The sequence below is a fragment of the Streptomyces sp. MA5143a genome (assembly GCF_900290235.1).
Lineage (GTDB): Bacteria > Actinomycetota > Actinomycetes > Streptomycetales > Streptomycetaceae > Streptomyces.
On record NZ_OLMK01000036.1, the window covers coordinates 57,672 to 115,342 of the forward strand.

The 57,671-nt window shown below is 71.2% G+C and carries 47 protein-coding genes, 1 tRNA gene and 1 pseudogene (2 of these 49 cut by a window edge); 30 read left to right on the forward strand and 19 right to left on the reverse strand.

Annotated elements, in window-relative coordinates; all coding sequences use genetic code 11:
* Both SMA5143A_RS18115 and SMA5143A_RS18120 read right to left on the reverse strand, forming a co-directional pair.
* A protein-coding gene (locus SMA5143A_RS18115) for a GNAT family N-acetyltransferase (RefSeq protein ID WP_107463959.1) crosses the window boundary here: on the reverse strand, positions 1-513 show its 5' portion. Its footprint begins 78 nt before the window's first position; the window shows 513 of its 591 coding nt (coding positions 1-513); its start codon is at positions 511-513; the stop codon falls past the left edge of the window.
* A gap of 300 nt (positions 514-813) precedes the next feature.
* Positions 814-1,731 (reverse strand): sugar phosphate isomerase/epimerase family protein, encoded by a 918-nt coding sequence (locus SMA5143A_RS18120; protein WP_055521807.1) that lies wholly within the window; start codon positions 1,729-1,731, stop codon positions 814-816.
* Positions 1,732-1,855: 124 nt separating this feature from the next.
* Between SMA5143A_RS18120 and iolC the strand changes: the two genes are divergently transcribed.
* From iolC to SMA5143A_RS18160, 8 genes are all read left to right on the forward strand, one after another.
* Positions 1,856-2,806 (forward strand): 5-dehydro-2-deoxygluconokinase, encoded by a 951-nt coding sequence (gene iolC, locus SMA5143A_RS18125; RefSeq protein ID WP_107463960.1) that lies wholly within the window; start codon positions 1,856-1,858, stop codon positions 2,804-2,806.
* Entirely contained in the window at positions 2,803-3,687 is an 885-nt protein-coding gene (locus tag SMA5143A_RS18130) for a Cgl0159 family (beta/alpha)8-fold protein (RefSeq protein ID WP_107463961.1), read from the forward strand. Before iolC ends, SMA5143A_RS18130 begins: the two co-directional genes overlap by 4 nt.
* A 7-nt stretch (positions 3,688-3,694) precedes the next feature.
* On the forward strand, positions 3,695-4,543 hold the full coding sequence (gene iolB, locus SMA5143A_RS18135) for a 5-deoxy-glucuronate isomerase (RefSeq protein ID WP_107463962.1): 849 nt from the start codon (positions 3,695-3,697) through the stop codon (positions 4,541-4,543).
* Positions 4,540-6,429 (forward strand): 3D-(3,5/4)-trihydroxycyclohexane-1,2-dione acylhydrolase (decyclizing), encoded by a 1,890-nt coding sequence (gene iolD / locus SMA5143A_RS18140; RefSeq protein ID WP_181361913.1) that lies wholly within the window; start codon positions 4,540-4,542, stop codon positions 6,427-6,429. The genes iolB and iolD overlap by 4 nt, the downstream gene beginning before the upstream one ends.
* Positions 6,430-6,445: 16 nt before the next feature.
* A complete protein-coding gene (gene mmsA, locus SMA5143A_RS18145; protein ID WP_107463963.1) occupies positions 6,446-7,948 on the forward strand; it encodes a CoA-acylating methylmalonate-semialdehyde dehydrogenase in 1,503 nt (500 codons plus the stop codon).
* A 248-nt stretch (positions 7,949-8,196) separates the two neighbouring features.
* Positions 8,197-10,857: an alpha/beta fold hydrolase gene (locus SMA5143A_RS18150; RefSeq protein ID WP_107463964.1), complete on the forward strand. Its 2,661-nt coding sequence runs from the start codon at positions 8,197-8,199 to the stop codon at positions 10,855-10,857.
* Entirely contained in the window at positions 10,854-11,765 is a 912-nt protein-coding gene (locus SMA5143A_RS18155; protein ID WP_181361914.1) for an ABC transporter permease, read from the forward strand. Before SMA5143A_RS18150 ends, SMA5143A_RS18155 begins: the two co-directional genes overlap by 4 nt.
* A gap of 157 nt (positions 11,766-11,922) precedes the next feature.
* Positions 11,923-13,488 carry a vWA domain-containing protein gene (locus tag SMA5143A_RS18160; RefSeq protein WP_107463965.1) on the forward strand — a complete coding sequence of 522 codons (1,566 nt, stop codon included), beginning with the start codon at positions 11,923-11,925 and terminating at the stop codon, positions 13,486-13,488.
* On the opposite strand, the gene SMA5143A_RS18165 is transcribed toward SMA5143A_RS18160, so the two are convergent.
* Positions 13,485-14,099 carry a chorismate mutase gene (locus SMA5143A_RS18165; protein ID WP_107463966.1) on the reverse strand — a complete coding sequence of 205 codons (615 nt, stop codon included), beginning with the start codon at positions 14,097-14,099 and terminating at the stop codon, positions 13,485-13,487. The genes SMA5143A_RS18160 and SMA5143A_RS18165 overlap by 4 nt on opposite strands.
* Before the next feature lie 124 nt (positions 14,100-14,223).
* Here SMA5143A_RS18165 and SMA5143A_RS18170 point away from each other — a divergent pair, with 124 nt between their 5' ends.
* The 3 genes from SMA5143A_RS18170 to SMA5143A_RS44580 all read left to right on the forward strand — a co-directional run bounded on the left by SMA5143A_RS18170 (position 14,224) and on the right by SMA5143A_RS44580 (position 17,542).
* Complete coding sequence (locus SMA5143A_RS18170; protein WP_107463967.1) at positions 14,224-16,146, forward strand: AMP-dependent synthetase/ligase; 1,923 nt, start codon at positions 14,224-14,226, stop codon at positions 16,144-16,146.
* 208 nt (positions 16,147-16,354) lie between these two features.
* Positions 16,355-16,588 carry a chaplin gene (locus SMA5143A_RS18175; protein ID WP_308812038.1) on the forward strand — a complete coding sequence of 78 codons (234 nt, stop codon included), beginning with the start codon at positions 16,355-16,357 and terminating at the stop codon, positions 16,586-16,588.
* A gap of 108 nt (positions 16,589-16,696) precedes the next feature.
* Positions 16,697-17,542: a chaplin gene (locus tag SMA5143A_RS44580; RefSeq protein WP_107463968.1), complete on the forward strand. Its 846-nt coding sequence runs from the start codon at positions 16,697-16,699 to the stop codon at positions 17,540-17,542.
* A gap of 53 nt (positions 17,543-17,595) precedes the next feature.
* Here SMA5143A_RS44580 and SMA5143A_RS18185 read toward each other — a convergent pair whose 3' ends face one another.
* A complete protein-coding gene (locus SMA5143A_RS18185) occupies positions 17,596-18,864 on the reverse strand; it encodes an NAD(P)-binding domain-containing protein (protein WP_107463969.1) in 1,269 nt (422 codons plus the stop codon).
* A 25-nt stretch (positions 18,865-18,889) separates the two neighbouring features.
* On the reverse strand, positions 18,890-20,140 hold the full coding sequence (locus SMA5143A_RS18190; protein WP_107463970.1) for a carboxylate--amine ligase: 1,251 nt from the start codon (positions 20,138-20,140) through the stop codon (positions 18,890-18,892).
* A 180-nt stretch (positions 20,141-20,320) separates the two neighbouring features.
* Here SMA5143A_RS18190 and SMA5143A_RS18195 point away from each other — a divergent pair, with 180 nt between their 5' ends.
* Positions 20,321-21,667, forward strand: a complete 1,347-nt coding sequence (locus tag SMA5143A_RS18195) for a glycoside hydrolase family 26 protein (RefSeq protein ID WP_181361915.1) — start codon at positions 20,321-20,323, stop codon at positions 21,665-21,667.
* Positions 21,668-21,688: 21 nt separating this feature from the next.
* On the opposite strand, the pseudogene SMA5143A_RS18200 reads toward SMA5143A_RS18195, so the two are convergent.
* The 9 genes and pseudogenes from SMA5143A_RS18200 to SMA5143A_RS18240 form a co-directional block, all read right to left on the reverse strand.
* Positions 21,689-22,792: pseudogene (locus SMA5143A_RS18200) on the reverse strand (GNAT family N-acetyltransferase); the annotation flags it as partial.
* A 38-nt stretch (positions 22,793-22,830) separates the two neighbouring features.
* Positions 22,831-23,514: a lipopolysaccharide biosynthesis protein gene (locus SMA5143A_RS18205; RefSeq protein WP_258193591.1), complete on the reverse strand. Its 684-nt coding sequence runs from the start codon at positions 23,512-23,514 to the stop codon at positions 22,831-22,833.
* The gene (locus SMA5143A_RS18210) at positions 23,511-24,656 is read right to left on the reverse strand and encodes a glycosyltransferase (protein WP_107463971.1); all 1,146 of its coding nucleotides are present in this window, start codon (positions 24,654-24,656) and stop codon (positions 23,511-23,513) included. Before SMA5143A_RS18210 ends, SMA5143A_RS18205 begins: the two co-directional genes overlap by 4 nt.
* 5 nt (positions 24,657-24,661) lie before the next feature.
* Complete coding sequence (locus SMA5143A_RS18215) at positions 24,662-25,429, reverse strand: polysaccharide deacetylase family protein (protein WP_375136504.1); 768 nt, start codon at positions 25,427-25,429, stop codon at positions 24,662-24,664.
* Complete coding sequence (murJ, locus tag SMA5143A_RS18220; protein ID WP_107463972.1) at positions 25,413-27,059, reverse strand: murein biosynthesis integral membrane protein MurJ; 1,647 nt, start codon at positions 27,057-27,059, stop codon at positions 25,413-25,415. The genes SMA5143A_RS18215 and murJ overlap by 17 nt, the downstream gene beginning before the upstream one ends.
* The gene (locus SMA5143A_RS18225; RefSeq protein ID WP_258193592.1) at positions 27,056-28,405 is read right to left on the reverse strand and encodes an O-antigen ligase family protein; all 1,350 of its coding nucleotides are present in this window, start codon (positions 28,403-28,405) and stop codon (positions 27,056-27,058) included. The genes murJ and SMA5143A_RS18225 overlap by 4 nt, the downstream gene beginning before the upstream one ends.
* 3 nt (positions 28,406-28,408) lie before the next feature.
* A complete protein-coding gene (locus SMA5143A_RS18230) occupies positions 28,409-29,848 on the reverse strand; it encodes a sugar transferase (RefSeq protein ID WP_107463973.1) in 1,440 nt (479 codons plus the stop codon).
* Complete coding sequence (locus SMA5143A_RS18235; protein ID WP_107463974.1) at positions 29,845-31,083, reverse strand: glycosyltransferase family 4 protein; 1,239 nt, start codon at positions 31,081-31,083, stop codon at positions 29,845-29,847. The genes SMA5143A_RS18230 and SMA5143A_RS18235 overlap by 4 nt, the downstream gene beginning before the upstream one ends.
* A gap of 41 nt (positions 31,084-31,124) precedes the next feature.
* Positions 31,125-32,228: a DUF3344 domain-containing protein gene (locus SMA5143A_RS18240; RefSeq protein WP_107463975.1), complete on the reverse strand. Its 1,104-nt coding sequence runs from the start codon at positions 32,226-32,228 to the stop codon at positions 31,125-31,127.
* Between the two features lie 259 nt (positions 32,229-32,487).
* On the opposite strand from SMA5143A_RS18240, the gene SMA5143A_RS18245 reads away from it, so the two are divergent.
* The 6 genes from SMA5143A_RS18245 to SMA5143A_RS18270 all read left to right on the forward strand — a co-directional run bounded on the left by SMA5143A_RS18245 (position 32,488) and on the right by SMA5143A_RS18270 (position 37,604).
* The gene (locus SMA5143A_RS18245) at positions 32,488-32,730 is read left to right on the forward strand and encodes a chaplin (protein WP_107463976.1); all 243 of its coding nucleotides are present in this window, start codon (positions 32,488-32,490) and stop codon (positions 32,728-32,730) included.
* A 165-nt stretch (positions 32,731-32,895) separates the two neighbouring features.
* Entirely contained in the window at positions 32,896-33,678 is a 783-nt protein-coding gene (locus SMA5143A_RS18250; protein WP_107463977.1) for a hypothetical protein, read from the forward strand.
* A gap of 337 nt (positions 33,679-34,015) precedes the next feature.
* Complete coding sequence (locus tag SMA5143A_RS18255) at positions 34,016-34,303, forward strand: hypothetical protein (protein WP_107463978.1); 288 nt, start codon at positions 34,016-34,018, stop codon at positions 34,301-34,303.
* 268 nt (positions 34,304-34,571) lie between these two features.
* The gene (locus SMA5143A_RS18260; protein WP_107463979.1) at positions 34,572-35,204 is read left to right on the forward strand and encodes a vitamin K epoxide reductase family protein; all 633 of its coding nucleotides are present in this window, start codon (positions 34,572-34,574) and stop codon (positions 35,202-35,204) included.
* A 188-nt stretch (positions 35,205-35,392) separates the two neighbouring features.
* Complete coding sequence (locus SMA5143A_RS18265) at positions 35,393-35,632, forward strand: hypothetical protein (RefSeq protein ID WP_107463980.1); 240 nt, start codon at positions 35,393-35,395, stop codon at positions 35,630-35,632.
* 406 nt (positions 35,633-36,038) lie between these two features.
* Positions 36,039-37,604, forward strand: a complete 1,566-nt coding sequence (locus tag SMA5143A_RS18270) for a hypothetical protein (protein ID WP_107463981.1) — start codon at positions 36,039-36,041, stop codon at positions 37,602-37,604.
* Between the two features lie 483 nt (positions 37,605-38,087).
* Here the strand turns inward: SMA5143A_RS18270 and SMA5143A_RS18275 are convergent, their stop codons facing one another.
* Positions 38,088-38,408, reverse strand: a complete 321-nt coding sequence (locus tag SMA5143A_RS18275; protein WP_107463982.1) for a chaplin — start codon at positions 38,406-38,408, stop codon at positions 38,088-38,090.
* Between the two features lie 212 nt (positions 38,409-38,620).
* Between SMA5143A_RS18275 and SMA5143A_RS18280 the strand changes: the two genes are divergently transcribed.
* The gene (locus tag SMA5143A_RS18280; protein WP_107463983.1) at positions 38,621-39,337 is read left to right on the forward strand and encodes a DUF2087 domain-containing protein; all 717 of its coding nucleotides are present in this window, start codon (positions 38,621-38,623) and stop codon (positions 39,335-39,337) included.
* Here the strand turns inward: SMA5143A_RS18280 and SMA5143A_RS18285 are convergent.
* On the reverse strand, positions 39,271-40,236 hold the full coding sequence (locus SMA5143A_RS18285) for a D-2-hydroxyacid dehydrogenase family protein (RefSeq protein WP_107463984.1): 966 nt from the start codon (positions 40,234-40,236) through the stop codon (positions 39,271-39,273). The genes SMA5143A_RS18280 and SMA5143A_RS18285 overlap by 67 nt on opposite strands.
* A gap of 711 nt (positions 40,237-40,947) precedes the next feature.
* Between SMA5143A_RS18285 and SMA5143A_RS18295 the strand changes: the two genes are divergently transcribed.
* From SMA5143A_RS18295 to SMA5143A_RS18305, 3 genes are read left to right on the forward strand one after another with little or no spacing between them, the layout of a single operon-like run.
* On the forward strand, positions 40,948-41,592 hold the full coding sequence (locus SMA5143A_RS18295) for an RNA polymerase sigma factor (protein ID WP_037702641.1): 645 nt from the start codon (positions 40,948-40,950) through the stop codon (positions 41,590-41,592).
* Positions 41,589-42,683, forward strand: coding sequence for a CU044_5270 family protein (locus tag SMA5143A_RS18300; protein WP_107463986.1), 1,095 nt, complete (start codon positions 41,589-41,591; stop codon positions 42,681-42,683). The genes SMA5143A_RS18295 and SMA5143A_RS18300 overlap by 4 nt, the downstream gene beginning before the upstream one ends.
* A complete protein-coding gene (locus SMA5143A_RS18305) occupies positions 42,684-46,082 on the forward strand; it encodes a S8 family peptidase (RefSeq protein ID WP_107463987.1) in 3,399 nt (1,132 codons plus the stop codon).
* Between the two features lie 376 nt (positions 46,083-46,458).
* On the opposite strand, the gene SMA5143A_RS18315 is transcribed toward SMA5143A_RS18305, so the two are convergent.
* Positions 46,459-46,531: transfer RNA gene (locus tag SMA5143A_RS18315), tRNA-Arg, on the reverse strand.
* A 310-nt stretch (positions 46,532-46,841) separates the two neighbouring features.
* Between SMA5143A_RS18315 and SMA5143A_RS18320 the strand changes: the two genes are divergently transcribed.
* Positions 46,842-48,461 (forward strand): dynamin family protein, encoded by a 1,620-nt coding sequence (locus SMA5143A_RS18320; protein WP_258193593.1) that lies wholly within the window; start codon positions 46,842-46,844, stop codon positions 48,459-48,461.
* Between the two features lie 725 nt (positions 48,462-49,186).
* Here the strand turns inward: SMA5143A_RS18320 and SMA5143A_RS43985 are convergent.
* Positions 49,187-49,330: a hypothetical protein gene (locus SMA5143A_RS43985; protein ID WP_258193594.1), complete on the reverse strand. Its 144-nt coding sequence runs from the start codon at positions 49,328-49,330 to the stop codon at positions 49,187-49,189.
* Between the two features lie 165 nt (positions 49,331-49,495).
* Between SMA5143A_RS43985 and SMA5143A_RS18325 the strand changes: the two genes are divergently transcribed.
* From SMA5143A_RS18325 to SMA5143A_RS18350, 6 genes are all read left to right on the forward strand, one after another.
* Positions 49,496-51,127 carry a GTPase gene (locus tag SMA5143A_RS18325; protein ID WP_375136505.1) on the forward strand — a complete coding sequence of 544 codons (1,632 nt, stop codon included), beginning with the start codon at positions 49,496-49,498 and terminating at the stop codon, positions 51,125-51,127.
* Positions 51,128-51,430: 303 nt separating this feature from the next.
* Entirely contained in the window at positions 51,431-51,922 is a 492-nt protein-coding gene (locus SMA5143A_RS18330) for a single-stranded DNA-binding protein (RefSeq protein ID WP_107463991.1), read from the forward strand.
* Positions 51,923-52,267: 345 nt separating this feature from the next.
* Complete coding sequence (locus SMA5143A_RS18335) at positions 52,268-53,710, forward strand: Cys-Gln thioester bond-forming surface protein (RefSeq protein WP_258193596.1); 1,443 nt, start codon at positions 52,268-52,270, stop codon at positions 53,708-53,710.
* 205 nt (positions 53,711-53,915) lie between these two features.
* Positions 53,916-55,580: an energy-dependent translational throttle protein EttA gene (gene ettA / locus SMA5143A_RS18340; protein ID WP_107463993.1), complete on the forward strand. Its 1,665-nt coding sequence runs from the start codon at positions 53,916-53,918 to the stop codon at positions 55,578-55,580.
* 2 nt (positions 55,581-55,582) lie between these two features.
* Positions 55,583-55,993, forward strand: a complete 411-nt coding sequence (locus SMA5143A_RS18345) for an acyl-CoA thioesterase (RefSeq protein WP_107463994.1) — start codon at positions 55,583-55,585, stop codon at positions 55,991-55,993.
* On the forward strand, positions 55,990-56,679 hold the full coding sequence (locus SMA5143A_RS18350; protein WP_107463995.1) for a hypothetical protein: 690 nt from the start codon (positions 55,990-55,992) through the stop codon (positions 56,677-56,679). The genes SMA5143A_RS18345 and SMA5143A_RS18350 overlap by 4 nt, the downstream gene beginning before the upstream one ends.
* Positions 56,680-56,695: 16 nt before the next feature.
* On the opposite strand, the gene SMA5143A_RS18355 is transcribed toward SMA5143A_RS18350, so the two are convergent.
* A complete protein-coding gene (locus SMA5143A_RS18355; protein WP_099964576.1) occupies positions 56,696-57,109 on the reverse strand; it encodes a globin in 414 nt (137 codons plus the stop codon).
* A 182-nt stretch (positions 57,110-57,291) separates the two neighbouring features.
* Between SMA5143A_RS18355 and SMA5143A_RS18360 the strand changes: the two genes are divergently transcribed.
* Positions 57,292-57,671, forward strand: the start of a protein-coding gene (locus SMA5143A_RS18360) for a methyltransferase domain-containing protein (protein WP_107463996.1). Its footprint extends 601 nt past the window's final position; the window shows 380 of its 981 coding nt (coding positions 1-380); the start codon lies at positions 57,292-57,294; its stop codon lies off the right edge, out of view.

Consider the following 57,671-nt stretch of genomic DNA (forward strand, 5'->3'; position numbering starts at 1 on the left):
CCGTACGGCGTCGATCCACTTCCCGTCCTGCCACAGGGTCTGCCGCTCCACGCCCTCGGCCACGAACCCCACCTTCTCGTAGGCGCGCCGGGCCCGGGGGTTGTGTGTGAAGACGTACAGCGAGACGCGGTGCATGCCGAGCCGCTCGAAGGCGTGGCCGACCGTCAGGCGCACGGCCTCCGTGCCGAGCCCCCGGTTCCGCCCGGCGGGGCCGATCAGGATCCGGAAGCAACAGGCACGGTTGGGCTCGTCCCAGTCGTTGAGCACGGCCTCGCCCACCAGCTCCCCGCTGGCCCGGTCCACGATGCCGAGATCGAGCCGGTCGGTCTGCTCGCTGCGGTTGCCGTACCAGGTGCGCAGCCTCTCCATGTCGTACGCCCCGTCCTGGCTCCCGGTGAGCCGGATGATGTCCGGGTCGGCCAGGACGCGGGCCATCACGGGGGTGTCGTCCACGGTGAAGGGCCGCAGGACGGCCCGCTCACCGGTGAGTACGGGTTTCTCGGAGAAGCTCATCCCGGAATCCTCGGCAGGGCGAGGAGGCCGGGGCAAACGATTAAGCGCGGTCGTCGTCAGTGCGGAACGTCGGTGCGGGTCGTCAGTCGGCCGCCCCGCACCCCCGGTTGCTCGGTCGTCCCGGCCGGCCGCTGCGCACCACATGTGACACAAGCCTCGTGACGTGGGTCACCCTCAAAGCCACCGCCCACCCCCCAAGGGGCGCGGGGAACCGCGCGACCAACCGCGACGCACTCGCGGCCCGCGACGAACGCGCAGTCCCCCGGCGCCGCACGGCACCCGGCTCATCCAGCGGCGCGCCTACGCCCCGCAGCTCCGCAGGAACGCCCGCGTCCGCTGGGCGATCGGCAGCGGAGCGTCCGGCTCGCACGGGTACATGTCCTGCTCGACGATCGCGAACAGATCCACGTCCAGCTTCTGCGCGGCCGCCAGCACCGGCCCCAGCTCGGGCACGCCCTTCGGCGGCTCGCACATCACGCCCTGCGCCACGGCCGGCCCGAACGGCGTCCCCTTGGCCCGGACGTCCGCCAGGATCTCGGGGTCGACCTGCTTGAGGTGCAGATAGCCGATGCGCTCGCCGTACGTCTCGATCAGCTTGACGCTGTCGCCGCCGCAGTACGCGTAGTGCCCGGTGTCGAGGCACAGGGACACCACCGAGGAGTCGGTGCCGTCCAGGAAGCGGACGACGTTCTCCTCGCTGTCGATGTGGGTGTCGGCGTGCGGGTGGACGACGATCTGGAGGCCGTACCTCTCCCGCACCTCCCGCCCGAGCCGCTCGGTGAGCTGGGTGAGGTGCCGCCACTGCTCGACGGTCAGCTCGCTGGGCTCCAGCACCTGGCCCGTCTTGTCGTCCCGCCAGAAGGAGGGGATGACGACGAGGTGCCGGGCGCCCATGGCCTGGGCGAGGACCGCGTTGTCGGCGACGTGCGCCCAGGTCTTCTCCCAGACGTCGGGGCCGTGGTGCAGCCCGGTGAAGACCGTGCCGGCCGACACCTTCAGGCCACGTTTGGCCGTCTCCTCGGCGAGAACGGCGGGGTCCTTCGGCAGATAGCCGTAGGGGCCCAGCTCGATCCACTCGTAGCCGGCGGCGGCCACCTCGTCGAGGAAGCGCTGCCAGGGGACCTGCTGGGGGTCGTCGGGGAACCACACACCCCAGGAGTCGGGCGCCGAGCCGATCCGGATGCGCGAGAGTGAGGACTCAGGTGACAACGACGTCATGGCGGCCAGCTTCGGGCCGGAACCCAAGGGTGTCAATAGGTAGTCCGAATGTCTGGACAAAATATTGACAGGGCCGCTCTCGCGGAGCTAGACCTTGACGGAACCGGAGCGCGAAGGGAACTCGATGGCGTACGACCTGATCACCATGGGGCGGATCGGTGTGGACCTCTATCCGCTGCAGACGGGGGTCCCGCTGCCGCAGGTGACGTCCTTCGGGAAGTTCCTCGGCGGATCGGCGACGAACGTCGCGGTGGCCGCCGCCCGGCTCGGCCGGGACACCGCCGTCATCACCCGCACGGGCGAGGACCCGTTCGGGGAGTACCTCCACCAGGCGCTGCGGGACTTCGGCGTCGACGACCGCTGGGTGACACCGGTCCCCGGCCTCGCCACCCCGGTCACGTTCTGCGAGGTTTTCCCGCCGGACGACTTCCCGCTGTACTTCTACCGCCGCCCCAAGGCGCCGGACCTGGAGATCGACGCCCACGAACTGGACCTGGAGGCCATTCGTGAGGCCCGCGTCTTCTGGGTCACCGGCACCGGTCTGAGCGAGGAGCCCAGCCGTACGGCGACGCTCGCGGCCCTCGCCCACCGGGCCAAGGCCGGCACGACGGTCTTCGACCTCGACTGGCGGCCCATGTTCTGGAGCGAGCCGGCCGCGGCCCGCCCGTTCTACGAGGAGGCCCTGCGGCACACCACCGTCGCCGTCGGGAACCTGGACGAGGTCGAGGTCGCCACCGGCGTCCGCGAGCCGCACGCCGCCGCCGAGGCCCTGCTGGCCGCCGGGGTGGAACTCGCGGTCGTGAAGCAGGGCCCCAAGGGTGTGCTGGCGGTGCACCGCGACGGCACGACGGCCGAGGTGCCGCCGCTGCCGGTGAACGTCCTCAACGGACTGGGCGCCGGAGACGCCTTCGGCGGTTCCCTCTGCCACGGCCTGCTCGAAGGCTGGGACCTGGAGCGGACCATGCGGCACGCCAACGCCGCCGGAGCCATCGTCGCCTCCCGCCTGGAGTGCTCCTCGGCGATGCCCACCGCCGAGGAGATCGAGGCCGCGGTCACGGCGGGGGAAGTACGGTGAGCGTCGACGTCTCCGCCCTGGTCCGCACCCGGGTCCACCACCCCGAGGCGATCGCCGAGGCCGCCGCCCGCCGCGTCCGCCGCCCCCTGATCGGCGACTCCGGGCGGCTGATGATCGTCGCCGCCGACCACCCGGCCCGCGGCGCGCTCTCCGTCGGCGACCGCAAGCTCGCCATGGCGAACCGCGCCGACCTCCTCGAACGGCTGTGCCTGGCCCTCGGCCGGCCCGGCGTCGACGGGGTGCTCGCGACCGCCGACATCCTCGACGACCTGCTCCTCCTCGGTGCCCTCGACGGCAAGATCGTCATGGGCTCGATGAACCGCGGTGGACTCGCGGGCGCCTCCTTCGAACTGGACGACCGTTTCACCGGCCACCGCCCCGAGGACATCGAGCGGCTCCGCTTCGACGCCGGCAAGCTGCTGCTGCGCGTCGACTACGACGACCCGGGCTCCCTCGACACCCTGGAGTCCACCGCGCACGCCGTGGACGCCATGGCCGAGCGGCGGCTCCCGGTCTTCGTCGAGCCGTTCATCAGCCGTCGCGACCCCGTCACCGGCAAGGTCAGGAACGACCTCTGCGCCGACGCGGTCACCAAGTCGATCGCCATAGCCGCCGGACTCGGCGGCACCTCGGCGTACACCTGGCTGAAGGTGCCCGTCACCGAGAACCCCGACGACATGGCCCGCGTCATGGAGACCTCGACCCTGCCCGCCGTCCTCCTCGGCGGCGACGTCGGAGAGGACCAGGAGGGCGCGTACGAGAAGTGGCGGGGCGCCCTGCAACTGCCCACCGTCCAGGGCCTGGTGGTCGGCCGCTCGTTGCTCTACCCGGCGGACGACGACGTGACCGCCGCCGTGGACACCGCCGTAGGACTGCTGTGAGGGCCGCATGACACACAAGACCGAGCTGTACGTCCCGAAGGGGACGACCGCCCACGGGGGGTACGCCCTCGACATCGGCCCCGAGCAGGCCGGCTGGACCCACAGCAGCCTGCGCGTCGTGGAGTTGGAGCCGGGCGGCGAGCACACCTTCACCACCGGGGACAGCGAATGGATCGTGCTGTCCCTGGGCGGCGCCTGTACGGTTCGCGTATCGGAGGATCCGGGCGCAGCGGACGGTGGCGGCACCGCAGAGTTCGACATCCTGGGCCGCGAGGACGTGTTCGCCGGAGTCTCCGACTTCGTCTACGCGCCCCGCGACGCCCGGGTACAGATCGCCTCCGGCGCGGGAGGCCGCTTCGCTTTGGCAGGAGCGAGGTGCGAGCGACGACTCCCCGCCCGCTACGGCCCCGCGCCGGAGGTCCCCGTCGAAGACCGCGGCAGCGGCAACTGCGCCCGCCAGGTGCGCAACTTCGCCTCCGCCGACGCCTTCGCGTGCGACAAGCTCATCACCGTCGAGGTCATCACGCCGGGCGGCAACTGGTCCTCGTACCCGCCGCACAAGCATGACGAGAACCGGCCGGGGGAGGAGACCGAGCTGGAGGAGATCTACTACTTCGAGATCGACGGCCCGAACGGCTTCGGCTACCAGCGGGTGTTCCCCTCCCGGGAGGGCGGCTCCGACGTCCTCGCCGAGGTCCGCTCGGGTGACGCCGTCCTCGTCCCCGACGGCTGGCACGGCCCGTCCATCGCGCAGCCCGGCCACAGCATGTACTACCTGAACGTGATGGCCGGTCCGGGCACCGAGCGGCAGTGGCGGATCTGCTTCCACCCGGATCACACGGAGGGATACCGATGACCACCGGGACCACGCGGCTCACCGTGGCGCAGGCGCTGGTGCGGTTCCTCGCCGCCCAGTACACCGAGCGCGACGGGCAGCGGCAGCGGCTGATCGGCGCCACCTGGGGCATCTTCGGCCACGGCAACGTCGCGGGCCTCGGCCAGGCGCTCGTCGAGTACGCCGACACCATGCCCTACCACCAGGGCCGCAACGAACAGGCCATGGTGCACGCGGCCGTCGGCTACGCCCGCCAGTCGGGCCGCCTGTCCACGCACGCGGTGACGACGTCGATCGGCCCCGGCGCCACCAACCTCGTCACCGGCGCCGCCCTCGCCACCATCAACCACCTGCCGGTGCTGCTCCTGCCGGGCGACATCTTCGCGACCCGGCCCGCGGACCCGGTCCTCCAGCAGCTCGAAGTGCCGTACGCGGGCGACATCAGCGTCAACGACACGCTGCGCCCGGTGTCGCGGTACTTCGACCGGGTCACCCGCCCCGAGGCGCTGATCCCGGCCGCCCTCCAGGCGATGCGGGTCCTCACGGACCCCGTCGACACGGGCGCCGTGACCCTCGCGCTGCCGCAGGACGTGCAGGCGGAGGCGTACGACTGGCCGGAGGAGTTCTTCGCCGAGCGGACCTGGCACGTACGCCGGCCCGCCCCGGACGCGGCCGAACTCGCCGACGCGGTACGGGTGGTCCGCGAGGCCCGCCGACCGCTGATCGTCGCCGGCGGCGGTGTCCACCACGCCCGCGCCGAGGAGGCGCTCGCCGAACTCGCCGACGCCACCGGCATCCCCGTCGCCTCCACCCAGGCCGGCAAGGGCTCCCTGCGCTACGACCACCCGCAGGACGTCGGCGCCATCGGCCACACCGGCACCGCGACGGCCAACGAACTCGCCCGCACCGCCGACCTGGTGATCGGTGTGGGCACCCGGTACACGGACTTCACCACCGCCTCCGGCACCCTCTTCGCCGCCGACGGCGTCCGCTTCCTCAACCTCAACATCGCGCCCTACGACGGCCACAAACTCTCCGGGCTGCCGCTGATCGCGGACGCGCGGGCCGGCCTGGAGGAACTGGCCGAGGCGCTGGAACTGCACGGCCACCGGGTCGCGGACGCGTACGTCGCCGAGTACGGCGAGGACAAGCAGCGCTGGGAGCACCGCGTCGACGCCTGCTACGAGGCGGAGGAGCCGGACACCCGGCCCACCCAGGCCCAGGTCCTCGGTCTCCTCGACGAGATCGTCGACGAGTCCGACATCCTCATCAACGCGGCCGGATCCCTCCCCGGTGACCTGCACAAACTGTGGCGTACACGGTCGCGGGACCAGTACCACCTGGAGTACGGCTACTCCTGCATGGGCTACGAGATCCCGGCCGCGATAGGTGTCCGCATGGCCGCTCCCGGGCGCCCGGTGTGGGCGCTGGTCGGCGACGGCACGTATCTGATGATGCCGACGGAGATCGTGACGGCCGTCCAGGAGAACGTGCCGATCAAGATGCTGCTGGTGCAGAACCACGGGTACGCCTCGATCGGCGGCCTGTCGGAGTCGGTGGGCGGGGAGCGGTTCGGCACCGCCTACCGGCACCGGAACCCGGACGACGGCACGTTCACGGGCGCCCCGCTGCCCGTGGATCTCGCCGCCAACGCGGCCAGCCTCGGCATGCGCGTGCTGCGCGCCAAGACCATCCGCGACCTGCGCGCGGCCCTCGCCGAGGCGCGGGCCGCCGACACTCCCACTTGTGTCTACGTGGAGACCGAAACCGCAGACACAGTGTCGGGCCCGCCTCCGGCGCAGGCCTGGTGGGATGTACCTGTGGCCGAGACCGCGACCCGAGTGTCGGCGGTCAAGGCACGTGAGGAGTACGACCGGCACGTCTCCACCCGACGCCGCCATCTGTAAGAAGGAGTCTTTCGGCATGACGAAGATCGTCAACCACTGGATCGGCGGTAAGACCGTCGAAGGCGCGTCGGGTACGTTCGGTCCGGTCACGGACCCGGCGACCGGCGCCGTCACCACCAAGGTCGCCTTCGCGACCGTCGACGAGGTCGACGCGGCGGTACGCACCGCCAAGGAGGCCTTCGTCACCTGGGGCCAGTCCTCGCTGGCCCAGCGCACCTCGATCCTGTTCAAGTTCCGGGCGCTGCTGGACGCCAACCGGGACGCGATCGCGGAGCTGATCACCGCCGAGCACGGCAAGGTCCACTCGGACGCGCTCGGTGAGGTCGCGCGCGGCCTGGAGATCGTCGACCTGGCGTGCGGGATCACCGTGCAGCTGAAGGGCGAGCTGTCGACGCAGGTCGCGAGCCGCGTGGACGTCTCCTCGATCCGCCAGCCGCTGGGTGTCGTCGCGGGCATCACGCCGTTCAACTTCCCGGCGATGGTCCCGATGTGGATGTTCCCGCTCGCCATCGCCTGCGGCAACACCTTCGTGCTGAAGCCCTCCGAGAAGGACCCCTCGGCGTCCGTCAAGATCGCCGAGCTGCTGGCCGAGGCCGGCCTGCCCGACGGTGTCTTCAACGTCGTCCACGGCGACAAGGTGGCCGTCGACCGCCTCCTGGAGCACCCGGACGTCAAGGCGGTCTCCTTCGTCGGCTCCACCCCGATCGCCCGCTACATCCACACCACGGCCTCCGCGAACGGCAAGCGCGTCCAGGCCCTCGGCGGCGCCAAGAACCACATGCTGGTCCTCCCGGACGCCGACCTGGACGCGGCGGCCGACGCGGCGGTCTCGGCGGCCTACGGCTCCGCGGGTGAGCGCTGCATGGCGATCTCGGCCGTGGTCGCGGTCGGCGCGATCGGCGACGAGCTGGTGGACAAGATCCGCGAGCGCGCCGAGAAGATCAAGATCGGCCCCGGCAACGACCCGACCTCCGAGATGGGCCCGCTGATCACGGCGGTCCACCGCGACAAGGTGGCCTCGTACGTGACGGGCGCGGCGGCCGAGGGCTGCGAGGTCGTCCTCGACGGCACGGGCTTCACGGTCGACGGGCACGAGGACGGCCACTGGATCGGCATCTCGCTCCTCGACAAGGTCCCCACGTCGGCCAAGGCGTACCAGGACGAGATCTTCGGCCCCGTCCTGTGCGTGCTCCGCGTGGACACCTACGAGGAGGGCATGGCCCTCATCAACGCCTCGCCGTTCGGCAACGGCACCGCGATCTTCACGCGGGACGGCGGCGCCGCCCGCCGCTTCCAGCTGGAGGTCGAGGCCGGCATGGTCGGCGTGAACGTCCCGATCCCGGTCCCCGTCGGCTACCACTCCTTCGGCGGCTGGAAGGACTCCCTCTTCGGCGACCACCACATCTACGGCAACGACGGCACCCACTTCTACACCCGGGGCAAGGTCGTCACGACCCGCTGGCCCGACCCGGCCGACGGACCCACCGGCGTCGACCTGGGCTTCCCCCGCAACCACTGAGCACCAGCGTCACCACGGCTCCCCGCGCCCACCAGGGCCGCGGGGAGCCGCGCGAGAAGCCCCACCGGACCCGCGCACGCCCGACCACCCGATCTGCCCCGACTTATCAGGTTGCTGTCAGGCCCGCCCCCCCACCCCGCATACCGCACCCGCTGTATGCCGAATTCCCCCCGTACGACCGTGGGATACCCCACTCCTCCCCCCTGAGGGGGCCGAGACCCACCACCACACCCCCGTACCGTTGACGCATGGATCTTCGACTGACCGGCCCGCGCCTGCGCGGAGCGCTCCGGCGGAGGCCGCGTCGCACCGTCGCCGCCGCGGCCGCCGTGGTGGTGCTCGCCGGCGCCGGTACCTGGACGGCCACCGCCTCGGACGAAGCGGCGCCGGTGAAGCGCACGGACCAGGCCATGGCCATGGGCGAGGGCGTCCGCATCGACACCTCGTACTTCACCTCCGGCGCCACCGGCCGCCGCCCGGCCGTCCTGCTCGGGCACGGCTTCGGCGGCAGCAAGAACGACGTACGACGCCAGGCCGAGGACCTCGCCCGCGACGGCTACGCGGTGCTGACCTGGTCGGCGCGTGGCTTCGGCCACTCGACCGGAAAGATCGGGCTCAACGACCCGAAGGCCGAGGTCGCCGACGTCTCCCGGCTCATCGACTGGCTCGCCAAGCGCCCCGAGGTCCAGCTGGACAAGAAGGGCGACCCGCGCGTGGGCGCCGCCGGCGCCTCCTACGGCGGGGCGATCTCCCTGCTGGCCGCCGGGTACGACGACCGGGTCGACGCCATCGCCCCGGCCATCACGTACTGGAACCTCGCGGACGCCCTGTTCCCGAACGGCGTGTTCAAGAAGCTCTGGGCCGGCCTGTTCTTCAACACCGGCGGCGGCTGCGCCAAGTTCGAGGCCGACCTGTGCGCGATGTACGACCGGGTCGCCGAGTCCGGTGAGCCGGACGCCGAGGCCGTCAAGCTCCTCGAAGCGCGCAGCCCCGAAGCCGTCGGCGACCGCATCAAGGTGCCCACGCTGCTCCTCCAGGGGCAGACCGACTCCCTCTTCCCCCTCGGTCAGGCCGACGCCGCCGCCAAGGCGATCAAGGCGAACGGCGCGCCCGTCGACGTCGACTGGATCTCCGGCGGCCACGACGGCGGCGACATGGAGACCAGCCGGGTCCAGTCCCGCGTCGAGGCCTGGTTCGACCGCTATCTGAAGGGCGACAAGAGCGCCGACACCGGCTCCGCGTTCCGCGTCACCCGCACCCTCGGCACCGGCTCCGGCGACGGCGAGCCCCGCCTGAGCGGCACCACCGACGACGCCTACCCGGGCCTGGAGAGCGACCGCCGGTCCTTCGCCCTCACCGGCCGCGAGCAGAGTTTCGAGAACCCGGCCGGCGCCAGCCCGCCCGCCCTCTCGGCCCTGCCCGGCATCGGCGGCGCCGCCGGCGGCCTCTCCCAGCTGTCCTCGCTCGGCGTGAGCCTGTCGCTCGACTTCCCCGGCCAGTTCGCCGCGTTCCAGTCCAAGCCCGTCACGGACGACGTCCAGATCACCGGCTCACCCACGGCGACCGTCCATGTGAAGTCCACCAGCGACGACGCCGTCCTCTTCGCCAAGGTGTACGACGTCGGCCCCGGCGGCGCCTCCCAGGTGCTGCCCTCCCAGCTCGTCCAGCCCGTCCGGGTCGAGGGTGCCAAGGCCGGCAAGGACGTGAAGCTCACCCTCCCGGCCATCGACCACGAACTCGACGACGGCCACAGCCTGCGTCTGGTCCTCGCCTCCACCGACCTCGGCTACGCCTCCCCGGCCGCCCCGGCGACGTACACCGTCTCCCTGAAGGGCGACCTGGAGGTGCCGATCCCGCTCGGCGGGGCCGACCGCTCGGACATCCTGCCCGCCTGGGTCTGGTACCTGCCGATCGGCGGCGCGGCCGTCGCTGCCGTCCTGCTCGTCACCGGTCGCCGCCGCATCACGACGCCCGCCCCCGACCCGGCGCTCGCCGAGGTCCCGCTCCAGATCACCGACCTCAGCAAGAAGTACAGGAACGGCGACCGCTACAGCGTCCGCGACCTGTCCTTCCGCGTCGAGAAGGGCCAGGTGCTCGGCCTCCTCGGCCCGAACGGCGCCGGCAAGACCACCACCCTGCGCATGCTGATGGGTCTGATCCAGCCGGACGGCGGCGAGATCCGCGTCTTCGGCCACGCGATCGTGCCGGGCGCGCCCGTACTGTCCCGCGTCGGCGCCTTCGTCGAGGGCGCCGGCTTCCTCCCGCACCTGTCCGGCCGGGAGAACCTGGAGCTGTACTGGCGGGCCACCGGCCGCCCCGCCGAGGACGCCCACCTGGAGGAGGCGCTGGAGATCGCCGGCCTCGGCGACGCCCTCGCCCGCGCGGTGCGCACCTACTCCCAGGGCATGCGCCAGCGCCTGGCCATCGCCCAGGCCATGCTCGGCCTGCCCGACCTGCTGATCCTCGACGAACCGACGAACGGACTCGACCCGCCGCAGATCCGCGAGATGCGCGAGGTGATGATCCGCTACGCGGCCGCCGGCCGTACCGTCATCGTCTCCAGCCATCTGCTGGCCGAGGTGGAGCAGACCTGCACCCACCTGGTGGTCATGGACCACGGACAGCTCGTCCAGGCGGGCCCGGTCGGCGAGATCGTCGGCTCCGGCGACACCCTGCTGATCGGCACCTCCACCCCCGTGGAGGAACCCGTCGTCGACAAGATCGCCGCACTGCCGGGCATCGACTCGGCCGTACGCACCGACGAGGGTCTGGTCGTCCGCCTCGACGCGGACGGCAGCGCCCAGCGTCTGATCGCCGAGCTGGTCCGGCTGGAGGTCCCCGTCGCCGCGGTCGGCCCCCACCGCCGCCTCGAAGACGCCTTCCTCACCCTGATCGGAGAGTCCGCATGAGCACGCTGACCGAGCGTGCCGAGCACGCAGAACCCGGGCGCACCGACCCCGGACGCCCGACCCCCGTCGAGGTGGCCGACGGCTACCGCGCGGGCCGCACCCTGCCCCTCGGGGTGGAACTGGTCCGGCAGCTGAAGCGCCGCCGCACCATGGTCATGGGCGGCATCCTGTTCGCCCTGCCGATCATCCTGGTGATCGCGTTCCAGGTCGGCGGTACGCCCGGCGAGGGCAACAACCGGGTCAACCTGATGGACACGGCGACGGCGTCCGGCGCGAACTTCGCCGCGGTGAACCTCTTCGCCGCGGCCGGGTTCCTGCTGGTCATCCCGGTCGCGCTGTTCTGCGGCGACACCGTCGCCTCGGAGGCCAGCTGGTCCTCCCTGCGCTACCTCCTCGCCGCGCCCGTGCCCCGTGCCCGGCTGCTGTGGTCCAAGCTCGTCGTGGGCCTCACCCTCAGCCTCGCGGCGCTGGTGCTGCTCCCGGTCGTCGCCCTCGCCATCGGCACGGTCGCCTACGGCTGGGGCCCGCTGGAACTCCCCACGGGCGGCGAACTGTCCTCCTCGGCCGCCGCGCAGGCCCTGGTGATCACCGTCGGGTACATCTTCGTGTCCCAACTGGTCACCGCCGGCATGGCGTTCTGGCTCTCCACCCGGACCGACGCGCCGCTCGGCGCGGTCGGCGGCGCCGTCGGCCTCACCATCGTCGGCAATGTCCTCGACTCGGTCACCGCCCTCGGCGACTGGCGCCACTTCCTGCCCGCGCACTGGCAGTACGCCTGGCTGGACGTCGTCCGCCCGCAGCCCGAGTACACCGACATGATCCAGGGCGTCTCGGTCTCCATAACGTACGCGCTGGTGCTGTTCGCCCTGGCCTTCCGCGGTTTCGGCCGCAAGGACGTGGTCTCCTAGGTCAACGGAGGATCACCCACCGGTCTCGAAGGGCCGTCGCCGTGGCCGCTTCGAGACCCATCTGCAACGCCCTGTGTCGCACAATCGGGCCCCCTCGGCCGTCACAGTCACAACAGCCGCCCACGACCGGGCGACGACGACGTGCCGAGGGGGCCCGATGCACAGCCGTAGCAGCACAGGGACGACACGACGACTGACCACCGCGCTCCTCGCCCTGGGAACCGCCGGGGCACTGCTCCTCACCGGCTGCGGCCAGAGCGGCGAGAGCCACTCCTCGTCCGACGACCTCAAGGGCGGCGGCCGCACCGCCGACGGCTTCCCGGCCCCGGCCCCCGACGGCCCGGACGCGCGCGACGGCGAGCAACAAAACGACGAGTCCCGTGACATCGCCCCCTCGCCCGACCACCTGTCCACCTTCGCCCTGGACGTCGACACCGCCTCCTACGGCTACGCCCGCCGCACCCTGGAGGACGGCAGCCTGCCCGACCCGTCGACGGTCCGCCCGGAGGAGTTCGTCAACAGCTTCCGGCAGGACTACGAACGCCCGGACGGCGACGGCTTCTCGGTCACCGTCGACGGCGCCCGCACCAAGGACGACGACTGGTCCCTCGTGCGCGTGGGCCTCGCCACCCGCGCCGCCGACGGCGACCGCGAACGGCCACCCGCCGCCCTCACCTTCGTCATCGACGTCTCCGGCTCCATGGCCGAGCCCGGCCGCCTCGACCTCGCCAAGGACGCCCTCGGCACGATGACCGACCGGCTCCGCGACCAGGACTCCGTCGCCCTCGTCACCTTCAGCGACACCGCCGAGACCGTCCTGCCGATGACCCGCCTCGACGACAACCGGGCCAGGATCCACGACGCCGTCGACAGCCTGGAGCCCGCCGACTCCACCAACCTCGGCGCGGGCGTCGAGACCGGCTACGGGACCGCCGTCGAGGGGCTGCGCAGGGGCGCCACCAACCGTGTCGTCCTGCTGTCGGACGCCCTCGCCAACACCGGCGACACCGACGCCGACACCATCCTCGAACGCATCGCCGACGAGCGCCGCGAACACGGCATCACCCTCTTCGGCGTGGGTGTCGGCAGCGACTACGGCGACGCCCTGATGGAGCGCCTCGCCGACAAGGGCGACGGCCACACCACATACGTCTCCACCGAGAAGGAGGCCGAGGAGGTCTTCTGCGAGCAACTCCCGCGCCACGTCGACCTCACCGCCCGCGACGCCAAGGCCCAGGTCGCCTTCGACCCCGAGACGGTGGAGGAGTTCCGCCTGATCGGCTACGACAACCGGCGGGTCGCCGACGAGGACTTCCGCGACGACAGCGTGGACGGCGGCGAGGTCGGCCCCGGCCACACCGTCACCGCCCTCTACGCCGTCCGCACCCGGGCCGGCACCGAGGCCGGCCATCTGGCGACGGCCACCGTCCGCTGGCTCGACCCGGACAGCCGCACCCCGCACGAGGAGTCCGAGGGCATCGAGGCGTCGGCCCTCCACGGCGACCTGTGGTCCACCGCACCGCGCGGTCTCCAGATCGCCGCGGCGGCCGCCTACTTCGCCGACGCCCTGCGCCGCGACGACTCCCGCTGGACCGACCTCCCGGCCGCCCCCACCCTGGGTGAACTGTCTTCCCGCGTTCGCGAACTGAACAGGTACAAGGAGGACAAGCAGCTCAACGACCTGTCCGACGCGATAGAGACGGCCCGCACCCTGAAGGGCTAGGACCGCTCCCCGCACACCGAGGGCAGCGCCCGGACCAGACCCTCCGCATGGAGCAGGTCCAGGTGGTGGGTGTACGTCGAGCGGATCGCGGCGAGCCGCAGCCGGGGCTCGCAGGAGGCCCCGGCCCGGAGCGGTTCCGTGTCCGCCAGCGCGGTCAGCACCTGCGTGGTGATCCGGTCGAGGACGGGCCGTACCTCCTTCACGAGGTCCGGCCGCTCGGTCGGCCGCTCCTTGGGGTGAGCGTCCCAGCGGGCGTACAGACCCCGCTGCACCAGCTTGTTCGCCTCGATCTGGTCCCGGAACACCGCGGTCACCGCGTCCGGATCGAGGCCGAGCCCGACCGCCCGCGCGGCCACGTCGTCGAGGATCGCCTTCTCCCGCACCGGATCGTCGATCGGCGTGCTCGTGCCGTACTTGGCCGCCGCGACCTTGTCGGCGACGAGCAGCCGTTCGGCGAACAGATCGGTCAGCACGGTGAGCGAGCGGGCCCCCGCGACCGTACGAGGGGGAGCGTCGGGGGACTGGGCGGCGGCCGGTACGGCACCACAGAGAGCCACTGCGGACGTGACACAGACGGATATCAGGACGGACCTGAGGCGGTGGGGGCGCATGATCCACACCTACCACGCGAACCCGACGGTCCCCCGGAGTCAGTCCAAACCATTGAAAAATCCTTACTTACCGGTAAGTTGACTCGTCGGTAATGAAGGCGGTGGCCGGCCTCGGGGAGCCGTGATGGGTGTACACAAGGACTTGAACCAGGCGAAGCGGCGCGCGGACCTCGTCGACCGCGGCACGGTCGAGGTGATCAGGGACGCACAGGGCGTGGTCCGTGAGGCCCACACCCCCGCCCTCGCGCCCCGGCAGACCGGCGGCAGCACCGCCGACCTCCCCTTCCGCAACGCGACCGAGGCCCCGGACGCGGTGGTCCTGCGCCGCGCCGACGCCCACGGCACGTTCCACCCGGTCACCGCCTCCGACTTCGCCCGCGAGGTCACCGCCACCGCCAAGGGGCTGATAGCGGCCGGCCTCGAACCGGGCGGCCGGGTCGCGATCATGTCCCGCACCCGCTACGAGTGGACCGTCCTCGACTTCGCCGTCTGGGCGGCCGGCGGCCAGTCCGTCCCGATCTACGCCACGTCCTCACCGGAACAGATCGAGTGGATCGTCCGCGACTCCGGCTCCCACTTCGTGATCGTGGAGACCCCCGAGAACGCGGCCGCCGTCGCCACCGCCACCGCCCGCCACTCCCGGCCCCCGCACGTCTGGCAGCTCGACGACGGCGCCCTCGACGTCCTCGCCGACCTCGGCCGGAGCGTCCCCGAGGACGAGGTCGCCAAGCGCCGCGCCGCCCTGACCCCGGACACGGCCGCGACCATCTGCTACACCTCCGGCACCACCGGCCGCCCCAAGGGCTGCGTCCTCACCCACGCCAACCTGTACGCGGAGGCCGCCAACACGGTCGAGCTGCTCCACCCGATCTTCAAGGAGATCACCGGCCAGGTCGCCTCCACGCTCCTCTTCCTGCCCCTCGCCCACATCCTCGGCCGCACCATCCAGATCGCCTGCCTGCTGGCCCGGATCGAGCTGGGCCACTGCCCGAGCATCAAGCCCGACGAACTGCGGCCCGCGCTCAGGAAGTTCCGCCCCACCTTCCTCGTGGGCGTCCCGTACCTCTTCGAGCGGATCCACGCCACCGGCCGCGCCACCGCCGAACGCATCGGCCGCGGCGCCTCCTTCGACCGCGCCCACCGCGTCGCCGTCCGCTTCGCCAAGGCCCACCTCGAGAAGTTCCTCGACCGGGGCCCCGGCCCCACGCCCGGCCTGTACGCCGCCTGGGCCCTGTACGACACGCTGGTCTACCGCCGTATCCGGAGCGAGCTGGGCGGCCGTATGCGCTACGCCATCAGCGGCGGCTCCCCGCTCGACCGGGACCTCAACCTCTTCTTCTACGCCGCCGGGATCATCATCTACGAGGGCTACGGCCTCACCGAGACCACCGCGGCCGCCACGATCGTCCCGCCGCTGGGGCCCCGCCCCGGCACGGTCGGCCGGCCCGTCCCCGGCACCGCGATCCGCATCGCCGACGACGGCGAGGTCCTCATCAAGGGCGGCATCGTCTTCGGCACCTACTGGAACGACCCGGTCGCCACCGACGCCGCTCTCACCGACGACTGGTTCGCCACCGGCGACCTGGGCGCGCTCGACGACGACGGCTACCTCACCATCACCGGCCGCAAGAAGGACATCCTCGTCACCTCCGGCGGCAAGAACGTTTCGCCAGCCGTGTTGGAGGACCGCCTCCGCAGCCGCCCGCCGGTCGGCCAGTGCATCGTGGTCGGTGACAACCGGCCCTTCGTCGCCGCCCTGATCACCCTAGACCCCGAGGACGTCAGCCACTGGCTGCACGTGCGCGGGATGTCCCCGGACACCCCGCTCTCCGAGATCGTCACCGACCCCCGGATGCGCGCCGAGGTCCAGAAGGCCGTGGACTACGCCAACCAGGCCGTCTCCCGCGCCGAGTCGATCCGTGAGTTCAAGCTGGTCGAGGGCGAGTTCAGCGAGGAGAACGGACTGCTCACCCCGTCGATGAAGATCAAGCGCCACGCCGTCACGGCGGCCTACGCGGCGGCCATCGAGTCGCTGTACCGCCGCTGAGGGGCCGCGCGGAGGCAGCGCCCTGGTTGATCCTTTCGGTTGGCTCATGCGTGGCATTCGGGTGAAATCCGCAGCGCGCCACGTTCCGCGGTTTCTTCATCCGTCTATTTCTCGTTCACAGCCTGCAGGTCATGGCGCGAGCCGTTCAAGCTGTGCTCGCTCGGTTTCGGCCGTCATGGGTGCATGACCGCGAAGAAGGGAAAAGCACGTGAAGCTCCAGAAGAGCGCCGCTGTCGCCGCCGGCGTGATCATGGCCGTCGGCATGGCCACCCCGGCCGTCGCCGACGCGGAGGCCAAGGGGTACGCCGCCAACTCCCCGGGTCTCCTCTCCGGCAACGTGGTTCAGGTCCCGATCCACGCCCAGATCAACGCGTGTGGCAACTCCGTCAACATCCTCGGGGCTCTGAACCCGGCGGCCGGCAACGTGTGCATCAACAAGTGATGTAGCGAGGCAGCCGCCTGATTGTGTCCCGGCCGGCCCTGGCCCGTTCTTACGGTGCCGAGGTCGGCCTTCACCCTTTTTTGGAACAAGCAGGAAGACAACAAGATAGTGCGACAGACCCTGAGCAAGGGAATGGTGGCGGCCGCGGCCGCGACGGGCATTCTGTCCATGTACAGCGGCTCGGCGCTCGCGGACTCGGGCGCGACGGGGGTGGCCGAAGGGTCGCCCGGTGTCCTGTCGGGCAACACGGTAGAGGTTCCCGTGCACGTGCCCATCAATGTCTGCGGCAACACCGTCGACATCGTCGGTGTCGGCAACCCCGCCTTCGGCAACGTCTGCGTCAATGAGGACGCCCGTCACAAGTCCCACGACGCTCCCGCCCATGGCGCCTCCCAACACGACGAGGGGAAGGGGGCGCACGGTTCCTGGGGCCCGCACGAGCCCTCGCAGGGACACGGGACGGAGCACGGTCCCTCGGACGGGTACGACGCCGCGCCCCCGCACCAGGCGTCCGGTGCCTCGGCGCACGGTGAGGCCCACGGCTCACCCGGGGTCGGCTCGGGCAACGACGTCCAGGTGCCCGTGGACATCCCGGTCAACGTGTGCGGCAACTCGGTGGGCGGGGCCGGCGTGCTCAACCCCGCTCACGACAACGAGTGCGTCAACGTCACGCACCCCCCGAAGGGTCACGAGGACCACCCTGAGAAGCCGCACCACCCGGGCGAGCCGCCCACGCCTCCGCGGGTGGTTCCTCCGGTCGAGCCGCCCACTGTTCCGCGGGTGGTTCCTCCGGCCGAGCCGCCCACGACTCCGCGGTCGACTCCTCCCGCCGAGCCGCCGGCCATGGCGGAGACCGGCACCGAGGGCCTGCTGGCGGCCTCGGCCACCGGCGCCGCGCTGATCTGGGGCGGGGCCATCATGTACCGGCGGAGCCGAGCTGCCCTGCGCCGGTGACGCCACGGGTGCCGGACGCCACGCGTCCGGCACCCGAGGGGCCGGGCCCGTCCTCAGTTCTGGACGACGGCTCCCGTACCGGTCAGTCGCACCCCGGCGCCCGGCGCCGGGATCCGGTCGCCCGCCGCCCTAGAACGCAGTCGCCGCCGTACCCCTCGCACCAGAGTCTCCGCCGTGAACGTCGCGCCGTGCACGAAGCGCATCGCGGGTCCGAAGCCGGAGGCCGTCGTCAGGCCCGCGAAGAACAGTCCGGGCACCGACGACTCGAAGTCCCGCCCGACCGCGGGCGAACCGTCACGAACGGCCCTGAGGCCGTGGCGTACGTCGTCCGTCAGGAGACCCAGCCGGCCGCAGGTGGCCTTGAAGCCGGTGGCCGCGATGACGTGCTCCGTCTCCAGAGAACTCGGCTCGCCGTTCCGGCTCGTCAGTTCCAGCCGCACACTGCTGCCCCACTCGTACGCTGACGTGATCCGCTGTCCCAGCCGCACCTCGACGACCGGCTCGAACCGCTCGCGCACCCACCAGGCGCCCGCCGGGCCGAGGGCGGTCTTCGCGATGTGAGCCCGTTTTGCCTCCGGGAGGAGCCGGAACCAGCCCGGCCGCTCGGAGTAGAGCCAGTTCCGCCAGCCGCACCCGAGGCCACTGAGCGGCGAGCGGGCCGACTGCCAGGGCGAGCGCTCCCGGGACGGCGGGAGGTCGTTCCAGTTCAGGCGTGGCGCGCGGGCCAGTACCCGGGCCCGCGCGCCGAGTTCGGCGAGCAGCGCGGCCGTCTCCAGGGCCGCCTGGCCGCCGCCGACCACCGTGACGTCCCGGTCCCGGAAGCGTTCGAGGTCACTGTGGTCACTGCTGTGCGACACATGAGCGGGCGCCAACGACCGCAGCGCCGACGGTACCTCGGTGAAGGGCAGGACGCCGATGGCCAGCGCCACCGTCCTCGCGTGCAGGCGCTCACCGTCCTCCAGGGTCGCCTCGAAGCCTCCCGGGCAGAGCCGGAGCGCCGTCACCATGCGCTCGTCGACGGGCGGTCCGGCGTGGCGTGCGAACCACAGGCCGTACGAGGCGAAGGCCTCGACCGGGATCGGCTCGCCGTGCCTGGCCGTCATGCCCTGCTCGGCGCAGTAGGCGTCCAGGCTCCACCTACCCTCCGGGTCGGAGAGGTTGGAGGCCCACGGCTCCGATTTCAGGAACATGCCACGAGGCATGTGGTCGCGCCAGGACGCCATGGGCCGTCCGACGATGCGCAGGCTCAGCCCGGCGGCCGCGGCATGGGACGCGATGGACAGCCCGTAGGGCCCGGCGCCCACCACCAGCAGGTCGTACATGGAAGTAGCTCTCTTTCGTCGTCGGTCAGTCGGCCCAGGACGTGGGGGAGGTCGGGGAGGGCAGCGATGGCGGGGCGCCCGCCTGTCGCACGATCCGCACCTGGGGAGCGGGACGCCGGGCCGACAGGCGGCGGGCCGCGTGCCGGCACCACAGCCCCCACAGGGCGATGCCGGGAGCGAGGTCGTCGCCCGCGTACCAGGCGAACTCGCGACGTCGGCGAAGACGCAGTGCCGTCAGCGGCGCGTAGTTCTCGACGACGAAGTCCCGGCCCGGCTGGGGGTCTCCGGTGACGACCGGGCGGTGCGTCAGATCCAGATGCAGGGACCGGACGACATCCACTCCGGCGGTGTCCGCGAAGAGCCGGAACTGGGCGCCGGGGCGCGGATTGAAGTCGAGCAGATGGTAGGCGTTGGTCGTGCCGTCCAGGCGGAAGTCGAGGTCGAAGATCCCCCGGAAGCCGAGCGTGGACACCAGGCGTTCTCCCAGCGCCTGCACCTCCGGGTTCGGAACCCAGCTCCCCACGGTGGTCAGACCCGCGCCCCGAGGCCAGGCACGCTGCTTGCGGCCGGAGCCCCCGCCGCGTACCGCGCCGTTCCGGTCGACGTACCCGTGGGCGAACCAGTCACGGCCCGGTGCCGGGGGCAGATACGCCTGGAGCAGCAGTCGGCTGTCCGCCTCGTCCGTGCGGCGGAACAGCGCCTGAGCCTCCTCCGGCGAACGCAGCACCACCGTGCTGCGCAGTCCCGACCCCGGGGGCAGCCGCCACGGCCGGCTCCACTTCGCCACCACGGGCAGCCCCAGCTGCCGGGCGAACGCGGCTGCCTGGTCGGCGCTGCCGGGCACCAGGGTCATCGGATGCGGGATGCCCAAGCGGCCGCACACGGTGGCGAGTTCCGCCTTGTCGGCCACCCGCTCGGCGAGACCGACGGGCTGGTCGGGGAGGAGATAGTCCTCCTTGAGGTCCGCGCCCAGGCGGGACACGGCGATGGCGCTCGCGTCGTCCATGGGGACGAGGACCGAACGCCGGCCGATCCGGGCGGCGACCTGGCGCAGAACGGCGGCGACCTTCGCGACCGACGCGCCCGGCGACGGCGGGGCGTGCGTGCCGGACACGTAGCGCGATCGGGCGTGGGGGGTGCCGACGGAGTCGGCGACCATGTGCACCTCCACGCCGGCTCGGCCCAGGGTGCGTACGGCTCCCAGCGTTCCGTGGTGGAAGGGATTCGGATCGATCCGCAGCAGAACGGCGGGGACGCGGGTGTCCAGTGATGTCATGAACATTCCTTTCAGGTCTTGGGTGGTCCGTCCGCCCATACGGGTGACGGGGCCGACCGGACGACGGAGCGTCGGCTGGCGAAGCTCGCATTCATATGACTGTGTGTCAGTAGGTAAAGAAGCTGAGCGTCTGGCGTGACAGCAGTAGGAACGGCGCAGGACCCGAGGAGAGGAATGGACATGGCCCCTCAACGGTGGCGACGCCACAGCGGACGGTTGGTGTGCGTCTCGGCCGGTGTCCTCGCACTGGTCCTGCTCGTATCGGCCCCCGGGAACGCCGTTGGCGGAGGGAGTGCGCGAGTCGGTGACTCTCCGGTGACCGGCCCGTCCGCGCCGCCGACACCGAGAGGCGCGACCGAGCCGGTCGCGACGTCCTCGCCACCGAGGGCACCCTCGCGACCCCCGGCCGTGCCATCGGCTCCGGGCGGAACACCCGTTCCCGCCAAGCCGACCCCGAGCACCCCCGCCGCCGGGGGCGCCGGTCCCGCGGAGAGCTACCCGGCCTTCGGCGCCTACCTCGACTACGGCCCGTTGGGTATGGCCCGGATCGCCTGGCTCAGCGACTGGCTGGACGGAGCAGAGCTGCGGGTGGGGCACACGTATCTGCCGGGCGACCGGTGGAGCAACATCGAGGGCCGGCCGAACTTCCTGGAGGCGTGGGCGGACTGGCGGCGGGAGAAGGCCGACCGGATGTTCGTCCTCAACGTGCCCATGCTGGAACGCAACGAGGAAGGACTCTCCGACGCCGAGGTCCGCGGGTTGCTGAGGCGCGGGGCGGCGGGCGAATTCGACCGCCACTTCCGCAGGCTGGCGGAGCGGCTGGTCGAGCTACGGGTACCGGACACCGTCATCGTGCTCGGCTGGGAAATGAACGGCATCACGTACACCCATCGCTGCGGGCCCGACCCGGAGAACTGGAAGAGGTACTGGAACAGGATCGTCACCACCATGCGGTCCGTCCCGGGCCAGAAGTTCACGTTCGACTGGACGCCCAACCGCGGCCGGGACGCCATCCCCTGGACCGAGTGCTATCCGGGAGACGCCACAGTCGACATCATCGGCATGGACGCCTACGACCAGCCGCGCGGACTGTCCTTCCACGAACAGGTGACGGAGCCGTACGGGCTCCGGGCGCACGTGCGGTTCGCGAAGGCCCACGGCAAGCCCATCTCGTACGCCGAATGGGGGCTGTTCCGCAACGGGGACAACCCCGAGTACATGAAGGGCATGCTCGCCTGGATGGACAAGCACAAACCGCTCTACAACACGCTCACCGACTACTGCCCGCACGGGGTGTGGCAGTGCACCACCAACCCCAAGGCGTCCGCTGTCTACCGGTCCCTGCTGTCGGGGCGCACCGACACCACGCCGAACCCGGTGCCGACCGCTCCCCAGCCCGTCCCACCCCTGCCCACCCAGCCGGTGCTCCCGCCCGACTGCACGCCGCTGGAGCTCGGGACCTGGGTCGAGCACTGGCTCGGCGGCAGGCTGTGCCTGCGCCTCGACTGGTGGTCGCCGCGCCGGTGACGAGGGGGCGGGCCGGTCACGGCCCGCCCCGCCCTGTTCCCTCCAACGACGGACCAGGCTCTTGCCCCAGCTGCGTCCGGCCGCGTCGTAGACGACCGCCGACAGCAGTGGCGCCGTACGCCGCCGGGAGAGCAGGAGCCGCTGGTTGGTGACGGTGTCCGGACGCCAGTGGAGTTTGTACGGCTCGGTCCCGCGCAGCATGCTCAGCACCTCGTGGTCGCCGCCACTCACGCGCTCGGCGCAGGACCGCAGCAGCATGGTGGAGATGTCCGCCTTCCGCTCCCGGAGCCGCGGATGGGCACCGTACAGATATCCGCCCGCCAGATGCCGCGACAGCAGTGTCACATCGACGGCGAGCACCTCGGCGCCGACGCGGAACTCGGTCACCACGGCGTCCCCGGACCTGGCCATCGTGCCGATCGAGCGCACCAGGTGCGTGTGGAACCGGGGCTGGAGGTGCTCCGCGGTCACCTTGCGGCCCTCCCACTGCAACCGGTGGAGGTCCAGCATGGTGCGCAGGGCGGTGTCCACCTCGTCGTGCGGTACGACACGCGGCTCGACGCCGAGAGCGTCGAGCTTGCGGATCTTGGCCCGGACCCGCTGTGCCCGGGCGGCGGACAACCGCGAGAGCAGCTCCTCCACCGGCCGGGCGGGCAGCTCCAGGCAGACCGAGTCGGTGCGCCGCCGCCGGGGGCCACGCCACCGGTCGTAGACGCGCTCCACCGCGGCGCCGGGCCGCACCTCGCGGAAGTCGATCGGCGCGGTGCGCGCGAGGGCGAACAGCCCCTCGGTCAGTGGCGCCGCCGCCCGGTCGGCGTACGCGTCGTCGATGAGGACGTCGGCGTAGTCGGAGATCGCGCCGCCGAGAGGAACGAGAGTGGGCAGCGGCAGCGCCGCCAGGGTCAGCGGAGCGGCGGCCAGCAGTTCCTCGTCCTTGCGCACCAGCACGATCCGGAGGCGACCGCGTCTGCCGTACGACTGCCACCACGAGTGGAGCCAGGCGTGGCTCTGGAACGGGGTGGCGGTGGCGCACCGCCGGTAGAGGCGGGTCCACGCGGGACCGAGCGCGGCGAACTCCCTTTCGTCGGTGCAGACCTCGGTGCTCAGGGCGCTGTCGGGGGCCATGTCGTCGGTGTCGTGGTCCCCGGTCCGGAGCGCGCCCGTCACCGCTGCCGGTGTGCGTCGGCAGCGGTGGCCGGACCCGGCACGGAGGCCGGCGGGAGCGCGCCCGCGGTGCGTCGGGGGCGCACCAGCAGGAACAGCCCGCCGAGCAGCCCGCCCGCGCTGGCGCCCACCAGGCCCGTCACCGTCAAAGACGCCGAGGACGCCTCCTGTGGCCTGGTGGCCCGCGCGAACTGCTGGAGCTCGACGTGCGTGCTGTCCTCGGCGACCTTCGCGTGCCGGGTCAGGGCGTTCGACACGGCGTTGGCCATGTCGACGGCGAGGTCGGGTCGGGTGGAGGTGGCCGAGACGGCGACCATCGGCGCGTCCGGCGAGGTCGCCGTACGTACGCTGTCCCGCAGCGTCTTGACGGGCACCCCCGCCCACACCTGTGCGTCCCCGAGCACCGCGAGCTGCGTGGCCACCCGACCGTACGCCTGGGCGAAGCCGAGGGCGGCCTGCGGGTCCGACTGCTCGGCGGGTACCGCGACGACATAGCTGGTCGCGGTGTAGTCCGGCGGGGTGACGAAGCCGAAAGCGGCGCCGATCGCCCCGCCGAGCAGGATGCCGACCGCGGGCAGCGACCACGGTGGTAGAGCCCTGATCCGGGTGAGCGGACCGGCCTCCTGGGGGTTCACCGAGGCCCGGCCGGGCGTACGGTCTGTCTGGTCGACGGTGTCGGTCATACGGAACTCACTCCCAAAGACGGACTTTCACAAGGCATGCCGGAGACGGCCGTGTACACGTCCATGAGCCGTGCGACGCTCCGCGTGATGCAGTAGTGGTGGGCGGCCGGGGCGACCGTCCGGGGGTGCGGGCCCCGGGAGCGGACATCGAGGAGGGCGGATGCGAAAGAGTCCGCGTCCCCCCTCACCCGCGTGGAGCCGCGCGCCGTGTCGGCGGACAGGTCCTCGACCGCGGGGCAGGAGACGTACAGCACGGGCAACCCGGCTGCCAGGGCCTCCACGACGGCCAGGCCGAACGCCTCCTCGACGCTGGGAGAGGCCAGGACGTCCATGGCGGCCAGCAGCGACGGCAGATCGGTGCCCGGGGAGCCACCCGGGGGCCGCTCACCGGTGAGCAGCATCCGGTCGGTGACCCCCGCCTGATGGGCGGCCCGCCGCAGCACGTTCTCCTGGGGGCCGCCGCCGACCAGCAACAGCCAGTAGTCCTTCGGGAGACGGGCGAGCGCGTGGACGAGGACCTCGAACCGCTTGCCCGGCGCGAGCCGTCCGACGCCGCCGACGACATACGCGTCCTCCGGCAGCCCGAGCCGTCTGCGGGTGTGTGCGCGCAGCGCGGGGTCGAAGCGGAAGCGGGTGAGGTCGATGCCGTTCGGCACGACCTCGATGCGCGGCGCGGGAACGCCCCACCGCCGCAGCCGTTCCGCGACGGTGGGGGACACCGCGACCGTGGTGCGGCCCAGGCGTTCACTGGCGAGGTACAGGGCACGGACCCCGGCGGAGAGGCGATGGCCCTCCATCTGGGAGGCGCCCAGGGAGTGCTCGGTGGCCACGACGGCCCGCACACCGGCCACCCGCGCGGCGGAACGGCCGTACACGCACGCCCGGTACAGATGCGTGTGCACGAGGTCGTAGCCACCCGTGCGGATCAGGCGCACGAGGCGGGGCAGGGCCGTCAGGTCGCGATTGCCGGCCATCCCCAGATGGGTGACACGTACGCCGTCGGCGGTGAGGCCGTCGGCGACCGGGCCCGGGTTGGTGAGCGTCACCACGTCACAGGCGACCGGCAGGTGCCGCAGCAGCAGCCGGAGTTGCTGCTCCGCGCCCCCGATCCCGAGGCCGGTGATGATGTGCAGGGCCTTCATCGTCCTCAGGCCCCCTCGACGGGGCGGCGGCGCATGCGGTGCAGCCGGTACTTCAGGAAGAGCCGGACGCCGGTGTCCTGCTCGCCGACATGGACGCGCGGCAGCGCGTACGGGCCGTTCAGAGGGGCGGGATCGATGGCGCAGGCGTACGCGTAGCCGGCGTCCCGTACGGTGTCGACGACCCGTTGGTCGATGGTGCCGTACGGGTAGCAGAAACCCTGGACGGGAGCGCCGATCAGGTCCGAGAGCAAGGTTCTGCTCCCGGCCACCTCGGCGCGCAGCGTCTCGTCGTCCGCCTTGGTGAGGTCGACATGGGTGAGTCCGTGCGAGCCGATCTCGATGCCCTCGACCGCGGCGGCCTGCAGAATGTCCCGCTTGCCCAGCAGGCGCTTGCGCGGGCCGAGCGGATCCCAGTCGTTCTGGCCGTCCAGCAGCCCCGGAAGGACGAACACGGTGGCACCGCACCCGTGGTCGCGCAGCAGCGGCAGCGCGCGGTCGAGAAAGTCCGCGTACCCGTCGTCGAAGGTGAGTCCCACCAGGTTCCGCCCCTGCCCTCGCGCATGGGCGGCGAGCAGGTCGGCCACACTGACTCCGCGCAGCCCCCGGCGGCGCAGCCAACCGAGTTGCCGGGCGAGGCGGTCGGGGGAGACGGTGATGCGGTACGGGTCGTCGGAGCAGTCGCCGACGGAGTGGTACATCGCCACCCAGAGCTTCCCGCCGAGGACGGGTCTGGTGCCGACGGGCGGATCGGTGGGGTCAGCGGTTACGGACATAGGGGAGCCTTCGTGTGACGGAATGGAGGGCGGGTGTGAAGCCGAAGGCCCCCAGGGCCCGGGCCGAGGCGACGAAGACCACGGTCACGACCGCGGTTCCGACGGCCAGTCCGGCCAGGGGGCTCTGCACGCGGCTCGCGCAGAACATGCCGACCGCGGCGGCCAGCACGGCGGCACGCACCGGTTTGCTCATCTCCACCACCACCTGCCGGACGCGGATCGGAACCCCGCGCCCGCCGATGCCGCCCAGCAGGAGCAGGGCCGTGACGGTGATGCCGGCGGCGTTGGCGGCGGCGATCCCGAGCACGCCCCAGCCGCCGGCCGTGGCGGCGCCGATCCATGAGGTCACGACGATCCCGGTGACCATGGCGACGAGCGGGTACCAGCTGGGACGCCGGGTGGAGAAGTACGAACGGATCAGCGCTCCCACCATCGCGTGTCCCAGCAGCCCAAGGGCGTAGACGCGCATCACGGCGGCCGTGGCGGCGGTGTCGTGGGCGGTGAACGCGCCGCGCTGGAAGAGACACGCGGTGATCTGCGGCGCACAGGCGACGATCACCGCGGCGCCGAACAGCACGATGCAGGAGACCAGCGCCAGGTCCTTCTCCACCCGACCCCGGGCCCGCTCGGCGTCGTCCTCCGCCAGCGCCTGCGCCACGATCGGGAAAGTGACGGTGCACAGCATCAGGGAGAACGTCATCGGGATCTGCGCGACCTTCTGCGCGTAGTTGAGGTGCGAGATGGCTCCGGCCGGGAGCGTGGAGCCGAGGAAGCGTTCGATGAGCACCTGGGACTGGCGGCACAGCCCGAAGAGGAGGACGGTGCTGACGAGAGCGAGATCCATCGGGCGCTCCGGCTCCGCGACTTCCACCACCGTGGCTGATTTCCGCCTCAGCTCCCGCAGAAGTGAGGGGAGTTGAATCAGAACCATCAGCCCGCCACCGATCGCGACGCCGATCGCCGCGGCGCGTACGCCCGAGCGTCCGCCGAGGACGAACATGGCCGTGATGATCCCGGTGTTGTACGCGACGTAGATCGCGGCGGGTGCCATGAACCGGCGGTGGGCCCGCAGCGTCGCGCTGCAGAATCCGGCCAGCCCGAAGGAGAGGACACAGGTCGACGTCAGCCGGGTGCAGTCCACCGCGAGCCCCGGGTCGGGCAGGCCGGGCGCGACCGCCTCCACCACGTAGGGCGCCCCGACGATCAGCAGCGCGGCCACCGCCATGAAGGCGAGCGTCAGCCGGGGCAGTGTGGTGGCGACCACCGAGCGGACCGGATCGCCGGGGGCGCCTCGTGCGCGGCGGACCACGGCCACGCTGATCATCGGCACCAGAACGATGGCGAGGCCGTCCTCGATGAGCAGCGTCGCGGCGAACTCGGGCACGGTCCAGGCGACCAGGAAGGCGTCCGTCTCGGGCCCGGCTCCGAACAGGTACGACAGTGCCTGGTCGCGCCCCAGGCCCAGCAACGACCCCACAGCCGTGAGCACGGCCGTGACGAGGGTCGCCTTGGCGAGGAAGCGGCTGGTCGGCTGGGCGACGGCAGCGGGCTCACCGGCGGCCCGGGCGGGGGGCACGTTCGCGGGGACCGTCGGGTCCCGGTCGGTCGTGTGGGGAGGCGTCACCGTCATGGCGTTCCGGCCCGCTCCGGTACGGCGGCCACGGCCCGCTCCTCGGCGGACGCACGGCCGGAGGACGTGGTGTCGGCGAGTGCCCACCACGCCACCAGTCCGAGGGCCACCGCGGTGAGCGCGGTCGAGGGGCCGCCGATGTCCGCGTACGTGAAGTCGACCAGCACCCACACGAGGACCCCGCACGCGACGAGCGCGCAGTCGAGCCCATGGGGGCCGCTCGGCTCACGCCGTACCCTCACCAGCCCTCGCGCCGCGCACGTCAGCAGGGCCAGCCAGCTTCCCACCAGCGTCAACAGCCCGATGAGCCCCTGCTCGCCCAGGACGAGGAGGTACATGTTGTGTGGGGACAGCAGGGGCTGTTTCCGGTAGAGGGTGCCGGCCCCCGCGATGTCGCTTCCGGACGACAGCGCCAGCGAGGCGTGTGTGTCCCGGTACTCGGGGAAGCCCTTCAGGCCCACGCCGGTCAGGGGCCGGTCGCGCCACATGTCGACGGCCGCCGTCCACATCGTGTACCGGTCGGTGACCGACTGGTCGGGGGTTTCGGTGACTTTCGTGATGCTGTTCATCCGTTCGTTGAGCACCGTTGAACCGATGCCGAGTCCGCCCACGACGAGCACGCTCAGGGCGGCCACCGCCGAGAACACGGTGACCGCCCGGCGCAGACCCGCCAGTACGACCTGCAATCCGCAGGCAGCCGCCGTGGCGATCCACGCGCCACGGCTGAACGAGACGGCGAGCGGCAGCGACAGCGCCACGGCGCAGAGCGTCGCCGCCGCCCGCTGCCCGGCGGTGTGCGGTCCGAGAGCGAGGCCCACCGCGCACACCAGCCCCAACGCCACCGTCGTCGCCATCCCCATGACGTCCGAGGCCCCGAAGGTCCCCACCGCCCGGATGTCCTCACCGGCGTACGAGGCACCGGTCCCGGTGACGTACTGGTGCACGCCCACGGCCCCCTGCCACAGCGCCAGCCCGACGAACGCCCAGGCGACCAGACGGAAGTCCGGTCGGCCCCGCACGCTCAGCAGTACCGCGGCCGGCACCAGCACGAAGATCTGCAGATACCGGACGAGGCCCAGGAGCCCGGACTCCGGTGCTGTCGTCCCGGCTGCCGCCAGGGCGAAGCCCACGACGGGCAGCCCCAGCACCAGGGCGGCCGTCCGGGACAGCGGGCGGCGCCGCTCCCGTACGAGACGGATCCCGCACCACAGCACCAGCACCCCGCAGACGGCGTCGGCCGCGGTCGCCCCGCCCGACGCGCCGGGGGGCACCGGCAGCGCGAGTATGGCGATCACCACCAGCACCAGGACGACGGACGAGATGTCTCTGGCAGGCAGCCGGATCACGGTTCAGCTCCCCGTGGGCCGGACGAGCGCGGCCGCCGTGCGCAGCAGGACACAGACGTCCTGCCACAGCGACCAGTCGTCGATGTACGCGTTGTCGAAGCGGGCGCGGTCCTCGATCGAGGTGTCACCGCGCAGCCCGTGGATCTGGGCGAGACCGGTGATGCCGGTCCGCATCCGGTGGCGGTCCGCGTAGCCCGGGTAGGTCTGGCCGAACTTGGTGACGAAGTAGGGCCGTTCGGGGCGAGGACCGACCAGGCTCATGTCGCCGCGCAGCACGTTCCACAGCTGGAGCAACTCGTCCAACGAGGTGCGCCGCAGGAAGCGGCAGAACCAGCGCATCTCCTGCTCGTCCGCCACACTCCACCGGGTCGCGGCCTCCCGCGCGTCGGCGGGGCGGTGCGTACGGAACTTGAACAGCGTGAAAGGCCGCCCGCCCTTGCCGATCCGCTCCTGTCGGAACACCACCCCCGGCCCCTCGCTCAGCCGCAGCACCACGGCGGTGGCCAACAGCAGCGGGCTGACCATGAGCAGCAAGGACCCGGAGACGACCATGTCCAGCGCCCGCTTCGCGAAGCCCTCATGGCGCTCCGTCATGCTGAGACGGCGGCACGGGAACCCGGCGAGACGCTCACTGCTCCGGTCGTACGACGGCGACTCCGCGTCCACCTGCCACAGCGCGCAACCCGCCTCGGCGAGCGCCCGGAGCAGCGGTTCGCGTTCGCCGCGCGGCCCCACGACGAGGACGGTCTGCACGCCGTTCTGGACGACGGCCCGTCGCACCTCCTCGTCCGTGGTGAGCACCGGCAGGCCATCGCCCCCGGCCGCCTGGTCCGCGACCACTCCCACGGGCCGCAGACCGCACCCCGGGCGTCGGAGGAACGCGGCGGCCACGCGCTGCGCGGTCGCCGTCGGCCCGACGACCAGGGCCGCACCGGGCCTGCGGGCGAGCGTCCGGCGCCGCTGCCAGTGAACCGTGCTCCGGCCCGCGCAGCTCAGGGCGGACTGAAGGGCACAGCCGAGGGCCATGGCGCCGAGGGAGAGGGAGTGGCCGGGGGAGGAGGCCGCCACCGCCGCCGCCAGTACGCTCCAGCAGACGACGACCCGTGCGCAGACGGCGGGCAACTCGTCGAGCAGGGCGGGTACGGCGGGCGGTCGGTAGAGCCGGGCCCGCGTGTTGAGGCACACCACGGCCAGCAGCACTCCGGCGACCAGCAGGGGATGCCCCGGCGTCCGCGTGTCGACGAGCAGGCGTGCGGAGACGAGTGCCGCGCCCGCGTCCACCGCGACCAGTGCGAGCCGGGAGAGACGTTGCCGTATGGCGGGACGTCGTGGCGGGAGACCGAAGCCGCTGCCGGCTCCGCGTGGAGTGATGACCGAGACGCTCGAGAACCCGTACTCCGGTGGCTCTCCGCCAGGGGAGGGGACGGTGCTTTCCGCAGTCACGTGAGGATTGACTTCCTGTACTCGGTGGATTTCCCGTACGGGGCCTGCCCGACGGACTCGGAGCCCGGTGCGGGGGCGCCGTGACAGGCACCTCCGCCCTCTTCCCCGCTGCTGTCGGCCAGCAGTTCGCGGTACACGTTCGTCACGGCTTCGGCCGTGTGCCGCACGTCGTGGGCCGTCAGGACGTGGTGGCGTCCCTGACGGCCGAGTGACTCGCGCCGTGCCGGGTCGCGCAGCAAGCCGGCGATCGTGCGGGCGAGCGCCGCCGGATCCTCGGGAGGCACGGGCCCCTGGCCCGGGGGCAGGCTCTCGCGGGCGCCGTCCACATCCGTGACCACGACCGGCCTGCCGCAGGCCATGGCCTCCAGCGGCGCCAGCGCCATGCCCTCCCAGCGGGACGGCAGGACGACGAGGTCGGCGGCCTGGTACCAGGGCACGGCATCGGCGGTGGCGCCGGCGAACAGCACCCCTTCGGGCGCGAGCCCTCGCAGCCGGTGTGCCTCCGGCCCGTCACCGACCAGCACGAGCCGGGCCCCCGGCACCTGCCGGACCACCGCGCTCCACGCCGCCAGCAGGATGTCCTGCCCCTTCTGCCGGCACAGCCGCCCCACACAGACGACCAGCGGCGCGTCGTGGCCACCGAGACCGGCGAGCAGCGGGATCCCGGCGCGTACGGCGCCGATGGACCCGGGGCGGAACCGCTCCGGGTCCACCCCGTTGGCGATCACCCGCCACCGGGCCCGCACTCCCGCCTGCTCCCCGGTGATCCGCTCGGCCTCGCTCACACAGACCACGTGGTCGGCCCAACGAGCGCCCCAGCGCTCCCACTTCATCGCGAGTGCGGCCGCGACCCCGCCGACCGCCTCGAACGACCAGGCGTGAGGCTGGAACACGGTCGGGATCCGCCCGCGTACGGCGAGCCGGGCGGCCAGTCCGGCCTTGGCGCTGTGCGCGTGGACCAGGTCCGGTTTCACGTCGGCGAGCACACGACGCAGACGTCGTACCTCGTGGAGAAGGGTGGGCCCGGGCGCACGTGTGGCGTGCCAGTGCCGTACGTGCGCGCCGAGTGCCTGGACGGCGGGTGCGAGACCACCGCCGGGGCAGGCGACGGTGACATGGAGCCCGTCGGCGAGTTGCACCCGCGACAGGTCCGTCACGACTCGGGCCACCCCACCTTCCACGGGCTGGGTGATGTGCAGGATGCGCGACGGACGGCCCGGCGGGGACGGATGCATGGGGGTTCCTTGGGCATGAGCACGGCCCGGGTCGGTGGCCGTCATGGTGTGGCGTCCAGGGCGACGAAGAGCACTCCCACCCAGGCGGCGTCCTGCTGCGAGGACATCCGGAACACGAGCCGGTCACCGCCGTGCCGGACCTGCTCGCTCATATCGAGGACGTCGGAGTCGTAACCGAGGGTGTTCGCATGGGCGGGAGAACGGTCGGGGCTGAGGGGGCCGGGTTCGCTGATCGTCGAGTTGAGGACGTCGTCCGGGGGGTTGGCCGCGTCACCCAACGGGATCGGCTGCCCGTCATCGACGGAAAGGTCGAGCGCGTCGCCGCCCGTCCCGCGGTCACCGTTGTAGGCGACCAGGCCGACCCACCCGTCCGCGCCCGCCGGGAACGTCATGCGAGGCAGCCTGACCACCTGGTCCTGCTCGGGCGCGAGTGTGGTGAAACCGTCCCACACCTCCAGATGCCGCAGTGGCTCCGACTCGTTCTCGTAGGCCACCACCAGCGTCCAACCGCCCCAGGCGCCGGCCGCCGAGCGGCCCATGGCCACATTGACCTGCGCCACGGTGTAGAGGCCGGGACCGCTGGAACGCACCAGCTTCGTGACATCCGCGGAAGCCTGGTACGCGTCCGCGCCCCGCGCCACGCGGTGCCCCACCACCGTGTCCGCGAGCACTTCCTTGTACGCGCCGCCGGGCTCCGCGATCAGGACCCGCTTGTTGCTCCTCGGCGGCTTCTGTTCCCCCACACGCAGGTTGCCGCCCCAGTACAGACGGGCGTACGTCACCCGCGCCCCCCTGGGCAGACGGACCTCGCCGCGGCTGGAGTTGTAGGTGTTGGGGTCGCTGTCGACATCGATGTAGAACATGTCGAAGTCGCCGTTCGCCGCCGCTCTGCCCTCGCGTGCGGCCAGGCACGAGGAAGCGTCCGCGCTCAAGGGGGCCGTACGGCAGGTGATGGACGAGTTGGCGGCGCGGACGATGCCACCGTGCCGCACCACGTGGTAGCGCTGCTGAAACGGCAGGCTCGCCGCCTCGGTCGACGGCGCGGTGGACGTGGCCGTCGCGGGGGCGCCGGGTGTCAGGAGCGGAGCGAGGGCGCAGCAGCACACGATGACGCGGCGCAGCAGAAGACCCGGGTTATGGCGCATGACCGGCGGTGCCCTTTCGGGATGCTTGGCGGCCGAGGTGCGCCCCGACCGGTGCACAGCGGCATCAGCCGCGGAGAACCGTCACCGTATCGGTCAAACCACACGTACCGGTGAAACCAGACATGCGTGTCGAAATAACAAAACCTTGGACTTAACGGATCACCCTTTCGGCGGCACAACTCCGGTGCGGGCCACGCGTTGATCGGACGTCGGGCGCACCGCCCGGATGTACCGCGTCACTACCAAGGAGCACTTCCCCATGTCGCGTATCGCGAAGGGCCTGGCCCTGACCTCCGTTGCCGCCACCGCCGTGGTGGGAACCGCCGGCATCGCCGCTGCCGACAGCGGCGCGAAGGGTGTCGCCGCCCACTCCCCGGGTGTGCTGTCGGGCAACGCCATCGAGGTCCCGATCCACATCCCGATCAACATCTGCGGCAACAGCGTCAACATCCTCGTCGGTGTACTGAACCCGGCGTTCGGCAACACCTGCATCAACCGCTGACGCAGCCCCGGCTCCCGGCCGTCCTCCCCGAGTGGGAGGGCGGCCGGTTCGCGTGGCCGTACCGAGGGGTGACTGACTACTTTCGGCTATGTATTAGTTGCGCATGGTGATGGGCGATTGAACGGTGAGAGCAGAAGCTGCCTCACCGATCGAAGGGAAACACCCATGCGTGCTCCATCCGTTCGGCGCCTCGCGTCGTCGTCCCTCTGCGCCGCACTGGTGCTGGGCATCACCGCTCCCGCCGCCTCGGCGAGCGACCGCGACTCGAGTCATGACCGCACCCGGGTGACGGCCCCCGTCCCCGCCGCGGATGCGCTGATGACGCAAGTCGAGTCGCTGGACGACCTCACCCGCGCGCTGAAGCCGGTCACCGCGCTGCTCACTTCCGTCCTCCGGCAGGACGACGGTCAGCTGTCCGCCACGCAGGCGGCCCGGCTGGGCGGCGACGTCAAGAAGGCCCTTGCCGAACTCGCTCCCGGGGCTCCGCCGGCCCCGCCCGCCAAGCCGACCGCGCCTGGTGCCTCCGAACCCGTCAAGCCCACGAAACCCGGCAACTCGACCAAGCCCGTCAGGCCCGCCAAGCCCGCCAAGCCCGCGAAGCCCGCGAAGCCCATCGTCCCGGCCCCGGTGACCGGGCCGGGGGGAACGACGGTGCCGCGGCTCTGGACCTCGCCCGCGCTGTCCCTGCCCGGCGGAAGCGTCGCGCACGACCGGAACCCGATCGACCTCGAGCGCGCCGCGGTGGCCGACCTTCAGGAGAAGGTGAACGCCCTGCTCAGAGCCGCTACCTCTGGTGATCGTGCCCAGGTGACGCCCGCGGTCCGAGGCGTGCTGACCGGGACGGTCAACGTGGTGACCGCCGGTCTGGTCGGCGGCGGCCTACCGAAGGCGAGCCTGCCCGGTCTGGCCCCGCTGCAGCCGTCGGCCGGTGCCCCACGACCCTCCTGACGACCGTGGAGAGTCATCCCTCTCCCGCGAGGAGCGGCGCCTGAGGCGAAGCAGGCGCCGCCGTCGGGTCGACCTTCCCGGGCTTCCGGCTCCGATCGAGCAGGACCCCTTCACGGTCGGCCCGACGGCTTTTCACGCGCTCATCGATTCACCGGCACCGATCTCATAGGAGAATGTGACGCACCATTCGTTCGGGTGAGTTGTGCAATCCCCCACGCTCACGCGGTTTCTGCGGCGACCGGGGCTCGTTGGGCAGAGGGCAGGCGGATGCTCGGTCATTCCTCGCCTGTCGTGAATTGCCCCCGATCACATGAGTCGCCGAAAGGACATGCCTACAATGAATCCGCTGAAGGCCGCTGCTGTCGTCGCCGGTTCCCTCGCCATCGCCGGCGCGGCCGTTCCCGCACACGCCCAGAGCACGGACCTCACGCCCGCCAGTCTCGCCGGCGCCATGAACAGCATCAGCAAGAGCTCGATCGACGTCGTCCCGATGCGGAACCAGTCGAACGCGCTCGACACGGAGAACAAGGGCTCCGTACTCAACGCGGTGAAGGACACGACGAACGCCCTCAATGCGAAGGGCGGCCCCACCAAGCTGCTGGGCGGTCTGCCCCTCCAGCGCTGATCGGCTCACGGGAAGCGGTGGCGTGACCCGCTCTCCTTGCATCCGAGCACGGGGAAATGATCCCGCCCGGACGAATCGCCCGCGCGGGCTTTCAGGGCCGACTCACGTCATGGGGTTGAGTCGGCCCTCAATGCTGTCCGCGAGTTGTACCCGAACGCGCCGATTAAGCTGCCGCCGTGAACTCGATGAGCGCCGTAATGCGCCCTTTTCGCACCGTTGGCCTTGCCGCATTGGTCGATGTCCTCCCGACCCGTGACCGGCGCTCCTGATGGCGTCGGCGGCGCGGGCCGGCGGGGCGGCCGGTACCCATGAGCGCTCCCAGTGGAGGAAAGGCGCCCACCGTGGGCTCGCCCTGCTGCTGGTGATCACGGGCGCGGCCGGGCTGCTGGCCTCCTGGATCATCACGATCGACAAGTTCAAGCTGCTGGAGGACCCCACCTTCACACCTGGGTGCAGCCTGAATCCCGTCGTCTCCTGCGGCAACGTCATGGAGAGCGACCAGGCTTCGGCCTTCGGGTTTCCCAACCCGATGCTGGGCCTGGTGACGTACGGCGTCGTCATCTGCGTCGGCGTGAGTCTGTGGGCCGGGGCGGAGTTTCCACGCTGGTACTGGCTCACCCTGAACGCCGGGATGTTCTTCGGTGTCGGCTTCTGTACCTGGCTGCAGTTCCAGTCCCTGTACCGGATCAACGCCCTGTGCCTGTGGTGCTGTCTGGCCTGGGCCGCCACGATCGTCATGTTCTGGTACGTGACGTCCTTCAACGTGCGGCACCGATTCCTGCCGGCGCCAGGCGCGTTGCGGGAATTGCTCAGGGAGTTCACCTGGGTCCTCGTGGTCGTACACACGGGAGTCATCGGCATGCTGGTGCTGACTCGGTGGTGGGATTTCTGGACCAGCTGAAGTGGTTTCCGGCCTCTGAAATGGGGCGACTACAGGTCGGCTTCCCTCGTTTGTCGTAACTTCTGGCCATCCGAGTGAACAGGCCTGGTGTCGATTAGCGTGGCCGCCGGTCCGGGTGTCTAATTTCTGTTCGCGGGCCACTGCAAAAGCAGTGTGTTCCATGTGAGAAATCGAGAGGAAGAAATTCCGTGTCGAAGATTAGCTTTGCAGAGCTGGACGCCCTGGCCGGCGAGATGCTTCCGGAGCGCGCGGTCCTGTCCACCGTCGTTCCGTTCCACGGCGGCGGCAACGACGGTGCCATCGCGAACAACGTGTGCGTCTCGCAGTCGACGCCCGGCAACCCCGGTGGCCTGCTCAACCTGGGCATCGGCGGTCACCCGGCGACCTCCAGCGTGACCTGCTCGCACGGTTCGACCGTCGCGTTCTGATCGGCAACGGCCCGGGGGCCTCTGGCCCCCGGCCGTTGACTTTGCACTGAATCTAGTGCAAAGGTCCGCTTCCGGGGCATGATGCGGTGCCCGGTGCCGACACCAACGGCGCCGTGGCACCGCTTCTCGGCGTGGTCCTTTGATCCTGCCGCCGCCCCTCCACAAGCTGTACATCCCTGCAGCCCGCCGCGTTCACCGTGACGGAAGTACCGGTGCTCTTGCCTTCTTGCGGTACCGGGACTCCGTTCGTCGGCGGCGCGAGAATGCCCGTCGCGGGCAGTGCGGGACGCACACCGGCCTCCGCGAAACCCCCGACGGGAAAGTGTCCCCTTGGGAGATCGCCATCAGTACGCAAGCACCCACACCGGTCGAGAAAGAGCCGCCTGCCCCAGCCGGGGCAGTGCCCATGCTCACCGAGGGAACGGAACTGGTGGGCGAGTTCGCCGGTTCCGGATACCGTCACCCTCCGCACCTGGTGCACCGCTTCGACGGGCAGGTCATCAATCTGCCCGCCCTGCTCTACGAGACCGCCAAGAGTGTGGAGCGGCACCAGGACAGCGCGGCGGAATCCGGGTCCACCGCACACCTCCTCGCCTGTGTGGCGCAGGAACTCACCCGGACCACAGGCCGTGAGTTCACCGCAGAACACGTGGCCTACGTGCTCGACAACAAGCTGGCGCCGCTGGGGATCACCACACGAAGCGACGGAACCGTGGCCGACTTCGCCAAGGCGGCACACCCGTTCCTCGGTCTCCGCTACCGCGCCGCAGTGGTCTCCGAAGGCGCCACGTGGGTCATCGCGGGAATGTTCGCCTGGCTGTTCCAGCCCTTCCTCGTACTCATGGCCGTCTCGACGTTTCTGGCCATGGAGATCTGGCTGTTCTCCACCGCGAACACGGGCCTCGCCATGACCCGGGTCATGGCCGACCCCGGCGGCATTCTCGCCATGCTGGGACTGACACTCGCCTCTGCCGCATTCCACGAGGTCGGACATGCCGCGGCCTGCCGTTACGGCAAGGTGCGCCCAGGGGCCATGGGGTGCGGCGTGTATCTGGTGTGGCCGGCCTTCTACACCGACGTCACCAGCTCCTATCGACTTGACCGCGTCGGACGACTACGCACCGACCTGGGCGGCGTGTACTTCAACAGCCTGTTCGTGCTGGGCATGATCACGCTGTATCTGTACCGTCCGTCCCCGGTACTGCTCGCGGCGATCCTGCTGGTCAACCTGGAAATGTTCCAGCAGTTGCTGCCGACCCTCCGTTTCGACGGCTACTACATCGTCTCCGACCTGGTCGGTATCCCGGACCTGTTCAAGTACATCGGGCCCATCCTGCGGCGTACCGTCCTGCGGCGTCCGCCGGAAGAGCGGCTCGCGGCCCTCAAGCGGTGGCCTCAGGTCGTCGTCACCGTCTGGGTGCTGGTCGTCCTGCCCGTCCTCGCCCTGCAACTCGGCGTCATCCTGTTCCATCTGCCCCAGATGGCGACCACGGCATGGACCACCGCCACCACGCTCGTCACCAACGCAGGCGAGGGCGACGCACCCGTGCTGGGTACCGTGGCCGCCTACGTGCAGATCCTCTTCCTGCTGCTGCCGCTGCTCGGCATCCTGCTCATCCTGTGGCAACTGGGCAGTCTGGTCGTCCGAACGCTACGCAAGCGCTACGGCAGGAACGCGAACCGGCCGCAGGACCGCCGACACCGCTGGCACGGCACGCTCTCCCTGCTGCTCTGGGGACTCATCGCCACCGCCGTGCTCGCCGCGGCCTACCTGCTGTGGAACCTGGCGCGCCCCACGACGGGACTGTCGACGGACCGGTGGATCGGCTCCGGGCGCGTCGAGCGGTCCTCGGGCCCCACCACCGCCGGCCACGGCCACGCCTTCCTGCGGAACCCCGGCAGTGCGACGGCCGACACCGACACCGACGGCGACACCGACAGCGCACCCGAACGAGTTCTGCTCACTGACTGAGCCACTCGCCCGGGACGCTGCTCCGTCCCTGACGGACACCCACCGCTGAACCCCGCGCGTGATACGAGCGGGGTTCAGCGCCGAGTGGAGTCCGAGGAGCGATCGTCGTCGCGATGCGATGAACGGGAATGAGGTACGAACGACTAATGGGTCGGTTGGGGGTATCCCGCGTCGAGAGCGACGGAAACCGGGCCGGACCTCGTTGTCCGGTACGGACATCGGGCTTTCGAACCCGACCGCCGACCCTTGGAAGGGACCGCGCCGAGATGAAGTCGCACCCCGGAGGAACCCTTACCGCCGTTGTCGCCTTCGATGGGTTCGGGAAGGCCCGGGGACCGGCTCCCCGAGCCTTCCGCGCAATCCTGGCCGGTGCGGGACGGGGCCCGGGCGACGGTCGCGGCGTCGGTCGTACGGGTACGGCTGAGCCCCCGGCGGTCGGACACCACCGGGGGCTCAGCCGTTGGCCGTTGCGGCTCTGACGTGTCAGTGGCCGTGGCCGTAGCTCTTCTTCTTGCCCTTGCCGTCGTCCTTCTTCTCGTCCTTCTTGTCGTGCTTCTTGTCGTGGTCTTCGTTGATGCAGGTGTTACCGAAGGCGGGGTTCAGCAGGCCGACGATGTTCACGGTGTTGCCGCAGAGGTTGATCGGCACGTGAATGGGCACCTGGACGACATTGCCCGACAGGACGCCGGGCGAGCCGATGGCCGCACCGCGGGCGTCCGCGTCGGCCGAGGCCAGCCCGGCCCCGCTGAGGACCAGGACGGAAGTACCCAGAGCGACGGTGGTCACCTTCACCATGCGAGACATCACGTTCTCCCTTTGAATCGATGAGGCCCAGCCACCCGAACGCGACCGGACGTTTCCTCAACGCGGTTACGGACGTTGGGTCACGGCGTTCATCCTGGAATCACCCGCTTTGCACGCGGATTCCGCTGCGCGGCTGTCCTACGCATGGAGGGGCCGACGCCCGCGGTGAAATCGGGTGCGCCTCCAGGACCACGGTGGCTAGCCTTCCGCGCATGACTACCGACCCGTTGATCCGCCTGTTCACCGACGAGGGCAGGGCCCGTGCGTTCGCCGCCGTGGTTCTCGGCGCGGACACCCCTGCCAAGGTCGGCGAGGCGGCGGGGCTGGCCCCGAAGGACACCGCTGCGGCGCTGCGGCGGCTCCAGGCCTCGGGTGTGATCTCGGAGGGTTCCACCGGGCTGAGCGTCGCCTACGGGGCGTTCAGGGAGCGCGCGAGGGAGGAGCGGTTCGTCGCGCGGGGCGGGGACGGCGCGCCGGACACCCGTTCCGGTGACGACCGCACCGAGTCCGTACTGCGGACCTTCCTGCGTGACGGGCGTCTGGTGCGCCTGCCCGCCCAATGGCAGCGCAAGCTCGTCGTGATCCGGCACATCGCGGAGCGCACCTTCGAGCCGGGCGTCGAGTACCCGGAGCGCGAGGTCAACGAGAAGCTGCGCGCCTGGTGCGAGGACGCGCCGGTGGACCATGTGACGCTGAGGCGGTACCTGGTGGATCTGGGCCACCTTCGGAGAGTTCGGGTACTACTGGGTGCCCGAGAGCGCGAACGCGGCGTAGCGCGCGGTCGGTACGCCGTGGTGGGCACCGGTTCCCGGCCGCCCGGTGCCGGGACCTTCGACAGCCCTCGACCCACCGCTCCCGGTCGTCAACCCAGCAGTCGTACGGGGGAACCCGCCAGGTACGCCCGGATGTCCTCGACCGCCTGGCCGTAGTAGGTCGCGTAGTTGTCGCGGGAGACATAGCCGAGGTGCGGTGTGGCGAGGAGGCGGGGGGCCGTGCGCATCGGGTGGTCGGCGGGGAGCGGCTCGATGTCGAAGACGTCGACGCCTGCTCCGGCGATACGGCCCTCGTGCAGGGCGGCGAGCAGTGCGTCCTGGTCGACGAGGGCGGCGCGGGACGTGTTGATCAGGTAGGCGGTCGGCTTGAGCAGGGCGAGTTCGGGGGCGCCCAGCAGGCCCCGGGTGCGGTCGCTCAGGGCGAGGTGGACGGAGACGAAGTCGCTGTCCGAGAGCAACTCCTCCTTGGACGCGGACAGTTCCACGCCCACCTCGTCCGCGCGCTCCTTGGTGAGGTTCTGACTCCAGGCCGTCACCCGCATGTCGAAGGCGAGGCCGATCCGGGCCACCCGGCTGCCGATCTTGCCGAGGCCGAGCAGGCCGAGCCGGGCGCCGTGCAGATCGACGCCGACGGTGCTCTGCCAAGGGCCGCCCGAGCGCAGGGAGTTGTACTCGGTGACCAGGCCGCGGGCGAGGCCCAGCAGCAGTGCCCAGGTCAGCTCGACGGGCGGGGTGGAGGAGCTGGACGTACCGCAGACGGTCACGCCGTGCGCCTCGGCGGCCGTGTAGTCGATGACCGAGTTGCGCATGCCGGAGGCGATCAGCAGCTTCAGCCGGGGGAGGCGGGCGAGGAGCGAGGCGGGGAAGGGGACGCGTTCGCGCAGGGTGACGACGATGTCGAAGTCGGCCAGGGCCTTGGCGAGTGAGTCCTCGTCGGCGAAGTGCTCCGCGAAGCTGACGACGTCGACGTCCTCGGCGACGGGGGACCAGTCGGCGATCTCGGTCGCGACGGTCTGGAAGTCGTCGAGCACGGCGCAGCGGAGTCGCGGTCGCATGTCGGGTGCCTCCGGGAGATCGATTGCCTGACCCGCCCCGACTCTACCGAGCGTCGATCTCCGCGATCAGGGCCTGGATCCGCCGCACGCGCCGGTGGCCGTGGCCGTACACATCGAGTCAGTTCAGCTGCGCATGGCGAGGGAGCTCTTGGAGGAAGCGCGTCAGGTTCCCGATGGCACGCCCATGAACATGCACAAGCTGAGCCTCCTCGCGGGCTATGACCGGCCTGTACGCACAGCGCTGATCGATCCTGACAATCGGACACGGTTCACCCTGCTCTTCCTCACCCGCGCGACAACAGGGGCTGTCGCACTCGGGACAGGGCGGAGCATCGTCGGGCAAGGGAGATCTGTTCCGGGCGCCCCTGGACGGCTTGTGCCTGGACCGGCGCGATCGTCAGCCCGAGGCCCGGGCCCCGTCGGTGAGACCGGTGACCGCCCGTGCCGGTGGGCGTTGCCGGATCCGCCTGTTCCGCGCCCGCGTTCGGCCTCGACACCTCCAACAGCTATTCGACCAGCCTGCGCACCCCCCCGGACCGTGTCCCGCATCAGATCGGCCCCCCTTGTTCTCGAGTCTCGCGGCCTGAGCGGTGCACGGCTGAGCGGCTGCCCTGTCCACCGAGTCCTCGTGCGGTCACCGCCCCGGTGACCTGTACGACGGCTGTGACGTGTCTCACCGGAACCCGCCCGCACCGTACGTCAGCTCAAGACGTGACCACAGATATGCGAACCCGGGTGCGAAACGGAGATCCGGACGCCTTCGCGGAACTCTTCGACGCGTGCGCCCGCGCGGTGTACAACCACGCCTTCCGGCTGACCGCCGACTGGTCGCTGGCCGAGGACGTGATGTCGACGACCTTCATGGAGGCGTGGCGGCGCCGGGCGTCGGTCGAGGCCGAAGGCGGCTCGCTGCGGCCGTGGCTGCTGGGCATCGCCACCAACGTCGCCCGCTCCCACCACCGCAGCAACCGCCGCTACCGCAACGCGGCGAGCGCCGCGGCCGCCGCGCACGCCGCCGAGGAACGGGTCGAGGACCACGCCGAGGAGACCGCCGGACGCCTGGACGACCGTCGCCGTATCAACGCCACGCTCGCCGCCCTCAGCCTGCTCAAGCGCCCCGAGCGTGAGGTCCTGACGCTGTGCCTGTGGGAGGGGCTGGAGTACGCCGAGGCGGCCCGCGCCCTGGGTATCCCGGTCGGCACCGTCCGCTCCCGCCTCTCCCGCGCCCGCGCCAAGCTGCGCAAGCTCGCCGACGCGCAACTGCTCGGAGAAAAAAGGGAACCCACCCGCACGAACCGGCAGATAACAGGTGATCGCGGATACGCGGTCCGGTCCGCACAGGAAGGAAACCGATGAACGCCAGCCCCTCCCACCGGCCCCACCCGGCCGAGTGGACGGAGACGCAGAGTCTGCTGCCCTCCGCCGAGCGGGATCTGCCGGCGGGCCGCCACCAGTTCCACAAGGAGCAGATGATGGCCCGGATCCACGAAGACCTCCGCACCCCCTCCCGTACGTCCGCCACCTCTCCGGTCGCGCCCGTGCAGCGCTCCAACCCGTTCCTGCGCCGTACGATCCTCCTGCCCGCCGCGGCCTTCGCCCTGGCCGGCGCGGTCGCGGGCGGCCTCGCTCTCACCGGCGGCGGGGCCGGTGGCCACGGCGGCACGACCGCCCTGGCCACCGGCCCCGCCCTGACCACCAGGATTGGCGTCGCCGACGCCAAGGGCGCCCCCCAGCTCCTCGAACGCATCTCCCTGGCCGCCGCCGACACCTCCGAGCCCACCCCGCGCAAGGGCCAGTACATCTACATCGCCTCGAAGGTGGCCGACACCTACATCGCGGTCGACGGCGACAACAAGAGCGAGGCGGTCAGCACCGAGCTGCACTCCCGCCAGGTCTGGAAATCCCTCGACGGCAGGGACGGCTGGCTGATCGAGGCCGGTGAGACCAGCGACAAGGGCATCACCCTGCAGAGCGACACCCCGGACAGCGCTGCCTACAACGCCCTGGCCGAGCTGCCGACCGACCCCGACACGCTGCTCCAGCAGATCTACCGCGAGTCGGACGCCGTCCGGGACCCCGAAGTCCCCCGCGACCAGGCGGCCTTCGTCGCGATCGGCGATCTGCTGTTCGAGAGCTACCCGCCCGCCGAGGTCGGCGCCGCCCTCTACAAGGCCGCGGCCAAGATCCCCGGCGTCGTCGCGGTGAATGACGCGGTCGACGCCGCGGGCAGGCACGGGATCGCGATCGCGCGGGAGAACCCCGTAGATGGCGAGCGCACCGAGTGGATCTTCGACAAGAAGACGCTGCGGTTCCTCGGCGAGCGCGTCGTGGTGGTCAAGGCCACGGCTGACAGTCCCCTCAAGGTCGGTACCGTCGCGCACACCAGCGCGATCACCGAGCGCGCGGTCGTCGACGCGGCCAAGCAGGTCCCCGGGCAGGTGAGCTGAATGCGCGACAGAACCACAAGCGCCTCGCTGGCCGCCTTGCTGGTGGCGGGGCTGATGACGGGCGTCTCGGTGGCGGCCACGGGCTCCGGCCTCGGCGTACGGGCGGAGGACACCGTCACGGTCGCGGCGCCCGGCGGCTCCGCCCTCGGCGCGCGGACCGCCGGCTCCGCCTCCGCGGCCGGCCGGTACGTCACCCTCCTCACCGGCGACCGGGTCCGGCTGGACGCCCGGGGCCGGGTGACGGGCGTACGGCGGGCACCGGGCCGTGAGCACGTCCCGGTGTCCGTGCGCGGCGTCGGGGGCGATCAGTACGTCGTTCCCGCCGATGCCGCCGCCCTGATCGGCCAAGGCGTCCTGGACATGAGGCTGTTCGATGTCAGTGGCCTGATACGCGCCGGCTACGACGACACCCGGCGCGGCACGCTCCCGCTGATCGTGTCGTACGAGGGCAAGTCCGCCCAGCGCAGGAGTACGCAGAAGTCGCTGGTCGCGGACGCGGACGCCACCGTGCGCCGGGAGCTGCCCAGCGTGGCGGGCGCCGCGATCACCGTGCCCAAGGCCGGGGCCGACGACATGTGGCAGGCCCTCACCGCCGGGAAGGGAGTGGCGCGGGTCTGGCTGGACGGCCGGTTCAAGGCGCCGGCGGACGAAGACGGCGCGAAGGCCGGGGAGGCGGGCGGCGGCGTCGCGCAGATCGGCGCCCCGGCCGCCTGGGCGGCCGGATACGACGGCAAGGGCGTCAAGATCGCCGTCCTGGACACCGGCGTCGACACCACACACCCTGACCTCGCCTCGGCGGTGCAGGTCTCGAAGAACTTCACCGCCACCGGCAGCACCGACGACATGGCCGGCCACGGCACCCATGTGGCCGCGACGCTGGCGGGCTCGGGCGCACGGTCCGACGGCCGGTACAAGGGCGTCGCGCCCGGTGCCGGGATCCTCAACGCCAAGGTGCTGGACGACAGCGGCGAGGGCAGCGACTCCAGCGTCATCGCCGGCCTGGAGTGGGCCGCCGGGCAGGGCGCCAAGGTGGCCAACCTCAGCCTGGGCCAGGTCGACACCCCGGGGGAGGACCCGGTCGAGGCGGCGGTGAACGCCCTCTCGAAGAGCACCGGCATGCTCACCGTCGCCGCGGCCGGCAACGAGGGCCCCGACGCGGGAACCGTCGACTCCCCGGGGGCCGCGGAGTCGGCGCTCACCGTGGGCGCCGTCGACGGCGAGGACCGGCTCGCCGACTTCTCCAGCACCGGCCCGACCGCCGACAGCACGCTGAAACCGGACCTCACGGCTCCCGGCGTCGACATCGTCTCGGCGAAGGCGGCGCACGGCTACCTGGGCGACCCGGCGGCCGACGGCTATGTCTCCATGTCCGGTACGTCGATGGCGACGCCGCATGCCGCGGGGGCGGCCGCGATCCTCGCCCAGCGGCACCCCGACTGGACCGGCGCACGGATCAAGCAGGCGCTCACCGCGTCCACCACCCCGACCACCGGCGCGACCGGCTACCAGCAGGGGACGGGTCGGCTCGATGTGTCCCGGGCACTGGAGGGGACGGTGGCGAGCGAACAGACCTCCGTGTCCTTCGGCAAGCAGCTGTGGCCCCACACCGACGACCGGCCGGTCACCCGGCACATCACCTACCGCAACGACGGCGACCACCCCGTCACCCTCGACCTGACGGCCACCGCGACCGGCCCCGGAGGCAGCACGGCCCCCGAAGGCATGTTCACGCTGAGCACCACACGGCTCACCGTCCCGGCGGGCGGCACCGCCGGCGTCGACCTCACCGCGGACACCCGCGTCGAGGCGGCGGACGGCGCCTACTCGGGCACGCTGGTCGCCACCGCGCGCAACGGCGCCGAACCCGCTGCCGTACGGACCGCCTTCGGCGTCGTACGCGAGGCCGAGTCGTACGACCTCACCCTGAAGTTCCTCGACCGCGGCGGCCGGCCCGTGAGCGCTCCGCTGACCGAGATCCTCGGGTACTCGGGCACGTACTGGACCACGAACCTCAAGGACTCCGAGCAGACCTCCAAGGGCGTGTACCGGGTGCGGGTCCCGCGCGGCGACTACGTCGTGGACACCGTGATGGACGACCCCGGGGGCACCTCCGCGCTGGTCCGGCCGCGGCTCTCGCTGACCGGGGACACCACGGTCGTCTTCGACGCGCGCAAGGCGAAGCCGGTCGGGATCACCGCGCCGCAGGGCGCGAAGATGTCCGACGGCCAGCTCAACCTCGCCGTGGGCACCGGGGACACCGTGGGCACCGTGGGCACCGTGGGCACCGGAAGCGAACCGCACAACAGCACCCTGTTCTGGGGAACGTTCAAGAACCTGCGCACCGCGACCCTGGGTCCGACCGCCCCGGCCGGGAGGCTCAGCACGCAGCTCGGCGGCCTGTGGCAGAAGGGCAGCACCACCTACCACCTGCTCCACAACCTGCCCGACCGCTTCCCCACCGGCTACCGGCACACCACGCGCATGAACGAACTGGCCCTGCTGAAGCGCAACTTCGGCTCGTCCGTCGCCCACCGCAAGGGCATCGTCAACGTCCTGTGGAGCAGCCCCACCCTGTCGCTGGGCACGGTGAGCGACCCCTTCCCGCTGCCGACGACCGCGAAGATCTACGTCACCACGCCCAAGGGCTTCAAGTGGACGGCCAACCTGGGCCAGCGAAACGCCTCCGGGGACGACGACGTCTTCTACGGCACGGAGAGCGCGAGGTCGTACCACGCGGGCCGGACCTACGCGGCGACGTACAACGTCGGCGTCTTCAGCCCGATCACCGGCGGCCCGTACGGCGCGCGGCGCGACGGCGACACCCTCGACCTGTGCGTCCCCGACCTCGCCGACGGGAGCGGACACCCCGCCTCCTCCACAGCGAAACGCCACACCACGGTGACCGCGGACGGCAACACCCTGCTCGACAACGACGGCGACCTCTGCCAGACCGTGGAGAAGCTCCCGTCCGTCCCGGCCCGCTACACGATCCGAACGAACCTGACCCGCCCGCCAGGCGTGGCCACGACCACGAGCCGCCTGGCAGCGGCCTGGACCTTCACGTCCAGCCCGTCCGACTCCGGCTCCCTGCCCCTCTCCACGGTCCGCTTCCACCCGAAACTGACCCCGACCGGTACGGCCCTCGCAGGCCGCCGCACCACGATCCCCCTCTCCCTCCAGGGCCCGGCGGCCACTGACCTGAAATCCCTGACGGTGAAGGTCTCCTACGACGCCGGCAAGACCTGGTCCCCCGCCCCGGTGACCACCACCCACGGCAAGAGGACCCTCACCCTGACCCACCCGGAAGACGCCCGCTCGGTCTCCCTCACATCCACCCTGACCGACACCACCGGCAACACCTACGCGGTGACGATCCTGGAGGCATACCTCCTGACCTGACATGGTCCAGACACTCCTCGACGCGGTCACGCATCATCCGGAGCACATCGCCTGTGCCCGTGCTGCCGGCCACCCACGCCCGGTGCGTCGACGGGCAGCTGCCTGACCTGAAACGGCGGCTCGAAGCCGCTGGAGACCTGCCGGAACCTGTCGAAGATCAGTGCGCTGATTCACACGGCACCCGCCGGAAACCGTCCTGAGCGGCGCCGAGAACTTCGACACGTATTCGACACGGCGACCCGCGGAATCCCGTTGACAGCCGTACGGCCCCGGAATCCCACCCTCGGCCACGGAGGGGGCTCCGGGGCTTTCCGTCGGGTCTCGGTATGGCGTCTGACCAGCAAAAAAGCCCTCCCGGAGGAGGGCGGGGTGTGGGCGCCCCCGGCAGGACTCGAACCTGCGGCCAAGCGCTTAGAAGGCGCCTGCTCTATCCACTGAGCTACGGGGGCCGGGTGTGGTGGCCTCTGTCGTGGTGCCCGGGTGTGGGCTGATCCGTGACGTTGCCGGGGACAAGGATAGAGCTCCCGGGTCCTTGTCCCTGTTGCTTCGCCTCCGTGGCTCAATGTGGAGGTTCGGTGAAGCGGTCCTGATAATCGCAGGCAGGTACGAATCGTGCACCTCTTTTGGCGCCTCGGGCCTCGGGTGTTGTGCACTCGTTATGCCTGCGCCCCTCTCGTCCCCTCCATCCCGTGTGTCCTATCGGCGCGCAGACGTACTTATATGCTTCAGAAAGTCCACAAAATTGGGCATTCTTCGCATGTGGTGACCTTGGACGTACGGCCTCAGCTGCTCGACGCGCTCTCCACCTTGCGCGACCGTGTCGCCGCCGCGCGCTTTCCGCTGCCCCTGGCAGGGGCCCCGCGCGCGCGTGCCAACCGCGACGAACTACTCGCGCAACTCGACGACTACTTGGTGCCCCGCTTGCGGCAACCCGAAGCGCCATTGCTCGCCGTTGTCGGGGGCTCGACCGGAGCCGGTAAGTCCACCCTCGTCAACTCCCTGGTCGGACGGAAGGTCAGCCAGGCCGGTGTCCTGCGGCCGACCACCCGGACGCCCGTCCTGGTGTGTCATCCCGAGGACCACCACTGGTTCAGCGGCATGCGCGTCCTGCCCAACCTCACGCGCGCGTGGCTGCCGCAGCAGGAACTGGGCCAGGCCCTGGGCGACGACTCGTTTCCCCCGGACCGGGACGGCGAGCGCGTCCTGCGCATCGAGACCGCCGAGAGCCTCCCGCGCGGCCTCGCCCTGCTCGACGCCCCGGACATCGACTCCCTGGTGGCCGAGAACCGCGTACTCGCCGCGGAACTCATCTGCGCCGCGGACATCTGGGTGATGGTGACCACGGCCGCGCGGTACGCCGACGCCGTGCCCTGGCACCTGCTGCGCACCGCCAAGGAGCACCGGGCCACCCTGATCACGGTGCTCGACCGGGTTCCCCACCAGGTCGTGTCCGAGGTCTCCCGCCAGTACGCGGCCCTGCTGACCAAGGCGGGGCTCGGCGACGTACCCCGGTTCACCGTTCCGGAGCTCCCCGAGTCCGCCTGGGGCGGCGGGCTGCTCCCCGCCACCGCCGTCGCACCGCTGCTGACCTGGCTCACCCAGCAGGCGACCGACCCGGCCGCGCGGCAGCAGGCCATGGCCCGCACCGCCCACGGCGTACTCGACTCGCTGCGGACCCGGATGCCCGAGCTGGCCAGCGCCGCCGCCCAGCAGTACTCCGCCGCGCTCCGGCTCACCTCGGCCGTCGACATGGCGTACGACGGCGAGCACGCGCGCGTGAAGGGGCGGTTGCAGGCCGGCGCCGTGCTGGCGGGCGACGCCCTGAAGCGGTGGCGCAGCTATCCGCTCGACTGCACCGCCGGTGAACTGCTCGACGCGCTCGTGGAGAGCCTCGGCACGTTGCTGATGTGCGCCGTCACCGCCGCCGACGAGCGCATCCGCGAGGCGTGGCGGCGCGAACCGGCCGCCGTCGCCGCCGGGTTGATGGACCGTCTGTCGACCTCCGGGAACACCGAGCACCGCATCGGGATTGCCGTACGGCGCTGGCGGCGCGTCCTGGAGGAGTACGCCGAGGAGGAGGTGCGCGACCTCGACCGGGGCGTCGCGTCCGACCCCGAGGCCGTCGCCGCCCTCGTCGCCACGGCCCTGCTGGGCGGCCGCCGCGCAAGGGCGGCCGGTGAAGGGCTCGCCGAGCGGATCGGGGCGCACGGCGCGCTCCGGCTGCGGGACCGCGGCGGGCGGCTGCTCACCGAGTACCTCGAACGGGCGCTCGACACCGAGCGTGACCGCCGTCTCGCTCCGCTCGACGCCCTCGATGTCCACCCCGAGCCGCAGGCCGAACTCATCGCCGCGCTGTCCGTACTGCAGAAGGAGAGGTGACCGCCGTGACCGCCGTCACTGACCACGCGGACCACACCGGGGACGGCGTCCCCGACGAGGCCGACGATCCGACGAGTGGCCTCCCTGGGGACGACGTCTTCGAGCGGGAGCGCCCCAAGGGCGAGAACCAGTCTGGGGGCGAGAGGCACTTGGCGGGTCCAGAGAGCGACGGTTCGGGGGAGCCGGGTGAGCTTGGTGAGCCGGCCGAGTCGGAGGCTGTTGAGTCTGGAGAGGCTGCGGAGTCCGAAACGGCTCATGAGTCCAGTGATGGTCAAGGGATGAGCGAGGCTCCAGGTGTTGACGGGGCTGACGGCACTGCTGAGGGCCGTGAGGCCGCGGGCGACTCGGCGACCCTGGAGGTCTCGGGGGGCCCGGAAGCCCCGGAAGCCCCGGAAGCCCCGGAGGGTTCGGAGAGCCCGGAGAGCCCGGAGAACCTGGCCAGCCACGAGGGTCGGAAGGATCAGAACGAACAGGACGGTCAGGCTGCGGAGAAGCCCGCCAAGCGGGAGCGGCGGGGGAGTTGGTGGAGTCGGGTGGCACGGGAGAGCAGGCGAAGCTGGGAGGACAAGCAAGCCCCGGAAGACACGGATGGCCGGGAAGGGCGCGAAAAGGGTGCCCACGCGCGCGTGAAGGGTGATGACGCGCGCGTGAGGGGCGATGACGGGCGCGTGAAGGGCGACGACGAGCCCGACAGGGCCGACTCGCGGCGCATCGCCTCCGCCGAGTCAGCGGCCCGTACGGATCGCGCCGGCGGTACGGATCGCGTCGGCCGTACCGACCGCGCCGGTCGTAGCGATCGCGTCAGCCGTACGGATCGCACTGGTCGTACGGGGCGCCTCGGCCGTACCGAGCCCGGGCGCACCGATCATCCCGGCCGTACGGACCGCGTCGGGCGTAGCGACCCCGGCCGTTCGGACACCGCTCGTGGTGCGGAGTCCGCTGGTCGTGGGGAGGCCGAGGAGTCCTGGGACGATGGGCTCATCGCGCGGCGGGTGTCCGAGACGAGCGGCTCCGAAGAGGCCGCGCCGGTGTCGATGATGGAGACGAGGCCCGCCGGTTCGCAGTCGGTCAGCCCGTTGGCGTACGACACCGCCCTGCGGTCCCGGCTGGACGCGTTGCGGGAGCTGGTCGGGCTGTCACGGACACGGCTGGACAGCAGGACCCTCGCGGAGGCGGGTCGGGTGCTGGACGAGGCGGCGGCGCGGCGCAAGCTCTCGGGGCAGCACACGGTCGTCGCCATCGCGGGTGCCACCGGCAGTGGCAAGTCGACGCTGTTCAACGCGCTCGCCGGCGTGGCGATCTCGGAGACGGGCGTCCGCAGGCCCACCACGGCGGCGCCCATCGCGTGCAGTTGGAGCGACGGCGCCGCCACCCTGATCGACCGGCTCGGCATTCCGGGACGGCTGCGACGGCGGCCGTTGCAGAGCGCGGAGGCGGAGGCGCAGCTGGCCGGTCTCGTCCTGGTGGACCTCCCCGACCACGACTCGGCGGCGGTGCAGCACCGGCAGCAGGTGGACCGGATCCTGGGGCTCGTCGACGCGGTCATCTGGGTCGTCGACCCGGAGAAGTACGCCGACGCCGTGCTCCACGAGCGGTATCTGCGGCCTCTCGCGGGCCACGCCGAGGTCATGTTCGTGGTGCTCAACCAGGTGGACCGGCTGCCCGGTGAGGCCGCGCACCAAGTGCTCGACGATCTACGGCGGCTGCTCGACGAGGACGGGATCGCGCTCGGGGAACACGGCGAACCCGGCGCGGCCGTGCTCGCCCTGTCCGCGCTCACCGGCGATGGGGTGGCGGAACTGCGGGAGGCGCTCGGACAGTTCGTGGCCGAGCGGGGAGCACCGGGCCGCCGGGTCCAGGCCGATCTGGACGCGGCCGCCGCGCGGCTGTGGCCGGTCTACGCGACCGGGCGGCGCACGGGGCTCAGTGAGCGGGCGCGGAACGAGTTCGCCGCGCGGCTCGCCGACGCGGTGGGCGCCACCGCTGCGGGCGAGGCCGCCGAACGGGCCTGGCTGCGCAACGCCAACCGCGCGTGCGGCACGCCCTGGCTCCGGCTGTGGCGCTGGTACGAGGGGCGGAGCGACCTCCCGACCGGGCGTCACTCCCTGAGGATGCCCGTGGACGAGGAGCCCACCGCGCGGCAGCGCGTCGAACAGGCCGTACGGGTCCTGTCCGACCGTGCCGCGGCGGGGTTGCCGGCGCCGTGGGCGCAGGCGGTGCGTGAAGCGGCGGCGCGCGGGGCGCTGGGGCTGCCCGAGGCGCTGGACGAGCTGGCGGCCCGGGTCGGAGCACCCACCGGACGGCCCCAGCGGCCGGGCTGGTGGCCCGCCGCGGTGCTGGCCCAGGCGTCCATGACCGTGCTTCAGGTCCTGGGCGGGCTGTGGCTGTTGGGGCAGATCATCGGTGTCATGTCCCCGAACCTGGGGGTGCCGGTGCTGCTGATGGTGATCGGCATCGTCGGAGGTCCGGTCGTGGAGTGGGGATGCAGGCTGGCGGCACGGGGGCCGGCCCGGCGCTACGGTCTCGAAGCCGAGCGGCGGCTGTGGGAGGCGGCCGCCGGGTGCGGCCGGGCGCGGGTGCTGGACCCGGTGGCCGCCGAGTTGCTGCGCTACCGGGAGGTGCGCGAGCAGTACGGACGGGTGCTGGGGGCGGCACAGGTGGGGTGATTCCTCGCCGGCCTCTGCCTCGTTCACCCGGTCGGGTCGTATGCCTGGTCCACCCGGTGGGCCCTGCCCCTTCACCCGCTCGGGTGGCGGAGTTCTCCACAACTCGCGGGTAATGCACAGCGCTCAGCGGGCTCGTCCCCGCGACGGCAGTCTGGATTCGCGGCGATCGCAGCGCCACGGTCCCCTCGCACGGAGCGGCGGGGCGGGGGCGGCGCGGTCACCGCGACAGACAGCGGTCGTACGGGACGGGCCCGTACGCGTATCCGGCCGGCGTCGGTGCCGGTGTGAGGGAGGGTTCGCGAGATGAACGAGACGATGGTGTGCGTGGTGGGGAACGTGGCGACCCAGCCGGTCTGCCGCGAGTTGTCGACGGGCTCCTCGGCCCGGTTCCGGCTGGCGGTGACCTCGCGGTACTGGGACCGGGAGAAGAGCGAGTGGACCGACGGCCACACCAACTTCTTCACGGTGTGGGCGCGGCGCACCCTGGCGGCGAACGTGGCGTCGTCCGTGTCGCTGGGCGATCCGGTCGTGGTGCAGGGGCGGTTGAAGGTGCGCACCGAGCAACGGGACGGGCAGAGCTGGGTCTCGGCGGACGTGGACGCGGTCACGATCGGCCACGACCTGTCGCGGGGCACCTCCGCGTTCCGGCGGACTCCCCGGGGGGAGACGGCGGCACAGTCCCTGCCCCAGCCGGAGCCGAACTGGGAGTCAACGGCCCCCGGCCGGCGCCTCGACACGGAAGCGGAACTGCACCCGGCGACGGAACGGCACGCGGAAGCAGTCGGAGTGACGTGACGTCAGAGCGCGACGGCGAGACAGCAGGGTGTGAGTGGCGTGTCCTCAAGACGTGCGAGTCCGGTACCCGGCGGCGTTCCCGAGTGTCGGCCGCGTCGAACTGCGGCTTATCGGCAGGTGCGTGACGAACACTCCGGACGTAAATGCCATCGATTTGTCGATAAGCCCTGTCCATGACCTGTGCGGGCGATAACGATTCCGATTCGGATCGGTTGTCCGACCATACGACTGGGAAGAGCGGAGCGCCGCGTCCCTAGGATGCCGGGCATAGCTCACGGGGCTTCTGATTCTGCTGGTGGGACCACAACCCCCCACGTCAACGGGTCCTGCTCGAAGGGAAATTCTGTGGTTTCTTCGTTCTCGGCGCCGTTCACCGTGTCGTCCGGGTGGTCCGCGTGCAGAAGAGGGGCGGCCCGTCTGGCCGCGGTGTCGCTCGCGACCGGCCTCGTCGTCGCGGGTGCGATCGTCACCGCGGGCACGGCCGTCGCCGACGAGGAGACGGTGCAGAGCCCGGGCGGAGCTACGGCCACCATAGGTGGCCTGAAGACGTACGGGACGGCCGTGGTCCGCGCCGACGGTGAGGAGCAGCAGCTGCCCGCCGGTCTGTTCGAGATGTTCGTCGACGGCGGCGGCACCCTGCAGACCTATTGCGTCGACCTCCAGAACCCCACGCAGAAGGACGCCACGTACCAGGAGACCCCCTGGAGCGGCACCTCCCTGGGGCACAACAAGAACGCCGGCAAGATCAACTGGATCCTGCAGAACTCGTATCCCCAGGTGAACGACCTCGCCGCCCTCGCCGGCAAGGCGGGCGCCAAGGGGCTCACCGAGCAGGACGCGGCGGCCGGTACCCAGGTCGCGATCTGGCGGTACTCCGACGGGGCCGAAGTGACGGCCCTCGACCCGGAGGCCGAGAAGCTCGCCGACTACCTGGAGAAGAGCGCCCGGAACCTGTCGGAGCCGGCGGCCTCGCTGACCCTCGACCCGCCGGCGGTCTCCGGGCGGGCGGGCGAGCGCCTCGGGCCGGTCAAGGTGCGCACCAACGCCGACGGCGTCACGGTGACCCCGCCGTCGGACGCCACCGCGGCCGGTGTGAAGGTCGTCGACGCGGACGGCAAGGCCGTGACCTCGGCACGCGACGGCAGCGAGCTGTACTTCGAGGTGCCCGAGGACAGCGAGGACGGCTCGGCGGCGCTGGCCGTCGAGGCCTCCACCACCGTGCCGGTCGGTCGCGCCTTCGCCTCCGAGACGCGCAGCCAGACCCAGATCCTCGCGGGCTCCAGCGCGTCCACGGTTTCCGCCACGGCCACCGCGACCTGGGCCACCACCGGCGCGATACCCGCACTGTCCGCCGAGAAGAACTGCGCGGAGGGCGGCCTCGACCTCACCGTGGCCAACCCCGGGGACGAGCCCTTCGCCTTCGAGCTGATGGGGATCGACTACGCCATCGAGGCGGGCGAGACCCGGACGGTGACCATCCCGCTCCAGGAGGACCAGGCCTATGACTTCACGATCAAGGGAGCGAACGGCCTCGCGAAGCAGTTCCGCGGTGTCCTCGACTGCCGGACGGAGACCGAGGCCGACGCGGCCGGCGCGTCCGTGCAGACGCTGAGCGAGCCCAGCCCGGCGACGGTCGGCGGCGGCGCCGTCACCGACTCCGCCGGCGACCTCGCCGAGACCGGCAGCTCCGGCGCGACCCCGGTGATCGGGGGCCTCGCCATCGCCCTGGTCGTGATCGGCGGCGCCGTGATGATCGTCCTGCGCAAGCGGGAGCAGCAGAAGCAGTAGCCGACGAGCAGAGTTCCTTGGCAACTCAACAGCGAGTGACCGCGCGGTGACCTCCGCGAGCGACGCGGCCCCGGTACGCCCCTCAGGCGCCGGGGCCGCGTCACTCTCGCGGGGCCTCACCATCCGGTTTCCGTCGAGGGCTGGCCGTGCGGCAAGATGGGTGGTACTGCCCACTGCCAGATTTCAAGTTGCCGGACGGTTTCTCTTGGCTGAGTACATCTACACGATGCGCAAGACACGCAAGGCGCACGGCGACAAGGTGATCCTTGACGACGTCACGCTGAGCTTCCTTCCCGGCGCGAAGATCGGTGTGGTCGGACCGAACGGTGCCGGAAAGTCCACTGTTCTCAAGATCATGGCGGGCCTCGAACAGCCCTCCAACGGTGACGCCTTCCTGTCGCCCGGCTACACCGTCGGCATGCTCCTGCAGGAGCCGCCGCTGGACGAGTCGAAGACTGTCCTGCAGAACGTCCAGGACGGCGCAGCCGAGATCATGGGCAAGCTCCACCGCTTCAACGAGGTCGCGGAGCTCATGGCGACCGACTACTCGGACGCGCTCCTCGACGAGATGGGCAAGCTCCAGGAGGACCTGGACCACGCGAACGCCTGGGACCTGGACACCCAGCTGGAGCAGGCCATGGACGCCCTGGGCTGCCCGCCCGGCGACTGGCCCGTCACCAACCTGTCCGGTGGTGAGCGCCGCCGCGTCGCCCTGTGCAAGCTGCTGCTCGAAGCCCCCGACCTGCTGCTCCTCGACGAGCCCACCAACCACCTGGACGCCGAGTCCGTGCAGTGGCTGGAGCAGCACCTCGCGAAGTACCCCGGCACCGTCGTCGCCGTCACCCACGACCGGTACTTCCTCGACAACGTCGCCGGCTGGATCCTGGAGCTCGACCGCGGCCGCGCGATCGGCTACGAGGGCAACTACTCCACCTACCTGGAGACCAAGCAGACCCGTCTCAAGGTCGAGGGCCAGAAGGACGCCAAGCGCGCCAAGCGGCTCAAGGAAGAGCTGGAGTGGGTCCGCTCCAACGCCAAGGGCCGCCAGGCCAAGTCCAAGGCCCGTCTCGCCCGGTACGAGGAGATGGCGGCCGAGGCCGACAAGATGCGGAAGCTGGACTTCGAGGAGATCCAGATCCCGCCGGGCCCCCGTCTGGGCAACGTGGTCGTCGAGGTCAACAACCTCAGCAAGGCCTTCGGCGAGAAGGTCCTGATCGACGACCTCTCCTTCACGCTGCCGCGCAACGGCATCGTGGGCATCATCGGCCCGAACGGTGCCGGCAAGACGACCCTCTTCAAGATGATCCAGGGCCTGGAGGAGCCCGACTCCGGTTCGATCAAGGTCGGCGAGACCGTCAAGATCTCCTACGTCGACCAGAGCCGCGAGAACATCGACCCCAAGAAGACGCTGTGGGCCGTCGTCTCCGACGAGCTGGACTACATCAACGTCGGCCAGGTCGAGATGCCCTCCCGCGCCTACGTCTCCGCGTTCGGCTTCAAGGGGCCGGACCAGCAGAAGCCGGCCGGAGTGCTCTCCGGCGGTGAGCGCAACCGCCTCAACCTGGCGCTCACCCTCAAGCTGGGCGGCAACCTCCTGCTCCTCGACGAGCCGACCAACGACCTCGACGTCGAGACCCTGTCGTCCCTGGAGAACGCGCTTCTGGAGTTCCCCGGCTGCGCCGTGGTCGTCTCCCACGACCGCTGGTTCCTGGACCGGGTGGCGACGCACATCCTCGCCTACGAGGGCGAGTCCAAGTGGTTCTGGTTCGAGGGCAACTTCGAGTCGTACGAGAAGAACAAGATCGAGCGGCTCGGTGCCGACGCCGCCCGTCCGCACCGCGCCACCTACAAGAAGCTGACCCGGGGCTGATCTTGCGGCACATCTACCGCTGCCCACTGCGCTGGGCGGACATGGACGCGTACGGCCACGTCAACAACGTGGTCTTCCTCCGCTACCTGGAGGAGGCCCGTATCGACTTCCTGTTCCGCCCGGAGAAGGACTTCAAGCAGGGGTCCGTGGTGGCACGCCATGAGATCGACTACCGGCGGCAGCTCGTCCACCGGCACAGGCCGGTGGACATCGAGCTGTGGGTCACGGAGATAAGAGCGGCGTCCTTCACGATCACCTACGAGGTCAAGGATCCCGAGCAGGTCTATGTCACGGCCTCCACGGTGATCGTGCCGTTCGACTTCCAGGCCCAGCGCCCCCGTCGGCTCACGGCGGAGGAACGCGAGTTCCTGGCGGAGTACCAGGACGACGAGGAGGGGGCCGTCGCCGCATGACGGTGCTCCACCTCGCCGACGAGGGGGAGGCGGCGGATCTCGCGGCCTTCCTCTCCCGGCTGCTCCACTACGACCGGGGTGCGGCGGTGCGTCTCCAGGCCGCCGGCACCGCCCTCGCCGTCTTCGGCCGGCCGCCCTCCTTCGAGGTGCTGGCCATCCGGGCGGTACGGCTCGCGAAGCCGTACGAGAACGGGCTGGACGTCACGCTCGACGTGACCGTGTCCGCGGGTGAACTGCTGGAGTCGATCGACGAGTCGGCGGCGACCGCGGTCGTGCCCGCCGCTGTCACCGGCCCGCCGTGGGCCGGGGTGCTGCCCCCGCGGGGCGGCTGGCGCCGAGAGCCGGGGCTGCCCGTCCAGGAGGCGGTACGGGCGAGGGTCGCAGAGGCAGTCGCCGAGTTCCGCTCCCGCACGGGGGAGCTGGCGCCGGAGCAGCGCACCCGGGCCGAACTCGACCGGATCGGGCGGGAGATCTGGTCCCGGCCGATCGGGGACACCACTCTGCCCGTGCGGGCCGCGCACGCGGCCCAGTCGCTGGGCTTCCTGCGGCCCGCGCGAGGCCGCACGGCGGAGGAACTGGAGCTCGCGCTCTTCTCGTCGGGCGCGTGGCTGCGCCTGCGCACGCCGTACGGGTCGATCGCCGTACGACGCGCGGGACTCGGCGCGCTGGACGTCAGCGTCCGCTGACCATCCGCTCAGCGGCTCAGTCGGGGGTGTTCACCATCGAGGCAGCCGCGTACGTCAGGTAGTTCCACAGGGTGTGCGCGTGTTCCTCGGAGAGGTCCAGCTCGTCGACGGCGTCCCGCATGTGCTTCAGCCAGGCGTCGTGCGCGGCCCGGTCGACGGTGAACGGCGCGTGCCGCATCCGCAGGCGGGGATGGCCACGGTTGTCGCTGTACGTGGTGGGGCCGCCCCAGTACTGGATCAGGAACAGCACGAGGCGCTCCTCCGCCGGGCCCAGATCCTCCTCGGGATACATGGGCCGCAGGATCGGGTCCTCGGCGACCCCCTCGTAGAAGCGGCGCACGAGGCGCCGGAAGGTCTCCTCGCCACCGACCTGTTCGTAGAAGGTCTGCTCCTGAAGCGTGCCGCGCCGAATCTCTTTCACGTGTCCCATGGTCTCAGACGGGCGGACGGAGGACTCAAGGCTTAGGACCAAGGAGAAAACCGGGGGTCCGGGGGCACCGTGGCCGGCCGGGCGGCGCCTTCCGGGTGAGGTATGGGCGGCGGGAACGGTGGATTCCGGACCTGTGTGCCGCGACACTCGCCTCCGGGGGCGTCCGGCAGCACAGTGGAGACATGGGTACGCACGCTGTGGACCACGACGTGGAACGCCTCGCCGCGCAGGCGCGGTCGGCGCTGGTGCGCGAGATCGAGCGCAGCGGGGCCTGGGACGCCGACCCCCTCTGGCGGGAGGCGTTCGAGGCGGTCCCGCGGCACCTCTTCGTCCCGTACTACTACGTCGGGGTCGTGGGCGGCTTCGAGCGGTTGTGGGGCGAGGAGCGCGACCCGAGGCGGCGGGAGCGATGGGTGCGGGGCGCGTACGCGGACGCGCCGCTGGCCACGCGGGTCCGGGACGGCGAGTTGATCTCCTCCAGCAGCCAGCCCTCCCTGATGGCGAAGATGCTGGCCGAGTTGGAGGTGGAGGACGGCCACCGGGTCCTGGAGATCGGCGCGGG

What these genes read in the sequence shown, in the direction of transcription:
- SMA5143A_RS18120 (WP_055521807.1), bottom strand. Translation starts at nt 1,731, where the DNA reads ATGACGTCGTTGTCACCTGAGTCCTCACTCTCGCGCATCCGGATCGGC.
- iolC (WP_107463960.1), top strand. Translation starts at nt 1,856, where the DNA reads ATGGCGTACGACCTGATCACCATGGGGCGGATCGGTGTGGACCTCTAT.
- iolB (WP_107463962.1), top strand. Translation starts at nt 3,695, where the DNA reads ATGACACACAAGACCGAGCTGTACGTCCCGAAGGGGACGACCGCCCAC.
- iolD (WP_181361913.1), top strand. Translation starts at nt 4,540, where the DNA reads ATGACCACCGGGACCACGCGGCTCACCGTGGCGCAGGCGCTGGTGCGG.
- mmsA (WP_107463963.1), top strand. Translation starts at nt 6,446, where the DNA reads ATGACGAAGATCGTCAACCACTGGATCGGCGGTAAGACCGTCGAAGGC.
- SMA5143A_RS18150 (WP_107463964.1), top strand. Translation starts at nt 8,197, where the DNA reads ATGGATCTTCGACTGACCGGCCCGCGCCTGCGCGGAGCGCTCCGGCGG.
- SMA5143A_RS18155 (WP_181361914.1), top strand. Translation starts at nt 10,854, where the DNA reads ATGAGCACGCTGACCGAGCGTGCCGAGCACGCAGAACCCGGGCGCACC.
- SMA5143A_RS18160 (WP_107463965.1), top strand. Translation starts at nt 11,923, where the DNA reads ATGCACAGCCGTAGCAGCACAGGGACGACACGACGACTGACCACCGCG.
- SMA5143A_RS18165 (WP_107463966.1), bottom strand. Translation starts at nt 14,099, where the DNA reads ATGCGCCCCCACCGCCTCAGGTCCGTCCTGATATCCGTCTGTGTCACG.
- SMA5143A_RS18170 (WP_107463967.1), top strand. Translation starts at nt 14,224, where the DNA reads ATGGGTGTACACAAGGACTTGAACCAGGCGAAGCGGCGCGCGGACCTC.
- SMA5143A_RS18185 (WP_107463969.1), bottom strand. Translation starts at nt 18,864, where the DNA reads ATGTACGACCTGCTGGTGGTGGGCGCCGGGCCCTACGGGCTGTCCATC.
- SMA5143A_RS18190 (WP_107463970.1), bottom strand. Translation starts at nt 20,140, where the DNA reads ATGACATCACTGGACACCCGCGTCCCCGCCGTTCTGCTGCGGATCGAT.
- SMA5143A_RS18195 (WP_181361915.1), top strand. Translation starts at nt 20,321, where the DNA reads ATGGCCCCTCAACGGTGGCGACGCCACAGCGGACGGTTGGTGTGCGTC.
- SMA5143A_RS18205 (WP_258193591.1), bottom strand. Translation starts at nt 23,514, where the DNA reads ATGACCGACACCGTCGACCAGACAGACCGTACGCCCGGCCGGGCCTCG.
- SMA5143A_RS18210 (WP_107463971.1), bottom strand. Translation starts at nt 24,656, where the DNA reads ATGAAGGCCCTGCACATCATCACCGGCCTCGGGATCGGGGGCGCGGAG.
- SMA5143A_RS18215 (WP_375136504.1), bottom strand. Translation starts at nt 25,429, where the DNA reads ATGTCCGTAACCGCTGACCCCACCGATCCGCCCGTCGGCACCAGACCC.
- murJ (WP_107463972.1), bottom strand. Translation starts at nt 27,059, where the DNA reads ATGACGGTGACGCCTCCCCACACGACCGACCGGGACCCGACGGTCCCC.
- SMA5143A_RS18235 (WP_107463974.1), bottom strand. Translation starts at nt 31,083, where the DNA reads ATGCATCCGTCCCCGCCGGGCCGTCCGTCGCGCATCCTGCACATCACC.
- SMA5143A_RS18240 (WP_107463975.1), bottom strand. Translation starts at nt 32,228, where the DNA reads ATGCGCCATAACCCGGGTCTTCTGCTGCGCCGCGTCATCGTGTGCTGC.
- SMA5143A_RS18245 (WP_107463976.1), top strand. Translation starts at nt 32,488, where the DNA reads ATGTCGCGTATCGCGAAGGGCCTGGCCCTGACCTCCGTTGCCGCCACC.
- SMA5143A_RS18250 (WP_107463977.1), top strand. Translation starts at nt 32,896, where the DNA reads ATGCGTGCTCCATCCGTTCGGCGCCTCGCGTCGTCGTCCCTCTGCGCC.
- SMA5143A_RS18255 (WP_107463978.1), top strand. Translation starts at nt 34,016, where the DNA reads ATGAATCCGCTGAAGGCCGCTGCTGTCGTCGCCGGTTCCCTCGCCATC.
- SMA5143A_RS18260 (WP_107463979.1), top strand. Translation starts at nt 34,572, where the DNA reads ATGGCGTCGGCGGCGCGGGCCGGCGGGGCGGCCGGTACCCATGAGCGC.
- SMA5143A_RS18270 (WP_107463981.1), top strand. Translation starts at nt 36,039, where the DNA reads ATGCTCACCGAGGGAACGGAACTGGTGGGCGAGTTCGCCGGTTCCGGA.
- SMA5143A_RS18275 (WP_107463982.1), bottom strand. Translation starts at nt 38,408, where the DNA reads ATGTCTCGCATGGTGAAGGTGACCACCGTCGCTCTGGGTACTTCCGTC.
- SMA5143A_RS18280 (WP_107463983.1), top strand. Translation starts at nt 38,621, where the DNA reads ATGACTACCGACCCGTTGATCCGCCTGTTCACCGACGAGGGCAGGGCC.
- SMA5143A_RS18285 (WP_107463984.1), bottom strand. Translation starts at nt 40,236, where the DNA reads ATGCGACCGCGACTCCGCTGCGCCGTGCTCGACGACTTCCAGACCGTC.
- SMA5143A_RS18300 (WP_107463986.1), top strand. Translation starts at nt 41,589, where the DNA reads ATGAACGCCAGCCCCTCCCACCGGCCCCACCCGGCCGAGTGGACGGAG.
- SMA5143A_RS18305 (WP_107463987.1), top strand. Translation starts at nt 42,684, where the DNA reads ATGCGCGACAGAACCACAAGCGCCTCGCTGGCCGCCTTGCTGGTGGCG.
- SMA5143A_RS43985 (WP_258193594.1), bottom strand. Translation starts at nt 49,330, where the DNA reads ATGATCGGTGCGCCCGGGCTCGGTACGGCCGAGGCGCCCCGTACGACC.
- SMA5143A_RS18325 (WP_375136505.1), top strand. Translation starts at nt 49,496, where the DNA reads ATGATGGAGACGAGGCCCGCCGGTTCGCAGTCGGTCAGCCCGTTGGCG.
- SMA5143A_RS18330 (WP_107463991.1), top strand. Translation starts at nt 51,431, where the DNA reads ATGAACGAGACGATGGTGTGCGTGGTGGGGAACGTGGCGACCCAGCCG.
- SMA5143A_RS18350 (WP_107463995.1), top strand. Translation starts at nt 55,990, where the DNA reads ATGACGGTGCTCCACCTCGCCGACGAGGGGGAGGCGGCGGATCTCGCG.
- SMA5143A_RS18355 (WP_099964576.1), bottom strand. Translation starts at nt 57,109, where the DNA reads ATGGGACACGTGAAAGAGATTCGGCGCGGCACGCTTCAGGAGCAGACC.